The organism is Arthrobacter pityocampae (genome assembly GCF_002927275.1).
GTDB classification, from domain to species: Bacteria; Actinomycetota; Actinomycetes; order Actinomycetales; family Micrococcaceae; genus Arthrobacter_D; species Arthrobacter_D pityocampae.
Genome location: NZ_PRKW01000005.1, coordinates 448449 through 504845, shown reverse-complemented (window position 1 = coordinate 504845; position 56397 = coordinate 448449). Strand labels below are relative to the sequence as shown.

Here is a 56397-nt window from a genome sequence, read left to right as displayed (position 1 = left end):
TCAGCCTCCCGTGATGCGCCCGTCTGAGCACTCCGCGCCCAACGTGGGCGCAGTGCCCGGCCCGCGGCCGCTCCGGCGGGATGCCCGGCACAACCGTGAGGTGGTCCTGGCCGCCGCCCGACGCATGTTCGCCGTCCACGGCGCGGACTGCAGCTTCGAGGACATCGCCCGCGACGCCGGGGTGGGTGTGGGGACCGTGTACCGCCGGTTCCCCGACCGCCGCACGCTCATCGAGGCCGTCCTGGTGGAGCGCGTGGCGGACGTCGACGCCGCGGTCTCCAGGGCCCTCGCGCTCGAGGACCCCTGGGCGGCCGCGCGCCTGTTCATCGGCGCGGTCGCCCGCATGCAGCTCGAGGACCGCGGACTGCGGGAGCTCCTGCACGAGGACGGCTTCGTGTCCGCGGGGCTCGCGATGCTGCGGCGGCGGATCGCCCCGGCCGCGGAGGATTTCGCCGCACGCCTGCGGCACGAGGGTGCACGCCCGGACCTCACCGGGGACGACGTGCTGGTGCTCATCCGCATGCTGGGCTCGCTGCCTCCCGAGGCCGGCGCCGCGGTCCCGGACACCGGGTTCGAACGGTACCTCGGCCTCGTCCTCGACGGCGTCCGTCGCCGGTCGGCCGCCGAAGGATCAGCAGAACTGACGGATTCCGGTCAGGAATAGTGATTTCCCCCCATCAACGGGCCACCTCATACTGGGTGGTGCCACACAGGCAGCCCCCTCTCGGAAACGGACGATGATGTCGGACAACTCAGCCCTGCAGGGCACACAATCGGTGTTGCGGCGCAAGCCGATCGACAACGTCGAGGACGAGACGGGCCGCTCCGGCCTGTTCAAGAGCCTCGGCCTCTGGCAGCTGACGGCCATCGGCGTGGGCGGCATCATCGGCGTCGGGATCTTCACGCTCGCCGGACTCGTCGCCAACGGCGGCCCCGGCGGCACGCCGGTGGGCCCGGCCGTCCTGATCTCGTTCCTCATCGCAGGCCTGGCCAGTGCGGCCGCCGCACTGTCCTACGCGGAGTTCGCCGGGATGATCCCGCGTGCCGGCTCCGCCTACACCTACGGCTACGTGGCGCTCGGCGAGATCATCGGGTGGTTCATCGGCTGGGACCTGCTCCTCGAGTACATCGCCATCGTCGCCGTCGTGGCGATCGGCATCTCCGGGTACTTCACCGAGTTCATGTCCGGCATCGGCATCACCGTCCCCACCTGGATGCAGGGCACCCCGGACACCATCGAGGGCGGCGTGGTCAACCTGCCCGCCGTCGCGGTCTGCCTGCTCGTCACCTTCATCCTCAGCCGCGGCACCAAGACCTTCGGCCGCTTCGAGCTCATCGCGGTCGGGCTGAAGATCCTCCTCATCCTCGGCATCGTGGGCCTCGGCTTCTTCTACGTGAACGCCGAGAACTACTCGCCGTTCGTCCCGTCCGGATTCGGTGCCGTGTTCGCCGGGGCCGCCACCGTGTTCTTCGCGGTGTTCGGCTACGACGCCATGAGCACCGCCGCCGAGGAGGCCAAGGACGGCAAGAAGCACATGCCGAAGGCCATCCTCCTGTCCCTGCTCATCGCGATGGTCCTGTACGTCCTGGCGACCCTCGTGCTCACCGGGATGCAGAACTACAAGGACATCAGCCCCACCGCCGGCTTCGCCTCGGCCTTCCAGTTCGTAGGCCTCCCCGTCGTCGCGACGATCATCTCGGCCTTCGCCGTCATCTCCATCCTCACCGTGATGCTGACCTTCCTCCTGGGCGTCACCCGCGTCTGGTTCTCCATGAGCCGCGACGGGCTCCTGCCGGCCTGGTTCTCGACGACGGACCGCAGCGGCACGCCGCAGCGCGTCACCTGGATCGCCGGCATCGCCTCGGCCCTGCTCGCCGGTGTGTTCCCGATCCGCGCCGTCGCCGACCTCACGAACATCGGCATCCTCGCCGCGTTCGTCGTCGTCTGCGTCGCGGTCATCGTGCTGCGGCGTACGCGTCCCGAAGTGCCGCGGACGTTCAGGCTGCCGCTGATGCCGATCGTCCCCGCGTTCGGCGTCCTCGCATCGCTGTTCCTGATGCTGCAGCTGCACTGGGAGACCTGGCTGCGCTTCGGCGTCTGGCTCCTGATCGGCCTGGCCATCTACTTCTTCTACGGCCGGAAGCACTCGCTCATGAACCCGGACAGCCCGCGCCACGCCCTCCTGAAGCAGCAGCAGGCCTAGCCCCGCACGGGCACCGGGGCCCGCCGCTCCTGTCACGAACGTGCGGCGGGCCCCGCGACCTCCTATCCTCGACAGGGGCCGCGGCCCCGCCGACACCCCTCCCACCGAAGGACCAGACCCATGGACCTCTTCCGGACCAAGTCCATCGAGCAGTCGATCAAGGACTCCGACGAGAAGGGGCGCGGCCTCAAGCGGTCCCTCACCACGTGGGACCTCATGGTGATGGGGGTCGCCGTCGCCGTGGGCGCCGGCATCTTCTCGGTGGGCGCCCAGGCCGCCGCCTTCAACGCCGGCCCGGCGGTGACCATCTCCTTCGTCCTGGCAGCGATCACGTGCGCCCTCGCGATCATGTGCTACGCCGAGTTCGCGACGGCTCTGCCCGTCGCGGGGAGCGCCTACGTCTTCACCTACGCCACCATGGGTGAGCTGATCGCCTGGATCATCGGCTGGAACCTGATCCTCGAACTGCTCATGGCCGCCGCCGTCATCGCGAAGTTCTGGGGCGTCTACCTCTCCGACCTGTTCCGCGCCCTGGACCTCGACATCCCCGCGGAGGTGAGCCTGCTGGGCGTCGACCTCGCCTGGGGCCCGCTGCTGATCGTCGCGGTCTTCACCGCCGTCCTGATCTGGGGCACCAAGCTCTCCGCCCGGGTCAACAGCGTGTTCACGGTCATCAAGATCGGCATCGTGCTGTTCGTGATCGTCGTCGGGTTCTTCTACGTCGACCCCGCGAACTATTCGCCGTTCGTCCCGGCGTCCGAGCCTGCCACGGACGGCGGCGCCGGGTGGGCCGAGCAGCCCTTCCTCTCGTTCCTCAGCGGGGCCACCCCGGCCGCCTTCGGCTTCACCGGCATCATCTCGGGCGCGGCGCTCGTGTTCTTCGCGTTCATCGGGTTCGACGTCGTCGCCACCTCCGCCGAGGAGGTCAAGGACCCGAGCCGCACCCTGCCCCGCGGCATCTTCGCCGGTCTCGCCGTCGTCAGCGTCCTCTACATCCTGGTGACTCTGGTCGTCACCGGCATGGTGCCCTACACCGAGCTCGGCGCCTCCGGCGCGCCGTCCCTCGCCACGGCCTTCCAGCTGGTCGGCGCCGACTGGGCCGCCGGCGTCATCTCGGTGGGCAGCCTCATCGGGCTGACCACCGTGATCATGGTGCTGCTGATGGGCCTGGCGCGCGTGGTCTTCGCCCTCAGCCGCGACGGACTGCTGCCGCGCACCCTCAGCCGCACCTCCGACCGGCACGGGACGCCGGCCCGCACGCAGCTGCTCTGCGGCCTCGTCGTCGCCCTCCTCGCCGGCTTCACGCAGGTGGAGGTCCTCGCCGAGATGATCAACATCGGCACGCTGTCGGCCTTCATCACGGTGAGCCTCGGGATCATCGTCCTGCGCCACAAGCGCCCTGACCTGACGCCGGCGTTCCGTGTGCCGTTCGGCAAGGTCATCCCCATCGCCTCCGCCCTGCTGTGCCTCTACCTGATGTTCAATCTCGCCACCATCACGTGGCTGTTCTTCGCCGGCTGGCTGGCCCTCGGCTTCACCGTCTACTTCGCGTACGGCAACCGGCACTCCCGCCTCGGGGCGCGGCAGCGCGCGGACGCCGACACCTCCGCGCCCGGATGAGGTGCGCCGGCGCGCCGGACGCGGGATGATGGTGTCCCCGGGGTAGCGTCGCCGGGAACCGCCGAGCCGATCAGGAGAACCACGATGTCCCAGGATCCGTATCCCAGCGAACTCCCCTCCCCCGGCCACAAGAACCCGTACGACGGCGGCGCCTACGGCAACGCCGGCGGGTACGGCACCCCCGGCGGCTACCCGCCGGGCAGCAGCCCCTACCAGCCGACCGGCAACTATCCCTCGGGCCTCTACCAGTCCTCGTACCAGACGATGGAGGGCGAGAAGGCGGCCCAGCTCTCCCTGATCCTCGGCGTCGTGGGGTTCTTCGTGGCAGGCATCGTCCTCGGTCCGCTCGCCATCTGGCAGGCCCGGAAGGCGGAGCGCCTCGGCGTGCCCGCGACCGCCGGGAAGGTCCTCGGCTGGATCGTCACAGCCCTCTACGCGCTCGCGCTCCTGGCCGGCATCCTGTTCGTCGTCCTCATCGTCGTGGGATTCAGCGCCACTGCCGGACTCAGCAGCTGACCGGCAGCAGCTAGCCGGACTCAGTAGCTGACCGGCAGGTCAGAGCGTGGGGAACAGGTGGGTGGACTGCTCGCCCGCCTCGAACATGCCCGAGTGCGGCCCCGTCCCGACGATCAGGGGGTCGGGCGTCCCGACGACGTCGTGGTCCTTCTCGTCGTAGTCGAGGACGGACAGGATGTAGCGCATCGCCTCGATCCGGGCCCGCTTCTTGTCGTTGCTCTTGATGACCGTCCACGGGGCGTCCGCCGTGTTCGTGTAGAAGAACATCGCCTCCTTGGCCGCCGTGTACTCGTCCCACTTGTCGAGGGACTGCAGGTCCATCGGGCTGAGCTTCCAGCGGCGCACCGGGTCCGTGTGGCGCTTGGCGAATCGGCGGCGCTGCTCCTCCTGCGACACCGAGAACCAGAACTTGGTGAGGTGCGTGTCGCTGCGGACGAGCATGCGCTCGAACTCGGGGGCCTGCCGCATGAACTCGAGGTACTCCGTGGGGGAGCAGAACCCCATGACGCGCTCCACCCCCGCCCGGTTGTACCAGGAGCGGTCGAACAGCACGATCTCGCCGCCCGAGGGGAGCGTGGAGACGTAGCGCTGGAAGTACCACTGCGTCCTCTCCCTGTCGCTCGGCTTGTCGAGGGCGACGATCCTCGCCCCGCGGGGGTTGAGGTTCTCCATGAAGCGCTTGATGGTCCCGCCCTTGCCGGCAGCATCACGCCCCTCGAAGATCAGGGCGATCTTGGCCTCGTTCGCCCGGACCCACCCCTGCATCTTGAGCAGCTCGATCTGGAGGGCACGCTTCGCCTCCTGGTACTCCTTCTCCGTCATCTTCTTCTCGTACGGATAGTCCTCGCGCCACGTCGGCTGGTCCGGGTGCGGCAGGAGCATGGGTGCGCCGCCCCTGGCGCCGGGGTTCGGGACGGGGACGGCCGGCGCCTCGGGGGCGGGCGCGGCGCCGTCGTCGACTGCTTTTCCTGAACTCATCCCTGGTCCTCCGGTCCGACCGCGCCGCGTGGAGGCCCATCTTCTCAGAGAAACCGCCGGGGAGATACGGGGCCGGGGAATCCTGCGCCCCGTCGGGAGGTTACAGCCCTCGACCCGCCGAGCAAGGAGCACCCATGAACAGCAGGACCCCGGAGGAACGCTGGCGCCGGTTCCGTGACGCCCGTGACGCCGCCCTCGCCGAGGAGCACGGCTGGCTGAGCCTGACGTCCTTCCAGTGGCTCGGCGGGGAACCGGCACCGGTCGACGGCGTGCCCGGCCTCTGGTCCTCCGCGGGCGACACCGCCCGGCTGACCGCCGGGGCCCCGGACGGCCTGACCGACCTCGCCGACGGCGGACCGGTCGAGGGGACAATCACGGCGACCCTCGACGACGAGGAGTCGCTGCTGTGGGTGGGCCACGGCGGGGAGGACGGACGCCGCGTCGTCGTCGAACTCGCGCGGCGCGCCGGCCGCTACGCCCTCCGGACCAGGGATGCCTCCTCGCCCGCGCTGACCGGCTTCACCGGCGTGCCGACCTTCGACTACCGGCCCGACCTCGTGGTGGAGGGACGGTTCGAACCGTATGCGGAGCCCCTGCTCGAGCCGATCGCCACCGCCCACCCGGACGTGCCGGGAACCCACGGAACGGCCGGCGAGGTGGTCTTCTCCCTTCCCGGGGACCACCGCCGGTTCCGGCTCCGCGCCGCCCAGGACGCGGCCGGCGCGCTCTCGATCACCTTCCACGATGCAACCAACGGCGTCAGCACCGCGGACTGGCGGAAGCTGACCACGCGCCGGCCCCGCCCGGACGGGAGCGTGGCCCTGGACTTCAACCGGGCGATCAACTATCCGAGCGCCTTCACGGCCTACGGGACGTGCCCGGCGCCGGTGGGCGGGAACGTCGTCGACGCTGCGATCGAGGCCGGGGAACGGACGCCGGCGGGCGTTCCGGCGGCGCTTCAGGCCTCCGCGTCGGGGTAGATGCTCCGGGTCTCGGTGCGGCGGTTGCGGTCCGTCACCCAGTCCGTGGGGTAGATCTTCGGTAGGATGTTCGCCAGCGCCAGGGAGGCGTAGATGACGGTGTTGATGGCGACGAAGGCGGCGAGGACGGAGAACAGGCTGCTGGAGAGGACGGCCTCCGGCAGGAGCAGGCCGCCCCGCACGATAGGCCCTACGGCGGTGGGGGTCATGGTTCAGGCTTCCTGGGGTGCGAGGTCGGCGGCGGGTGCGGTGTGGGAGAGGTGCTTCCAGTTGGCCTGGCGGCCGAAGGAGATGTCGATGATGCCCTTGACCCACACGACGTTGAGGAACATGTCGAAGAGGAGCTCGGGCAGGAGCGCGGCAGCGAGCAGGCGCGCCCTCCAGCCGCCCTTCCAGGCCCCGAGGACCCGCTCGATGGTGAAGAGCAGGCCGAGTCCCAGCCAGAACGGGAACCAGATCCACGACTCGAGGGACACGACGGTCAGGAGGATCAGCCCCAGGTAGGCGCCGAGCGCGATCACCCCGTAGCCGATGCCCAGCTGCTGCGCCCAGTAGCGCAGGGTGGTGGGGGTGATGCCGTAGGCCCCGATGTTCTCGAGGGCACCGCGCTGCCAGCGCAGGCGCTGGTTCCACAGGGTCCGCCAGGACGGCATGAGCTCCGTGACCACCGTGCAGTCCTGCGGGGAGACCATGAGACCGCCCAGGGACTTCAGCGCGATCGTCAGTTCGTTGTCCTCGGTCAGGGCCGCCGTGTCGTAGACGTCGCCGGGAGTGCCGGGGATCGTGCGGTTGCGGCTGGCGGCGACGGTGCGGAGGGCGACGGGCCGGAAGAGCGAGGCGGTGCCGGTGAGCACGAACACGCGGCCACGACGGCGCCGCATCTGGCGGGCGTACCGGATGTACTCGTTGCGCTGGAACTGGCCGATCAGGCCGTGGCCCTCCTCGCCGTGGAACAGCCCGCCCACGGCCATGAGTGCGCGGTCCGCGGCGAACCGCTGCACGGCGTTGGCGAGGAAGCCGTCGTCGAGCTGGGTGTCCGCGTCCATGATCATCACGACGTCGTTGTCGCCCTGCTGCGGCAGGACCACCGTCAGGGCCTGATTGAGGGCGCCGGCCTTCTTGCCCGTGTTGTCCACGGACTCGATGACCTCCACCCCGGCCTCGCGGGCCAGGCGGACGGTGGCGTCCGTGCAGTTGTCGGCGACGACGATGATCCGCTCGGGCCGGTGCGACTGGCCCTGCAGCGAGGCGATGGTCTGCGGGAGGGACGCCTCCTCGTTGTGCGCCGGGATCAGCACGGTCACGGTGACGGCGCCCGCGAACACGCCGCGGGTCGCTTCCATGACGACCTTGGGCGCGAGCGGCTGGTGGGTCGGGTTCATCGAGCGGCGGGACCTGGTGACGATGCGCTGCTCCAGCAGGGCCAGCCCGGCCGCCGCCAGCAGGGCGAGGGCGATGGCCGCGAGGATGACGCTGGTGTCCGGGGCGTCCGCGTTGTAGAGGATGCGCCAGATGCCGATCACGGCATCCTGCGAGTCGGCGATCGCCGGTTCCGGGCCGTTCGCTGCGACCGCGAGCCACAGGAGTGCCGCCGCGACGATCACGATGCCCGCGATGACCAGGCCCACCACGCGGTCGAACCGGCCCCGCGGGGCGTACTCCACCGGCTCGGCCTCGGGCGCACGTAGTGCAGGCGTCATCTCGTTCGGTCCTCTCGGGGAATGGGGGACACCCTCTGGTGCCGGTGCCTGATCCGAGTCTTTCGCGCCCACCTCGATGCAGTACCGGGCAGGGACCGAAGATTGCTTCAACGAACGGCGTGGGTTTCCCGAGCACAATGGTGGGGTGACCGATCCGTTCGACGCCCTGATTCCCCGCCCGCGGCGGCAGCTCGCGCCCGGCGCCGTGCACATCCCCGACTGGCTGGACCCGGATCAGCAGCGCCGCCTGGTGGGCCTCTGCCGCACGTGGGCGAGCGGGCCGGTCCCGATGCGCGCGGTGACCATGCCGACCGGCGGCGTCATGTCGGTGAAGAGCGTGAGCCTCGGCTGGCACTGGCTGCCCTACCGGTACAGCCGCACGGCCGACGACGTCGGCGGCGCCGCCGTCGCACCCTTCCCGGAGGTGCTGCGCACGCTGGGGCGCGACGCCGTGACGGCAGCCTACGGGGAGGACGCCGGCTCCTCCTACGAGCCCGACGCCGCCCTCGTGAACTACTACGACGACGCGGCCCGGATGGGCATGCACCAGGACCGGGAGGAGCGGACGAACGCGCCGGTCGTCTCACTGAGTCTCGGTGCGGCGTGCGTGTTCCGCTTCGGCAACACCGAGAACCGGAACCGGCCCTGGCAGGACGTGCAGCTGGCGTCCGGCGATCTGTTCGTCTTCGGCGGCCCCTCGCGCTTCGCCTACCACGGTGTCCTGCGGACCCTGCCCGGGACGGCGCCGGCCGGCATCGGCTTCGAGGGGCGGCTGAACGTCACGCTGCGGCAGACGGGCCTCGGCTAGGGCCGGTCGGCGAGGATGATGCCCCGGGCGTAGGCGGCCTGGCCGGCGTGCTGCACGGCGTCGTCGAGGACGCTCACGAGCCGGACGAGCAGGGTGACCGGCGGATCCCACCCCTCGTCGACCACCCGGTGCAGGTGCTGCTCGTCCACGCCCGCCACGAGGTCCCGTGCGAGCCGGTGGACCGCGTCGAAGTAGTCCAGCAGCTGCTGGGCGGAGTCCACGCGGACGGCGTCGACCTCGTCCCCCGAGTGACCGTAGCCGGTGTCCCCGTGATCCAGCGGGAGGTCCCAGCGGTCGGCGACGCCGTCGGCCAGCCACACCTGCTCGTGACCGAATGCTTCCGCGAGGTGGCTGTCCTCCACGCGGGTCAGGTGCCAGATGAGCCAGGCGATCGAGTTCGCTGAGCCGCCCGGACGGGCGGACAACTCGTCCGCATCGAGGCCGCGCACGGCGCCGCGGACGAGGTCGGGCAGCCGGCCGAAGGCGTCGGACAGGACCTCGGCGGACGTCACCGGCGATCCCGTCCTGCGGCGCGGGCCGCCCCGGGCCGCCGGAGCCGACGGCGCAGTGCGCGCGGCATGAACGTGATGACCACGGCGGTGTCGCGGAACCTCGACGGCGGGCCCTCCGCGGTCAGCTGCTCCGCATGGGCCTCCCGCCACTCGAGCTCCTCGACGACGGCCTCGTACCGCTCCCGGCTCTCGGCGGACGGGCAGTCATGGTCCAGGAGCTGGTAGGCATGGTTGCAGATGATCCGCAGCCGGCGGGTCGACACGCCCCGGAGGTCGTCCGGGACGTCGGGGGCCGCGCCGGGGAGGATCCCGGGGAGGACGGCGCGCCGACTCTCCGGGACGGGCGCCCCGTCCCGCAGCACGGTGGGGTGTTCGAGGATGTGAGGGAGATGTTCCATGGCCTGCTCCACGTCGAGGTCGGTGGCCCGCTGCTCGACCAGACTCCTGCAGTCTAGATCTCGGGCATCCCCGGGGAAAGGGTCGCCTGCCGGGGGGAAGCGCTTGCATCCTGGGCGACGCCGGCCTCGCGGTAGAAGCCCTCGATATGGGAGCGGACCAGTTCCGCTGCGGTCCCGCCCCGGCCCGACAGCACCGCCTCGAGGATGGCGCGGTGTTCCCGCCGGAGGCGGTCGGAGGTGGCACCCCAGTCGGGGAGTCCAGCGGTGAGCCGTTGCGTGTACGCCGCGATCGATCCGCGCAGCGATCCCATCATGGCGCCGATCAGGACGTTGCCCGCAGCCTCCGCGAGGGCCACGTGGAAGAGGGAGTCGCGCTCCAGGAAACCGTCCGGGCCGTCGTCGTGCCGGTCCATCTCGTCGAGGAGGAGGGCTGCGCGCGCCAGGGCGGGCGAGTCCGGCGAGGCATGGGCCGCCGCCCACGTCTCGAGCAGCAGCCGCGTCTCGACGACGTCCCTGACGGGCAGGTGCGCGCTCGCGACGTGCAGCCGCAGGGCGGAGTCCAGCGCCAGTGCGGGATTGCCGGTGATGACCGTCCCCGCCTGCGGACCGGAGCCCACCCCGGCGCGGACGACGCCGAGCGCCTCCAGGACCCGCGTCCCCTCACGCACGGACGCGCGGGAGATCCCGAGCTGCTCGGCCATCGCGCGCTCCCCCGGCAGGCGTGAGCCGATGGCCAGCCGTCCCGCCGCGAGTTCCTGCTCGAGCCATGCAGAGACCGCCTGGTGAGTACGCATGCGGCCAGCATAGCTTGTGTGGTAGGACCACACACCGTAGGATCTGTGGCCTGACCTCACCCCGGCGCCCCCCGGTGATGGGTGGACCGCGGCCCGACGACGAGCAAAGGCAGACCATGCAGACTCCCCCGAAAGCAACCGTTCCCCCCGCCCTGCGGCGCAGGCTCCCCCGGGTCGCGGACCTGGCCCCGCTCATGCAGTTCAAGAAGCCCGGGCTCGGCACCACCGCGCGCCTCCAGCGGGCCAACACCGTCTGGGATCTCCGCGATCTGGCCAAACGGCGCACCCCCACCGCACCGTTCGACTACACGGACGGTGCGGCGGAAGCCGAGATCTCCCTGGCGCGTGCCCGCCAGGCGTTCCTCGACATCGAGTTCCGGCCGGGCATCCTGCGGGACGTGGAGACGGTCAGCACCGTCACCCCGATCCTCGGACGGGACTCCGCACTGCCGTTCGGGATCGCCCCCACCGGCTTCACCCGCATGATGCAGTCCGAGGGCGAGTACGCCGGGTCGCGGGCGGCAGCCGCGGCGGGCATCCCCTACACGCTCTCGACCATGGGCACCGCGTCCATCGAGGATGTGGCCCGGGCGGCGCCGGACGGACGCAACTGGTTCCAGCTGTACCTGTGGACGGACCGCGACCGCTCCCTGGAGCTCATCGCCCGCGCCGCCGCCGCCGGTAACGACACCCTCATGGTCACCGTGGACACCGCCGTGGCCGGGGCGCGGCTCCGGGACGTCCGGAACGGGATGACCATCCCGCCCGCGCTGACCCTGAAGACCGTCGTGGATGCCTCCTACCGGCCGGCCTGGTGGTTCAACTTCCTCACCCACGAGCCGTTGTCCTTCGCCTCCCTCTCGCGCTACTCCGGCACGGTGGCGGACCTCATCGACTCGATGTTCGATCCCACCCTCACGTTCGAGGACCTCGACTGGCTGCGCAGCGTGTGGAAGGGGAACCTCGTGGTGAAGGGCATCCAGACGCTCGACGACGCCAGGAAGGCGGTGGACCACGGCGCCGACGGCATCATCCTCTCCAACCACGGTGGGCGCCAGCTGGACCGCGCGCCCGTCCCACTGCACCTGCTGCCGCGCGTCGCCGCCGAACTGAAGGGCAAGACGGCGATCATCCTCGACACGGGCATCATGAGCGGCGGGGACATCGTGGCCGCCGTGGCCCTCGGGGCCGACTTCACCCTGATCGGCCGGGCCTACCTGTACGGGCTCATGGCCGGGGGACGCCGGGGCGTGGACCGCACCATCGAGATCCTCGGCACGCAGACGGCCCGCACCATGCAGCTCCTCGGTGTGAACCGCATCGGGGACCTCAACCCGGACCACGTCCGGTTGCTCGGCGAGGGCACCGCGCACGCGGATCTCCCGGGGGCCGCACTGACCCTGTAGGAGGCCGGCTGTGGTCCGGTATCGATTCGGTCTCGAATCGCCGGAGGAGTCGCCATGCCGGTCTAGTCTTTTCTCCTGTGGTCCTGCCGTGCGGGTCCGAGGGATCAGTCTGGGGAGAGCGATATGGCGCGTAGCCGGGTGCACCATCCGTTGCGGTACCGGCGTGCCCGCTCCGTGCTGTTCGTGATCGGCCTCTTCTGGGTGTGGCTGTGGCTCGGCAGCGGCGCCCTCCTGGCGGGGCTGCACCACTCCCCCGTCCATCTGGCCCTCGCGGTGTACGCCCTCGCCGTCGCCATCCTCGTGTCCATCCCCGCCGCGCTGCTGGCGGGGATCCGGATGCTCCTCACGCACCCGCGCGGGGGCGCCGTCGTGGTGGCCCTGCCTGCCGCCCGCCGGTCGCCGCGCGCGGACGCGCACTGGTGGTACGACGAGAAAGCCTCCTGAGAACAACCGGGTCAGCCGGGCGCGGGTTGCGATACGCGCCGTGACGCTGGTCCTACCATCAGGCCGCCGGTGTCCGCCCGCCCGGAGACGCGGTGGACCACACCCCGCGTCCACTGGCACGCTGGACCCCGACCCGCCCACCGACCAGAGGGATCACCATGGCTGCATCCGGCCGGCCGCCCGCCGCGGCTCCACGCTCCCGCGCGGGCCTCCTCGAGCGCCGCAACGTGCTGGTGGGAATCCTGTTCGGCTGCGGGATCATCGCCTTCATCGACGAGGCCGTGTTCCACCAACTGCTCCACTGGCACCACTTCTACGACCGGTCCACCCCCGACGCCGGCCTCGTATCGGACGGGCTCTTCCACGCCTTCAGCTGGTTCGCGACCGTGGCATCGCTCTTCCTGTTCGCCGACCTCCGGCGCCGCAACGCACTGGACACCCGGCGCTGGGTGGGCGGAACCCTCGTGGGCATCGGCGCTTTCCAGCTGTACGACGGCCTGATGCACCACAAGATCCTGGACCTGCACCAGATCCGCTACGGCGTGGACCTCCTTCCGTACGACCTGCTGTGGAACGGGGCCGCCGCGGCGTTCCTGCTCGCCGGCCTCCTGGTGCTCCGGACGGCCGGTCGAGCCGGACGCAGGGGCGACGCCGCGGACCGTGGCTGAGGGTCCGCACCACTCCGGCTCCCTGACGACCGGCGTCGGCGACCCTGCCGTCGCCGCGCTCGACACCGTTGCCGTCGTCGTCTGGCTCTGCCTCGCCGTCCTGTACCTCGCCGCAGGGCGTGCGGCCGCCCTGCGCGGACGCGACGCCCTCCCTCTGCGGCACTCGATCGCCTGGCTGTCCGGGACGGCGCTCGGGCTCGCCGTGACCGCCGGGCCGCTCGCACACGCCGCCGCTACGAGCAGCACCGGCCACATGGCCGTCCATCTGGTGCTGGGGATGGTCGTCCCGCTGCTGCTCGTCCTCGGCGCGCCCGGCACCGTCCTCCTGCGGGCGGTGCCGGCCCGGGTGGGACGCGCGTACAGCAGGCTCGTCCGTGCCCCGGCGCTACGGCTGCTCGCCCATCCCGTTCCCGCGATGCTCCTGGCGACGGCGCCCATGGCGCTCCTGTACTGGGACGGGGCGGGGTTCGCGCTGCTGCACCATCCCGCCCTCGGGCCGCTTCTCCACGTGCACTTCGTGGTGTCCGGCACTCTGTTCACCTATGCCGTCGTCGGCATCGATCCTCATCCGCACCGTGCCCCCGTCAGGGTCGGGGCCGGAGCCCTCGTGGTGTCGATCGCCGTGCACGGGATCGTGGCCAAGCACCTGTACGCCGTCGCGGACCGGGACGGGCTGCCCCCCGATACGGAGCAGGCAGCCCAGCTCATGTATTACGGCGGCGACATGGCGCATGCCCTCCTGCTCGTCGCCTTCTGCGCGCAGGTCTACCGCGAGTCCGGCCGCCGGCTCCGCCGGGCGGACCGCGGTACCGAAGCGGAGCGATCCTCGAACTAGAGCAGGGCGAGTCCCGCCGTCCGCGGTGACACGGGACTGTATCGTCGGGCCCAGCAGGGGCCGCAGGGGCCCCGTCACACCTGGGGGTCCTTCATGTCGCGTGTCCTGTTCCGTCCCGTCCTCACCGGCAGCCTCCTGCTCGCCCTGACCGCGTGCGGCGGCCCCTCCGCGGCCGAGCCTGCGCCGACGGTCGGTGCACCGGAAGCGGCGGTTGCCAGCAGTTCCGCCCCGGCGGATCCCGGGGGCTACTCCAGCGAGGACCTGGCGGAGATCCTCGGGACCATCTCGACGCACGACGGCACGCCCCTCACCGTCGTACCCGCGGATCAGGTGACGGCCGCCCTCGGCCAGGCCTCGCAGCTGATGGACGGTGTGACGATCACTCCCGCCGAGTGCAACGTCCTCCCACAGGACTTCTCGACGCTGGTGGAGGACGCGGAACTGGCCATCGGCGTGGCCCCGGCTCCGGACGGCCTGTCGAGCGTCTCGGTGAGTCTCGCGGTCGCCGACGGCGCCGAGGACCGCCTGACGGAGAACGCCGAGAAGGAGCTCGCCCTGGTGGCGACCTGCTCGACGTACACGATCGAGATGCAGGGAGTCACCGTCGAGGGCACCATGGAGTCCGTCGAGACCACCATGGAGGACGCAACCTCCTTCGCCGTCAGGTCCACCGTCGAGCTGCCGGATGGCCAGCAGCAGGACAGCACCACCGTGACCGTCGCTCGCGGCGACCTCACGGTTGCCGCGACGAGCCAGGCGACGGGCTCCCCCGGTGCGTCCCCGGCCGTCCTCGAGCAACTGGCGGGACGGGTCCTGGAGGCCGCCGGGGAGGGGTAGACCGCGAAATGGACACGCGGAGGTCGCTCCGCATATAACTAGTTTGTCGAACTAGTTATATGTCCGGTTCGTATTTCCGACTCGAAAGGTCAGGTCATGACGCAGGCCATCGGTGACACGCTCGGCGGGGACGATGCGAGGACTGTCGCTCCCCTGCACTGCGGGGACCCCATGATCCTCCGCGAGACCTCCTACCGCGCCGCTCCCTACGGCCTGATCCCGCAGGTGCCCGCCGCGGACGACGTCGAACTGGTCTGGGCCTGCCCCTGCGGCTTCCAGCTCTCGCCCGAGGAGCCCGCCGAACTCGCCCACCCCCTGCCTCCCGCCCTTCGCCGGGTGGCAGCGGCCGCGGCCGACCTCGAGTCCTCGGAGTGGCACCTCGACCAGCTCACGGCCGACCTCGAGGCCGCCGTCGTCCGGGCCGCGGACGCGGGCGGGGCCATCGGAGCCATCGCCGACGCCGCGCACCTGGATCCGAGGGACGTCCGGGATCTCGCGGCGGGCGGCCGGCAGTTCGCCGACGTAGGCTAGTCATCGTCCCGGCCGCAGCCGGGGTGCTGCCCCATCCGGGCCGGTGCGAGCAGACGGGAAGGCCGACGCCATGAACGAGCCCGAGTGGGTCCAGCACGCGATCTGGTGGCAGGTCTACCCGCTCGGCTTCGTGGGTGCCGAGAAAGCGGCCACCGGGGAACCGGCGGCAGCCCATCGGCTGCTCGAGCTGATCCCCTGGCTCGACTACGCCGTGGAGCTGGGCACATCGGGGCTGGCGCTCGGCCCCGTCTTCGCCTCCGAGACGCACGGCTACGACACCACCGACTACTTCGCGATCGACCCCCGGCTGGGTTCGCTCGAGGACTTCGACACGCTGGTCGCGGAGGCCGGGAGGCGCGGACTGCGGATCCTCCTCGACGGCGTCTTCAACCACACGGGCCGCTCCTTCGCACCCTTCCAGCAGGTCCTCACGCAGGGACCGGGCGCCCCGACCGCCGCCTGGTTCTCCCTCGACTGGCCCGACGGCGCCGGGCCCGGCATCGAGCCCGGGTACCGCGACTTCGAGGGGCACCACCACCTGGTGGCCCTGGACCACGAGGAGCCCGCCGTCGCGGACTTCGTCGTCGAGGTCATGGAGTACTGGCTGGGTCGCGGGGCGGACGGCTGGCGACTCGACGCCGCCTACGCCGTGCCGTCGTCGTTCTGGGCCGACGTGATGCAGCGCGTGCGGTCCTCGCACCCGGACGCGTACTTCGTCGGTGAGTACATCCACGGGGACTACGCGGCGGCGGTCCAGGCCGGCGGCATCGATTCCACCACCCAGTACGAGCTGTGGAAGGCCATCTGGAGTTCCCTCAACGATGCGAACTTCTACGAGCTCGCCGCCGCCCTCGAGCGCCACAACGCGCTCCTGGCCGCTTTCGCGCCGCTGACCTTCGTCGGGAACCACGACGTCACACGCATCGCGAGCAAGCTCGAGGACCCCGCCCTCGTGCAGCACGCCGCCGTCGTCCTCTTCACGGTCGGCGGGACGCCCTCGGTGTACTACGGGGACGAGCAGGGCTACCGCGGCATCAAGGAGGACCGGGCAGGGGGCGACGACGACGTCCGCCCGCTCTTCCCGCCCTCACCGCACGATCTCTCGCCGATCGGCGGACCCGTCTTCGCCCTGCACCAGGAGCTCATCGGACTGCGCCGCCGGAACGCGTGGCTGCACCGGGCGAGGACCGAGGTGCTCCACCTCTCCAACGAAGTGCTCGCCTACCGCTCCGTGGATGAGTCCCACGCGCTCGTCGTGCTGCTCAATCTCTCGCACGAGGACCAGCGGCTCGGGACCGCGGGTGCGACGTCCGTCCTCGCCGGACAGGCGGCCGTCGACGACGGCTCCGCGCTCGTCCCGGCACGCGGCTGGGCCGTCCTCGGGTGAGGTGCCTGCCGCCTGGAGACGTTCCGCGTGGATAATGGAGGCACATACCATGCAGGGGGTCGGATGAGTTGGGACACGCAGCCCGGGGACACCGAGTCCGCCGATTTCACGCCCTGGCCGCGCCCGGTCCCGTGGCATGTGCTGAGCGCGCTCAAGAAGGTGTTCCTCGTGGCCGCCGTCCTCGTGGGCGTCCACCAGCTCTTCCCCTCCACGACCCTAAGCTCCTCCCTGAGCAGCACCTTCACCCTCCTGGTGGTGATGTCCTGGCTCGGACCGCTCGCCCGGATCCTTGCGGCGAAGCCCTGGACGCGGAAGGCGCCCGAGGCCGAGTAGCCGACGCGGCGCCACGACAGAGCGCGTTTCGTCCCGATTTCATTAAACGCACGGTACTGTTCGGTTCATGACACCGACCTCCGCCCTTGCCCTCGGCATGCTCCCGGCGATGACCACCACCACGACCACCACCACTGATCCCGCCGCCGTTGCGGGGGCTGCGATCGGCGGCATCCTGAGCCTTGTGATCGCTCTCCTGATCACCGGCTTCGCCCTCAGGGGGATGTTCAAGAAGGCCGGCGAGCCCGGCTGGGCCGCATTCGTGCCGCTCTACAACATCATCGTCCTGCTGCGCATCTCGGGACTGTCCCCGTGGCTGGTCCTCCTGGCCTTCATCCCGGTCCTGCAGATCGTCCTCGCCGTGCTCCTCGCCATCAACGTCGCGAAGGTCTTCGGCAAGGGCGCCGGCACGGCGGTCCTGATCTTCTTCTTCGCCGTGATCATGTACTTCGTCCTGTCCTACGGATCGGCGCGCTACCTCGGCCGCGAGGCCGCTCGCTACCCGCTCGGCCAGGCTCCCCAGCAGGGCCCCGGCGCCGCCGGCTCCTACAAGGCGGACCAGTACCAGTCCTGATCCCGCCGGCCGGGCTTCCCGTGCCTTCCGCCCTGGAACAAAAGCGAGGCCCCTGGTGACAGGGGCCTCGCTGTGTGCGGAGACTGTGGAGCTTAGGGGAATCGAACCCCTGACCTTTTCATTGCGAACGAAACGCTCTACCAACTGAGCTAAAGCCCCGGGTACTACTTCCGAACACCAACACTGTACCCAGAAGTTCCCGCTACGCCCAAAGCGCGGGCGGTTGCCGGCGGCGGCAGGGATGTCAGCGGGCGGGCGTAGTCTTCTCCTCATGTCCCGCACCCCCACCCCGGCCGCCACAGACACCGCCCAGCAGGACGGCATCAGGGCATGGCCGGCCCTCTGGTCACTCGTCATCGGCTTCTTCATGATCCTCGTGGACTCCACGATCGTCTCGGTCGCCACCCCGGCCATCATGGAGGGGCTCGACGCCGGGATCGACAGCGTCATCTGGGTGACCAGCGCGTACCTGCTGGCCTACGCCGTGCCGCTGCTCGTGACGGGTCGGCTGGGTGACCGCTTCGGGCCGAAACGCATCTACCTGGTGGGGCTGGTGGTCTTCACGCTCTCGAGCGCCTGGTGCGGGCTCTCGGGCACGGTGGAGACGCTCATCCTGGCGCGCGTACTGCAGGGACTCGGCGCCGCGCTCATGACGCCGCAGACCATGTCCGTCATCACCCGGATCTTCCCGCCCGAGCGCCGGGGTGCCGCCATGGGCCTGTGGGGGTCCGTCGCCGGCGTCGCGACCCTCGTGGGTCCCGTGCTCGGGGGCATCCTCGTGGACTCCGCCGGGTGGGAGTGGATCTTCTTCATCAACGTCCCGGTCGGCGTCATCGGCTTCGTCCTCGCCGTCCGCCTCGTCCCCACCCTGCCCACCACGTCCCACCGCTTCGACATGCTGGGCGTCTTCCTCAGCGCCGCCGGCCTGTTCTGCCTCGTCTTCGGCATCCAGGAGGGCGAGACCTACGACTGGGGGACCATTGCCGGCCCGCTCTCCGTCTGGTCGCTGATCATCACGGGCATCGTGCTGCTCGTCGCCTTCGTCATCTGGCAGAAGATCAACCGCGGCGAACCGCTGGTGCCGCTGCGGTTGTTCCGGGACCGTAACTTCTCCCTCGCCAACACCTCCATCACCGCCATGGGCTTCGCCATCACCACCATGGCACTGCCCCTCATGCTGTATGCGCAGACGGTCCGCGGCCTCTCGCCCACGCAGGCGGCGCTGCTCCTCACCCCCATGGCCGTCATCTCCGGCGCCCTCGCCCCCTTCGTCGGCAAGTTCGTCCAGCGGAGCAATCCGAAGTACATCGCCATCGCGGGATTCGCCGGCATGTCGGTGTCCCTCTTCTGGCTGGGCTCCCTCCTCACGCCGGACGTCCCCTTCTGGCAGCTCCTGCTGCCGATCTCCCTGCTCGGCCTCTCCAGTGCAGGGATCTGGGCGCCGGTCTCCCTCACCGCCACCCGGAACCTCGCCCCGTCCCTCGCGGGAGCAGGGTCCGGCGTCTACAACACCACCCGCCAGATGGGCGCCGTGCTCGGCAGCGCCGCCATCGCTGCGATGATGCAGTCACGCCTGATGACCAATCTCGGCGGCGGCGGCATGAGCGCCACCCCCGGAGCAGCGCTGCCCGAGGACGCGAAGGCCGGCTACGCGCTCGCGATGGGCCAGTCGCTCTACCTGCCGGCCTGCGTCATCATCATCGGCTTCCTCGCCGCCCTGTTCTTCGCCCGGCCGCAGCGGAACGACCAGTGGTCCGGCGACGCCGGGGCCTCCCCGGCACAGGGCGCCCACAGGGGGCCTCGCCCGGCATCGGAGTCCCGGGAGACAGCACCCGCCGACCGCTGAGCGGTTGCCTCAGGGAACTACCGGTAGTCTTCTGGCATGGCTGATGAGACGAAGGACACACCGACCACCGCCGCGCAGGAATCGGATGCCCGGGCCAGGGAGGTGTCCGACGATTTCGCCGTCCGGGAGCACACCACGGCCTCGGGCCTGACGTACACGACGACGACCGGACGCCTCGTCCTGCGCCGCGAGGAGACGAAGGACGGCAAGGCGGACGGCTTCAAGCCGAAAGCCGAGATCTTCATCGTGGCGTACACGAAGCAGGACGCGGAGCCGGACCGGCCCGTCACCTTCGCCTTCAACGGCGGCCCCGGCTCCGCCTCCGTGTGGCTCCATCTGGGACTGCTGGGGCCGCGTCTGGTGGATTCGGGGGACGTCGGCGCCATGACGCCTGCACCGTTCGACCTCGTCGACAATCCGGACAGCCTGCTCGAGTCGAGCGACCTCGTTCTGATCGACCCCGTGAACACCGGCTTCTCCCGTGTGGTCGAGGGCGAGACGGCCGACGAGTTCCACGCCTTCGTCCAGGACCGCGATCTCGTGGCTGAGGTCATCCGGCTCTGGACCACCCGCAACAACCGCTGGCTCTCCCCCAAGTACCTCGTCGGCGAGTCCTACGGCACACTGCGCGCCGTCGCGGTGGCCGGGCGCCTGTTCGACGCCTACGGCATGGCCGTCAACGGACTCGGCCTGATCTCGACCGTCCTCAACATGTCCACGCTGCGCTTCTTCCCGGGCAGCGACCTGCCCTACGCGCTGCACCTGCCCACCTATGCCGCGATCGCGCACCACCACGGCAGGCACGGCGGGAGGGAGCTCTCCGACGTGCTCCGGGAGGCCGAGGAGTTCGCGTCCCGCGACTTCGGCTACGCGCTGACGCAGGGCAGCCGGTTGAGCCCGGCGGAGTACGACGACGTCGTCGCGCGCCTGCACGCCATCACGACGCTCGACGAGGGCTTCATCCGCCGCACCGACCTCCGCTGGGCCTACCACGAGTTCGCGGCGGAACTCCTGCGCGGGCAGGGCCTCGCGGTGGGGCGCATCGACGGCCGGTTCGCCGCCCGCCCCGAGAACCAGCAGGCCTCGGACTCCTTCGACGACCCGAGCATGCGGGCGATCACCGGACCGTACTCGGCGGCGATGAACCACTACGTCCGGGCGGAACTCGGCTACGAGAACGACCTCCCCTACGAGATCCTCACCGCGCGCGTCCAGCCGTGGAGCTACCGGACGTTCGAGGGTGCGCCGGTGGACGTCTCGGGCGTCCTGGAACGCCTCCTCGTGCACAATCCCACCCTGCGCGTGCACGTCGACTACGGCTACCACGACGGCGCCACCCCCCACTTCGCGGCCGAGTACGTCTGGGCTCACATGAACCTCGACGACACCGCCCGGGCCCGCTTCACGCACCACTATCACGAGGCCGGCCACATGATGTACCTGAACCCGGTAGCACGGACCGCCCAACTCCGCGCACTGGCGGCGTTCGTCACGGAAGGCCGGGCCGTCGGGTGATCATCAGTAGGATGATGAAGTCGACCGTCCGTGACCTTCGCGGGCGTCCCTCACCGTAAGGACACACCATGCTGCTGAAGAAGATCCTCTGGGCTCTCGTCCCCGTCATCGCCTCACGCCTGATGAACAGCCGCCGCGCAGGCCAGCAGACCCGCGCCGGCAAGGCGCGCTACAACGGCCGGCCCGGCAGGTAGCAGGAAGACGGCGGTAGACCAGGACGTGGTGGACGGCGCCCTCCGGGATGATGCCGGTTTCGTCGATCTCCGCTCTTACGCGGCGATCGGCGACGGCCGGACCGTCGCGCTCGTGGCGCTCGACGGCTCCATCGACTGGTACCCGACCCCGGACCTCGATTCGGCGCCGGCCTTCGCCCGGCTGCTGGACGCCGAGGAGGGTTTCCTGTCCCTCGCACCCACGGCGCCCTTCTCGGTGGAGCGTCGCTACGCGGACGGCTCCAACGTCCTGGAGACCACCTACACCACGGCCGGCGGCACGGTGCGCGTCACGGATTCCCTCAACACCGGAGTGGCCGGCCGACTTCCCTGGGGGGAGCTCGCCCGGCGCGTCGACGGCCTGACGGGTTCCGTGGAGATGGCGTGGTCGGTCGCGCCCGGAACCTGTTTCGGTGGCGCGTCGCCGTGGGTCGACACGGGCGCCGGGCAGCCGATCCTTCGCATCGACGGCGCCGCGCTCGGGATCCTCGGCATCGACCACGGCGTCCGGCACGCCGGCGGACGGTCCGTCACAGGCGTCTTCACCACCTCGCCGCAGTCGAGGCACCTGGTCGCCGTCGTCTCCACGCACGGCGAGCCCCTCCCGCTCCCGGACCCGCAGACCATCGACGACGGCGTGGACCGCACCATCGCCAACTGGCAGTCGTGGTCGGACGCCTTCGGCTACGACGGCGAGTACCGGCACGCCGTGCTGCGCAGCGCCCTCACCCTGAAGCTGCTGCTGCACAGCCCGTCCGGATCCATCGCCGCCGCGGCGACGACCTCCCTGCCCGAGTCCCTCGCGGGCGGCAAGAACTGGGACTACCGCTACGCCTGGGTCCGGGACACCGCCTACACGCTGCACGCCCTCACGCGGGCGGGGATCCGCGAGGAGGTCCACGCCGCCGTGTCGTGGATGCTGAAGAACCTGCGGGCCCAGGGCGCCGACCTCGAGGTCTTCACCGGGCTTAACGGCGACATCCCCGAGGGCACGCGCCGCCCGGACCTCACCGGCTGGCGCGGCATCGGCCCCGTCGTCGACGGCAACCCCGCCGCGGGCCAGCTCCAGCTCGGTGTGTTCGGGGACATCTTCGACATCGTGTGGCAGTACGTCCAGGCCGGCCACGCCCTCGACCCGGCGACGATGCGCCAGCTCGCCGACCTCGCGGACCTCGCCTGCGACGTGTGGCAGCGCCGCGACGCCGGCATGTGGGAGCTCCCGGAGGAACGGCACTACGTGACCTCGAAGCTCGGGTGCTGGAACGCCCTGCGGTGCGCCGTCCTCCTCGCCGACCGCGGCCAGCTCCAGGGGCCGGTCGAGCGGTGGGCCTCCGAGCGCGACCGCATCCGCGACTGGGTGCACGAGCACGGCTGGTCCGAGGAGCGCCAGAGCTACATCTGGTACCCCGGGTCCACGGAGCTCGACGCCTCGATCCTCCTGCACGCCATGAGCGGCTTCGATACCGGACCGCGGATGTCCTCGACGCTGGACGCCCTCCGCGCCGAACTCGGCGCCGGCCCGCTGCTCTACCGCTACAGCGGGATGCAGGAGGAGGAGGCGACGTTCGTGGCGTGCGCCTTCTGGATGGTGTCGGCGCTCGTCGCCGTCGGCCGTCGGGGTGAGGCCGTGCACCTGATGGAGGAGCTCGTGCCCCTGGCCAACGACGTCGGCATCATGGCCGAGATGATCGAGCCCTCCGACGGCGCCTTCCTGGGCAACCTGCCGCAGGGACTGAGCCACCTCGCGCTGATCGTCGCGGCCCTGACCCTCTCCGGAGAGTCCTGACGCCTACGCGCCGGCGAAGTGGACCCAGACCCCGATGACCCAGGTGATCCCGGCCAGGCAGGCGAGCGCCAGCTCGGCGAGGATCCCGAAGCCGGTCGCCTTCAGGGCGTGAAGGCTGGAGGTCACGGCCTCCCGCGCATTCCGCTGCCGGGCGAACTCGCTCAGGAACAACCCGAGGGCGAACCCGACGAACAGCCCCACGACGGGGATGAGGAACATGCCGGCGATTCCCGCGAGCACCCCGATGGTGACCGACCGGCCCGGGATCCGCCGCTGACGGAGCGTCCTGCCGGTGAGGACGAGCCCGGCGGCGAGCCCGGCACCAGCCAGGACGGTCCCCACCGTGAAGACGGTCCAGCCCGCGACACTCCCCACCGTGAGCGCCCAGACGAGCATGGCCACGATGATGAGGATGCTGCCCGGCAGCACCGGGATCACCACACCCGCGATGCCCACGGCGATCAGCGCTCCACACACCACGGTCATGACCAGCTGAAGATCCATGAGCCCAGTCTCGCATCCCGTGCTGCGGCGCGGCGCCGTCGGCCATTCTCCCCGCCGTCGTGGGATACTTGACGGGAATACTAAGCCGCCTTAGCGAGCCTGCGGGCCCTGAGATCAGGAGGATCCATGAGCACACCCACATCAGGGAACAGGGACGGCGAGCGCCACGACGGCCCCGAGCACGCCCCGTCCCAGGACAACCCCACCGAACTGATGGACACCCACCGTGCGGGGGCCGGCGAGAGCGGGTCCGGCGCGTCGTCCGTGACGCCGCCGGCCACGCGGAACGGCGGGAACGACGCCATCGGGTACGAGTCAGACGACGACGCGGGCGGCGCCTACGTGCCGGGCATGTACTCGGGCGGCACGGCCGACACCGAGGACACCACGCCCACCCGCCGGCAGGCGCCGCCGATCTCCGCCTCGCGGGAGACGCGCCCCGCCGAGGACACGACGACACGGCCCCACACGCAGGTGGTCCCCACGACACCCGCCGGCAAGCGCAGGGAGCGCGGCACCCCCGCCCCCGAGAACGACCAGCCCCTCCCCCGCGGCGCCGCAGCCGCGTCGGGCGTGCCCAGCCTGTCCGACCGCAAGCTGCTGCACCAGCGCGAGAAGGAGCACTTCGGGGGCATGAAGTTCGGCTCCGCGTTCTTCGGCTGGCTCACCGCCACGGGCATGTTCGTCCTGCTCTCCGCCCTCGTGGGCGGCGTGGCCGCGCTGTTCGGCATCGGCAGCAACCTCTCCGTCACCGACCTCACGAGCGGCGCGGGCGAGGCGCAGAGCGCGGCGATCACTACCGCCGTCGTCCTCGCCGTCATGCTGCTCCTCGCCTACTACACGGGCGGTTACGTCGCCGGACGCATGGCACGCTTCAGCGGTGCCAAGCAGGGGATCGCCGTCTGGCTCTGGGCGGTGGTCGTCACGCTCGTGCTCGCCATCATCGGACTCATCGCGGGCAACCAGGCGAACGTCTCCGAGCGGATCCAGGGCCTCGGCCTCCCGTCCCTGCAGGACGTCACCGGCCCCGGGCTCCTCGCGCTCCTCGCTGCAGCCGCCATCGCCCTCGTCGGGGCGATCCTCGGCGGACTCGCCGGCATGCGCTACCACCGCCGGATCGACCGCGCGGACTTCGACGCCCTGGACGAGGCCCGATAGCCCCGGAACCACGCACCCCAGACGACAGCAGCCCCGGACTCGCAGGAGTCCGGGGCTGCTGGCGTCTGCCGCCGGGGGTTACGGCGAAGGCATCCCACCGTTGACGTTCAGGGTCTCACCGAGCACGTAGCTCGACTCGGAGGACGCCAGGAAGACGTACGCCGGCGCGAGCTCGGTCGGCTGGCCCGCACGGCCCAGCGGGGTGTCCTTGCCGAACTCGGGCAGTGCCTCCTTCGGTTGTCCGCCCGAGGGCTGCAGCGGCGTCCAGATGGGCCCGGGTGCCACGGCGTTGACGCGGATGCCCTTGGGGGCGAGCTGCTGCGCGAGCCCCTTGGTAAAGTTGTTGATCGCGGCCTTGGTGCTCGCGTAGTCCACCAGGGTGGGCGAGGGCTCGTAGGCCTGGATCGAGGTGGAGTTGATGATCGCCGACCCGGGCTGGAGGTGCTTGAGCGCCTCCTTGGTCACGCGGAAGAACGAGTAGATGTTCGTCTTGTACGTGTGGTCCAGCTGCTCGTCGCTCAGCTCCTCCAGCGACTCCACGGCCACCTGCTTGCCGGCGTTGTTGACGAGGGTGTCCAGGCCGCCGAGGCCGTCCACGGCCTCCTGCACGAGCGAGATGCAGTACGCGGGGTCCTTCAGGTCACCGGGGATGCAGACGGCCGTGCGGCCCTCCGCCTCGATGAGTCCCTTGACGACCTGCGCATCCTCCTCCTCCTCGGGGAGGTAGGACAGGGCGACGTCGGCCCCTTCGCGCGCGAATGCGATCGCGACGGCGGCGCCGATCCCGGAGTCCGCGCCGGTGATCAGGGCCTTCCGGCCCGTGAGGCGGCCCGTGCCCCGGTAGGAGGTCTCGCCGCGGTCGGCCTTGATGTCCATCTCGGACTCGAGCCCGGGCTCGTCCGTGTGCTCGGCAGGAGGGGTGATGCTCTGGAACCGCGTGACGGGGTTCTGGAACGTGTACTGGTCGGTGGATCCTGTGGTGCTCTCGGAGGTCATGAGTGTTCTCCCTGGGTTGATGCGTGTCCTGCGCCGCGACGGGCGCCGGAACGAAGGTCGGCCCGCCGGTGAAGCTAAGCCTACTGATGACTTTAGGCACGCGATGGCGTCACTACCAAGTCCGGCGCCGCCGCGGATCCGTGCTGGCGGAAGGCGGACCCGGGGGCTACGGGGCAGGACCGCCGGTCCGGGCGGGCGAGGTCCCGGCCGGTTCCTAGAAGATGACGGAGAAGAGGCCCGCGCCGACGCTGAGAACCAGGGCGGCGACGAGCAGCCAGACGATCGGGGTGCGGAGCCTGCGCATGTGATCCATAGGCGTCGAGTCTAGTCGCCGCCGGTCGACGCCGAGGCATCCGGCGGGATCCCGCCTACCCCCTACCCCGCGGTGGTCTGCCGGGCGCGCGCCAGACGCTTCAGGCCGTCGGCCGGGCGGACGGGCTCCGGCCACCGCGGCTGCAGGTCGTCGCCGAGTGTGACCCTCCGCAGGCGCCGCCCGAACATGGGCACCACCCACTCCCCGAGCCAGGCCGTCTCGCGGCGCAGCCCGGCCACCAGGCCCGCGTACCCCTCCCGCTCGGGCAGGCGCGGCGTGAGGGAGTGCTCGACGCCGAGGACCCGCAGCACGTGCGCCGCCAGGTTCCGGTGCCCGGCGGGCGACATGTGCAGCCGGTCGGCGTCCCACAGCCCCGGATCCGAGTATTCGTCGAAGCACCAGTAGTCCACGAGGACGGCGTCGTACGCGCGGGCGATGCGCCGCACGTGGTCGTTGAAGAGCCAGTTCCGGCGCTTCATCGGTTCGAAGACGGGGCTCAGGGGGATGTCGAAGCCGGTGAACAGGAGCGGACGGGCCCCCGACGCGGCGATGCGCGCCACGATGGACTCGTACTCCCGCATGAGGGCCACCATGTCGGTGCGCAGTTCGAGGATGTCGTTGCCGCCGGCGTACAGGCTCACGAGGGTCGGCTGGAGAGCCAGCGCGCGGTCCACCTGCTCGTCGCGCACCTGGTGCAGCCGCTTGCTGCGGATCGCGAGGTTGGCATACTCCCACGCGGGGTCCTGCCGTCCCAGTTGCTTGGCCACGCGGTCCGCCCAGCCGCGCACCCCGTTGGGGAAGGCGGCGTTCCAGTCACCGACGCCCTCGGTGAAGGAATCGCCGATCGCCACGAACCGTCCAGTCATTCGAGGGAGCCTAGCGGCGCCGGGCGGCCCGCGGACCACCGGGCGGCGAACGGAGGGTGACGCCGGAAGGAATACTTCCGCCCCCGCCGCGGCTGTTCCGGACATGGAGCAGCGCATCGCAGTCACAGGATCCACCGGCACCGTGGGTGGGCGGGTCGCCAGGGACCTCGCCGCCGAGGGGGTGCCGCTCGTCCTCCCCGCCAGGTCGCCGGACCGGGTGCAGCACCTCCCCGAGGCCGTCGTCCGGCAGTGCAGCTACGGCGACGCCGACGCGTCCGTCGCGGCGCTCGCCGGTGTGGATGTGCTGTTCATGGTGTCCGCCGCGGAGGAAGCCGACCGCGTGGCCACCCACCGGACCTTCCTCGACGCGGCGAAGGCGGCAGGCGTGCGGCACGTGGTCTACACCTCGTTCCTCGGCGCCGCCCCCGACGCCACGTTCCTGCTCGGCCGCGACCACTGGGCCACGGAGGAGTACCTGCGGCACTCCGGCATGGCCTGGACGTTCCTGCGCGACAACCTCTACCTCGACGCCGTGCCCGCCCTCGCGGAGGACGGCGTCATCCGCGGCCCGGCCGGGAACGGCCGGCTCTCCGCCGTCGCCCAGTCCGACGTCGCACGGTCCGCCGCAGCGATCCTGCGGGCGCCCGCCGACCACGAGGGCGCGGCGTACCGGCTGACCGGCCCGGAGTCCTTCACCCTGGCCGAGGCCGCGGCCACCATCAGCGCGGTGACCCCCGCCGCCGTGCGGTTCGAGGACCAGACGTACGAGGAGGCGCTGGCCTCGAGGGCCCACCACGGCGCGCCCCGCTGGCAGGTCGAGGCCTGGGTCAGCACGTACACGGCCATCGCCCGCGGCGAGATGGCCGAGGTGTCCCCCGACGTCGAGCGCCTCACGGGGCGCCGACCGCTCGGCCTCCGCGACCTCCTCTCGGCGCGGGGCTAGGTCGGGATGCGCAGGGACATCGTGCCGGACCCCGCCGACAGCCGCGCCTTCTACCGGCTGCTGACCTCCGTCGTCGTGCCGCGCCCCATCGCCTGGGTCTCGTCGACGTCGGCGGACGGCGTGGACAACCTCGCGCCGCACTCCTTCTTCACGATCGCGTCGGTCGATCCGCCGATCGTCCAGTTCACGTCCGTGGGCCGCAAGGACTCCGTCCGCAACATCGAAGCCACGGGCGAGTTCGTGGTCAGCTTCACGCCGGAGGACCTCTTCGAGGCCGTCAACGCCACCGGCACCGCCTTCCCGCCGCAGACCAGCGAGTTCGACGCCGTCGGCCTCACCCGCGAACCCAGTGCGACGGTGCGGCCGCCGCGCGTCCTGGAATCCCCCGTGGCGCTCGAGTGCCGGCTCCACCTGATCCAGGAGATGGGCGACTGCACCCTCGTGTTCGGCGAGGTGCTGCACGCGGCGGTCTCCGAGGACGTGCTCGACGGCGACCTCCCCTCGGTCACCGCGCTCAGGCCGCTCTCACGGCTGGGGAAGAACGAGTGGGGGACGGCGGGGATCATCCGGACGATCTCGCGCATCCCCCTCCGGGAGTGGCCGGGGCACTCCAAGTAGCACGTCCGTGGTCGGACGGGGAGATAGTAAGCAGGCTTCCCTCTTCGGTCCGGCGCCCTTACCGTGGAGGGATGTTCTTCCTCTTCGGCCTCACCACACGTGAGCACCTCCAGTCCACCCGGTCCGCCTCCTGCCGCTACTGCGGGGTGTTCGCCCCGCAGCAACTGATCCAGCGCAGGACGAAGCTCTCGGTGTTCTTCATCCCGCTCCTCACCGTGAAGAAGACACGCCTCCAGGCGTGCACGAACTGCGGCGGCACGTCGAGGCTCAGCGGTATGGAGGAACGCAGCCTGGCGCACTGACGCAGCGGATGTCTCAGCTGCCGACGGCGCCGATCGTGCCCCGGACCATGCTGACACTCGAGTGGGACGGGTCCCCGTCGAAGGGCTCGTCGGAGATGTCGACGATGGGGTACTTGGCCAGGTCGATGTCCTCCGGTACCGCGAAGCTCCCGTGCTCCGTCTCCAGCAGGCCCACGCTGTACATCTCCTTCAGGTCGGGGGCGATCAGCCACACCTGACGGAACCCCTCCGGCGTCGCCCCCGTGAGGTCGACGTCGAGGCTCCGGGTGCCGTTGTCGGCACGCAGGATCGTCGCCTCTCCCGATCCCGAGAAGCCGGGCAGCGGGTCCAGTTCGGCCTGGGCCAGCACCACGCCGCCATCGCCGGCGCGCAGCGTCTCCCAGCCCCAGAGCGCTCCAGCACCTACGAGGATGCCGACGCCGGCGGCGACCGCCAGCCATCGCGTGGGGACCTGGCGCCTCCGGCGACCGCGCTGCTCCCTGACCGCAGCGAGGGACCTCACGTTCGTCGGGGGCTCACCGCGGGATTCCGCGCCGTCCGCGGACAGATCAGCGGACAGGCCGAGCTCGGCCCTGACCGCTTCCCAGACCGCCGGGTCGGGCCGTTCGAGGACGGCTACTCCGCCGTCGGCCTTCGCGACGGCGACGACGTCACGCAGCCCGTCCACGTCGGCAGCACAGGCACCGCACTGTTCCAGATGTGTCTGCGACCAGGAGTCGAGGGATTCACCCAGTGCAGCGAGACCCACGGCATCTGGGTCAAGATGCTGCATTCCATTCCCCCAGTCGATTACGCAGGTGCACGAGACTCCTTCGGATGTGGCTCTTGACGGTTCCCAGAGGAAGATTCATCCGCGCCGAGATCTGTTGATGTGTGAGGTCTTCGTAGAAGGCCAACTTGAGGATGGAGCCCTGGGGCTCCCCGAGCCGTTCGAGCTCCGAGCCGAGGACCACGCGATCGGTGATGGTGTCGACACCGTGGTCGAGGGCGGCTCCGGACTCCGGGGCGAACCCGGCTCGCACCACCAGGTGCTCCTGCCGCGTCCTCGCCGACAGCGAGTCGAGGATGACGTTCCGGCAGATCCCCATGATCCAGGCCGGCAGGACTCCCGATTCCGGGTCGAAGCGGTCCCTGGATCGCCACGCCCTGACGAAGACGTCCTGGGTGATGTCCGCGGCGGCCGCCCGGTCCCTCACCGACCGCAGCGCGATCGTGTACACGAGGGGGGCGAAGCTCTCGTAGGCAGCGGTCATGGCCCGCTCGTCCCCGGCGGAGAAATCCAGGTCGAGCTGCTTCGTCCAATCAGGGCCCGGAGATGCCACGCGTAACTCCTCAAGCCGGGGCCGGTGCCGCACGAATGCGGCCTCCTGCGATCCTGGGCTCTTACCCTTCGGACTCAGAGCGGTAAGGCTGTGAGCACTACATTATCCTCATAGTCTCCTTCCTCGGCCAGCCATTCACCCCCGCACGTGATGATCTTGAGCTCGTGGTCGCCGTCGCGCTTGAAGATCTCCGATCCATTGAGTGTCGCCTTCGGGACGTTCCGGACGTCCGAGACGCTGTAGGTCAGGGTCCGGCCGTCCTCCAGGCCCACCGTGACGGTGGTCCCGATCGCCACGTCCTTCAGCTGGGCGAAGGGCATCACCTCCGTGAGGCTGTCGACATGGGCGGCGATCACCGCGTTGCCGGCGTCCGCCCCGGGGGTGGGCCCGTACCGATACCACCCTGCCTCGTAGAAGCTGTCGGGGATCTCCATGGCGTCGTTCTCCTCGATCCCGACGTCCACGACCTTCACCGCGATGTCGGTGCCAGCGATGGCCAGGGAGACGGGAGCGGGATCCCGTGGCTGGAGCGCCCCGTCGGCCTTCTGGAGGGGTACTTCGGGGATCGTCACCGGTGGAGCCGCTGCGACGGTCGCGGGCGCGTCCGTCGGGGGCGTCGCCCCGGGTGTCGGGGTCCCGACGTCCTCCGCGGGGGCCGACGCTGAAGGGACGGGCGCGGTGATCGCCGGAGCCGGGTCTGCCGGACTGTCGGCCTGGGCGCACCCCACGAGGAGGAGGGCGGCGAGGACGGCCGCGGTGACGGCGGGTGGTCTGGAGCGCACGGTCTTGGACTCTCCTGCAGGGGGCGGTGGCGTGCCGGGCGGGGAGGGGGAAAGGGTTTCCCCGCCCGGCACTGCTGGCATCAGACCCGGGCGGTCCGACGACGGGCGACGGCAGCCGCTCCGCCCAACAGGACCAGGAGGAACGCCCCGAGCCCGACGGCCGCTCCGTTGTCGTTCTGGGCTGCGAGGCCGGACTGGCCTCCCGGGACGGCGCCGGGCGCGGAGTGCAGCCCTTCGATCGACTGCGTGGCGAGCGCGAGGTTACCGGCCTCGAGGCTGCCCCAGGCATAGACGATCGTCGAGGTGCCTTCCGGCAGGTTCAGGTCGGCGGGGCCGATCACCGGATCGGTGGTGCCGGTGGCCGCGACCGCGGCCGAGACCATGCCGGGATCCGTCGTCAGCGAAGCCTCGTCCGGGTTGCTCAGGTTCTCGACGATCGGCGTACCACCGGCCAGGACGTCGACGGCGGGGGCCGCTGCGACGTGGCGGACCGTCAGGCGCGTCTTGCCGGCCTCGATGGTCGAGGTGTCGTTGGTGTAGAAGTTCGCCGTCGGCTGTCCCTCGGCGTCGAGGTTCGCCGTGGCGGTGTAGTTCCCGCCGGCCTCCAGCGTCACGTCGACCGGGCCGATCACCGGCGCGCTGGCGTCCGCGGCGTCCGACGCCGTGATGGCCAGCTGGTAGTCCCCGGCGGGCAGGGCGAGCGGACCGGCCAGCGTGCCCGGCGTGAAGTCGTCCAGCGTGAGGGCTCCGTTGACGTAGACGTCGACGGTGAGGTCGGGAACCCCGTGAAGGACGGACAGGGACGCGTCGGCGGGAGCCTCGGCGGCGGCTGCCGGGGCGGCGATGGACGCTGCTCCCAGGGCTGCTACGGCTCCGATGGCGTACAGGCTTCGTTGCATGGCTACTCCTTGGTGTGACCCCGTGACGGGGTTTTTCGCTGACACCCGGTACTACCCGGCCACGAGGCGGTTTGGATGCAGGGAGCGCGAAAAACTTTCCCGTCAGGCGTTCCAGAGGCCGTAGGAGTCCGCGAGGGAGGAGATCTTCTGCGCACGGGCCAGTCGCGGCAGGTAGGAGCCGTCGCCCACCACGGCACCGGCGGCGTGCTCGCGGAGGAGCTCGGCGGCCCAGCTGATCTCGGACTCGCTGGGCGAGAGCCCGCGGTTGATGGTGTCCGTCGCGTCGGTCAGGAGGCACAGCTTGCCGGTCATCCCCATGGAGGCGGTGACCTTGCAGGCCTCGAGCAGCTCCTCCCCCAGGGCCCCGACGGTGGGGCCGTCGATCGGCCCGGGCAGCTGCCCGACGCGGGAGGCGACCACGAGCTTCGACCGCGCGTAGGCGAGCGCCATGGGGTCGTCGGAGGCTCCGGTGTCGCGCCGGAAATCGCCGACGCCGAACGCGAGCCGGAACGTGCCCGGGGCACTGGCGATCGCCGTCGCGTTCTCGATGCCGAGCGCCGATTCGATGAGCGCCAGGACGGGCGTGCCGGCCTGCAGGCGCATGGCCGTGTGCGTGACCTGCTCGGGCTTCTCCGTCATCGCGAGCATGACCCCGCGCAGGCCGGGCGCCTTCGACAGCGCCGCGAGGTCGTCGGCCCAGTACTCCGTCTCGATGCCGTTGACCCGCACCCAGGCGGTCATGCCGGTGGACAGGGCCTCGACCACGCGCTCGCGCGCCTCGGCCTTGCCCGGGGCGGGGACGGCATCCTCCATGTCGAACACCACGGAGTCCGCCTCGGAGGTGAGGGCGGGGATGAACGTGTCCTCGGACGCCGCGGAGGCCAGCAGCCAGGATCGTGAGAGCTTGGCGGGAAGCGCGGCGGCGCGGCTGTTTCTGAGGAAGGTGGCCATGGTCAAACACTACTGAGGATCGCTCCAGGTTACCCAACGAACCTCACGGCATCGCATGAACACTACGACCAAAAGGGCCCGATCGGTCTCCCGCGATCCTTGACCATGCTCCGCAACGGACCTACTCTTCGTATACGATTCACCGCCCGACGCCGAGGACATCGACGCTCGCCAGCGCGGGGATCATGCCAGCAGGACACATCGGAGAACAAAGGGGTTTTTCATGGCACTAGCGTCAGAGCGTCCGGACGCACAGTCCCGGGACGGCATGAGCGCGGCGGACCGCAAGGTCCTCGCCGGGACCATGGTCGGCACGACGATCGAGTGGTACGACTTCTTCATCTTCGCCCAGGCCGCGGGCCTCGTCTTCGCGACCCTGTACTTCGGTCCCCTCGAGGGCGAGAGCTCAGGCCTCGCCCAGCTCGTCGCCTGGGCCACGATCGGCATCAGCTTCTTCTTCCGCCCGCTGGGCGCCGTCATCGCCGGGCGCCTCGGGGACCGCATCGGCCGCAAGGCGATGCTCGTCTTCACGCTCGTCATGATGGGCTCCGCGACCGCACTGATCGGCCTGCTGCCCACCTACGCGCAGATCGGCGTCTGGGCTCCCATCCTCCTGATGCTCCTGCGCATCCTCCAGGGGTTCTCCGCCGGCGGCGAGTGGGGCGGCGCAGCCCTCATGGCCGTGGAGCACGCACCGGTGAACAGGCGCGGCTTCTGGGGCGCCTACCCCCAGATCGGCGTGCCCGTCGGCATGATCCTGGCAACCCTCGTGCTGTTCCTCCTCCGCAGCTCCCTGTCCCCCGAGGACTTCCTCGCCTGGGGCTGGCGCATCCCGTTCCTGCTCTCCGTCGTCCTGATCGTCGTCGGCTACTTCATCCGCGCCGCCGTCGCCGAGAGCCCCGTGTTCAAGCGCATGATCGAGCGCAAGAGGGACACCGCGACCCCGCTGCGGGACCTCATGCGGACGCACAAGCGGCCGGTCATCCTCGCCGCCGTCATCTTCATCGGCAACAATGCGGCCGGCTACCTCGTGATCGCGTTCCTCTCCTCCTACGCCCAACGGATTCTCGGTATGCCCGCGGCGCCCGTGCTCCTCGCAACGCTCCTGGCATCCTTCGGCTGGCTCATCTTCACGCTCTACGGCGGCATCCTCTCGGACCGCATCGGGCGCGTGCGGACGTTCCAGATCGGGTACGGGCTGATCTTCGTGTGGATGATCCCGATGTTCCTGATGATCGACACCCGGAACGTCTGGGCGTACGGCATCGCGATCTTCGTGCTGACCATCGGGCTCGGACTCTCCTACGGGCCCATGTCCGCGATGTACGCCGAGATGTTCCCGGCGAACGTCCGCTACTCCGGCATCGGCATCGGTTACGCCCTCGGTGCCATCCTCGGCGGCGCCTTCGCACCCCTCATCGCCGAGGCGCTGCTCAAGGGCACGGGATGGTCCGGCTCGATCGGCCTCTACATCATGGGCCTCTGCGTCATCTCCTTCATCGGCGCCACCCTGGTCAAGGAGACCAAGGGTGCGCCCCTGGAGGCGGAGGAGGAGGCCGGCGCGGGGGCCGGTCGCCGCGGCTGACCGGCCGACGTCGTCGGGCCCTGTCCGTTGCACCTGAACATGCCCACCGAACAGGGCGAGTCGGTGGGCATGGTCATTCATGCCCACCGACCAGGGCGAGTCGCTGGGGGATCGGACGGGGACGACGCCGGGAACCCCACGCCCCGCCCGCTATAGTGAAAAGCGTCGGGTGTCACGGGCGCCGTGCCTGAAAAAGAGGCAATAAGGGCGCAGCCGCCCGAGGCACATACGGACTTCACCCACCGGTCCCCGGGGTGACCGTGTGCCTGCACCAGCGCGCCGGGGACTCACGCCCGCAAGGACCCGACCATGGCCACCGTCTCCGCCCGTATCGTCTCCGCACTCCTGCCCGCCGCCACCGAGGTCTTCGGGGTCATGGGCAACGGCAACGCGCACTTCCTCGACGCCGTGATGGCCGCGCCGTCCCTGCACTTCACCGCGGTGCGGCACGAGGCCGGTGCGGTCGCCGCCGCCGACGCCTATCACCGGGCGAGCGGCCGCCTCGCCGTCGCCACCACCACCTACGGCGCCGGATTCACCAACGCCCTGACCCCGCTGGCCGAGGCCGTGCAGGCGGACATCCCGCTGGTCCTGGTGGTCGGCGACGCCCCCACCACCGGGATGCGCGCCTGGGACGTGGACCAGTCCCTGGTGGCCAAGGGCCTCGGCGCCACGACGTTCACGGTGTCCGCCGCGCATCCGCTGGCGGTGACGGCGGCGGCGGTCGAGCACGCGCTCCGTCACCGCGAGGCCGTGGTGCTGGCCATCCCGTACGACCTCGCCGCCGCCGAGGCCGCCGAGGAGGAGACCCCCGCAGTGCCGGAGCCCCTCCCCCGTCCGGCACCGGCCGCAGCGGACGTCGAGCGCATCGCGGCGCTGCTCTCCTCCGCCGAACGGCCCCTGATCCTGGCCGGCCGCGGCGCCTGGGTCAGCGGGGCCGGCCCGGCGGCGGGCGCACTCGCCGACCGCCTCGGCGCCCTCACCGCCACCTCCGGGCTCGGCGCGGGACTCTTCGGGGACGACGCCGCAAGCCTCGGCATCGCGGGCGGCTGGGCCTCCGAGCGCACGGCCGGTCTCGTCGGGCAGGCGGACGCCGTCCTGGTGCTCGGCGCGCGGCTCAACCAGTTCACGATGCGTTTCGGCCACTCCTTCGCCCCCGACGCCCGGGTCGTCCAGGCCGATCTCACCGCCGGCCCCACCTCGCCGGTCGTCACCGACTTCCTGCACGCCGACGCGCGCCTCACCGCGGAGGCGCTGGTCGCCGCCGTCGAGCGCCGTGAGGGAGGGCAGCGGTGGAGCACGCGTGCCGCCGCCGACGCCCTCGGCGCCCACGACGCGCGGGACGACGGCGACCAGGCGGCCCCCGACGGCCGCCTGGACCCCCGGAGTCTGTGCCGCGCGCTGGACCGGATGCTGCCGGCGGACCGGACGGTCGTGCAGGACGGCGGCCACTTCATCGGCTGGGCGCCCGGATACCTCCACGTCCCCGCGCCGGACCGCCTGATCATGGTGGGCACCGCGTACCAGACCATCGGCCTCGGCTTCCCCAGCGCGGTCGGCGCCGCCCGTGCGCTGCCGGGCTCCACGATCGTCCTGTGCACGGGCGACGGCGGGGCGCTCATGGCCCTCGCCGATCTCGAGACGGTCATCCGGACGGCGCGTCGTGCCGTGATCGTGGTCTTCAACGACGCCGCCTACGGCGCCGAGATCCACCAGTATGCCGTCCGCGGCATAGACTCCGGTCCCATGCTGATCGACGAGGTGGACTTCGCCGCTGTTGCCTCAGCTCTCGGGGCGCGGTCAGCGATCATCGCCGCACTCGGCGACCTCGCTGCGGTGGAGGGCTGGCTCGCCTCCGACGACGACGGCGTCCTCCTGCTGGACTGCAGGATCTCCCGGCTGGTCGTGGCTCCCTACATGCAGGAGATCGTGGCCGTCGCCACGGGCGCCCGCTGAGGTCAGCGCTTCACACGGTAGCGGGAGATCACGACGCCCGAACCGAAGACCCGGCTGCCGACGAGCTCGAGGTCCGTGCGGCGGCGGTGGGGCGGGAAGAACGGATGCCCGCCCCCGACCAGCACCGGGTGGACCCGCACCTGGTACTCGTCGATGAGGTCCAGTGCCGCCGCAGCCTCGGCGAGGGTGGCGCCTCCGATCGCGATGTCCCCCTCCGCCGGGTCGGCGCGCAGCCGTGCGATCTCGTCCGCCAGGCTGCCCGATGCCAGACGCGTGTTGCTCCCCCGGACCGCGGAGAGCGAGTGGGAGAACACCACCTTCGGCAGCCGCTTCCACAGAGCGGTCCACTCGCGGTCCGGCTCGTCCGGGGACGGGTCCTCATCGGCGGTCTCCCAGTACAGCATCGTCTCGTAGAGCCGTCGGCCCAGCAGGTGGACGCCGACGCTGCGGACCTCGTCGATGGCGGACCGGAAGACCTCCTCGTCCGGCGTCGTGAAGTCGAATCCGCCATCCGGTCCGACGATGTAGCCGTCCAGGGAGACTCCCATCGAGTAGGTCACGTTGCGCATCAGCTCTCTCCTCCGTGATGGGTCAGGACGGCGTGCCGCGCAGGGTCACCGGGTCCCCCACGCTGATCGCTCCGCTGCGCTCGACGCGGGCCTGCACGCCGAACTCCAGCCCGTTGTGGACGGCCAGGGTCCTCAGCGCCCGAGGACCGGCGTCCATCCCGGCCTGGGGCTGGTCGATCATCGTGCAGCGGGGCATGCCGGCGTCCACGGTGATGACCACATGGTCGCCGATCGCCAGTTCCACGCCCGCCCAGTCGCGTTCGAGGAACAGCGGAGCCGAGCCGGTGTCCAGGACGATATTCGGGCGGAACCGGCGCTCCTCGACCGCGCCGCCCAGCAGGTCCGCGAGCGCGGCCAGGGACGACGTCGTCACGAGGTGGAGGGGCGACTCGTCGTGGTGCTGGACGGTGGTCCCCTCCCGCAGCGTCAGCTGCTGGCCGAATCGCGAGGTCAGGGCCTCGGACGCTGCGGGGTCGTCCACCCGGTACGGGACGCCCGCGGGGCTGCGGAGGACGGGGACGCCGTCGGGACCGTCCAGTTCCGCCGCCCAGTCCAGCAGCCCGGGGACGGGCCGGAAACGGCGCGTGCGCTTGCCGCTGGCGATCCCGCCGTCGTGCGTGTAGACGGCCCAGCGGCGGTCGTGCTCGAGCCCCGACGGGGTGACGGCGGCGGTGACCAGCGGCTGGCCCGACGTCGACTTCACCGGATAGCGGTACAGCGCGCGGACCCGCCCGACGGGTGTTCCGTGGTGCGGCATGCGGTCATTCTCGCACCGACGTCCGTGGCCGTCACGGAGACCCAGCCCGCGGGCACCACCCGCGCCGGGCGAGGCGCCCTCCGGGAGCGGATCCGCGGGGTGCCCGGAGCGTACGATGAGGCCCCTAGCCAGGGGGTCCCATGGTGCTCGACGACGACGGACGTGCCCGCGGGCCGGCGCGGCGGGAGGCGGTCGGCGCCCGTTGCGCCCCGGGGCGAGGGGGAGGTCATGCGCGCCTGGTGGGTTGACGACTGTGCCCGCGCCGCGAACGGCGGCACCGGCGCAGGAGGCGCGTCGGCGCTCGTGTTCGGCATCCGGCCCGACCCCTCCCCGGGCCCCGGCGAGCTGCTGGTGGGCGTCCGGGCGTGCGGGGTGTGCCGGACCGATCTGCACCTGGTCGAGGGCGATCTGCCCGCGAAGCACCCGGCCACCGTGCCGGGCCACGAGATCGTCGGCGAGGTGGTGGACACCGGGCCCGGCTGCCGGCTCTTCCGCGTCGGCGACAGGGCGGGCGTCGCGTGGCTGCGCTCGACCTGCGGCACCTGCCGGTTCTGCCGCCGGGGCGACGAGAACCTGTGCCTGTCCCCGCGGTTCACCGGGTGGGACGACGACGGCGGGTACGCGGAGCTCGTGACCGTCCCCGAGGCCTTCGCGTACGCGGTCCCGCCGGGGTTCGACGACGAGGAGGCGGCCCCGCTGCTCTGCGCGGGGATCATCGGGTACCGGGCCCTGCGCCGGTCCGGGGTGCGGCCGGGCGGCCGGCTCGGCATCTACGGGTTCGGGGCGTCCGCCCACCTCGCCGCGCAGGTGGCCATGTTCGAGGGCGTCGAGGTGTCCGTCATGACGCGCTCGGCGAGCGCACGGCGCCTGGCCGCGGACCTGGGCGCCGTCTTCGTGGGAGGCGCGGCCGACGAACCGCCGCAGCCGCTGGACGCCGCCATCCTCTTCGCGCCCGCCGGCGGCCTGGTGCCTGCTGCCCTGCGGGCCCTGGACCGCGGCGGCACCCTCGCCGTCGCGGGCATCTACCTCAGCGACATCCCGGTGCTGCACTACGCCGACGAGCTCTTCCAGGAACGTCGGCTGTGCAGCGTCACGGCGAACACCCGCGCCGACGGCCGTGAGCTCCTGGCGCTCGCGGCCCGCATCCCGCTGCGGCCCACCGTCCAGCGGTACCCGTTCACAACGGCGGACCGCGCCCTGGCGGACCTGGCCGCGGACCGGGTCGACGGCGCCGCGGTCCTGCAGCTGGCCGGCGGTCCCGGTGGGGCCTGAGGCGCGCAGCACCGACGCGCCCGCCGAGCGGAGCCGCCCTGCGCGGCGTGGGGCCGGCTCCCCCACGGTCGCGGGGACGGCGTCCCCCTTCGACGCGGTGATCCTCGACCTGGACGGCGTGGTCACGGACACGGCGTCGGTGCACCGGGCTGCGTGGAAGCAGCTGTTCGACGCCGTGCTCGCGGACCCGCGGATCCCGGCCGGCGCCGACGTGCGCCCCTTCGACGACGCCGACTACTACGCCTGGGTGGACGGGCGCCCGCGGGAGCAGGGCGTCGCGGTGTTCCTGCGGTCCCGCGGGATCCGCCTGACGCCCGGGACGCCGTCGGACCCGCCGGACGCCTGGACCGAGCAGGGCCTGGGCGCCGCCAAGAACGCCCTGTTCGTGGATGAACTGCGCCGGCACGGCGTGCGGGCCTTTCCCGGCACAATGGAACTGCTGCGCCGGCTGCACGAGAGCCGCGTCCCGTGCGCGCTGGTGACGGCGAGCCGCAATGCGGGCGCGGTGCTCGCCGCCGCCGGGCTGGACGGCGCGTTCGACGTCGTCGTCGACGGCACCGTGGCCGCCGAGCTGGGCCTGCCCGGCAAGCCCGACCCGGCCACGTTCCTCGAGGCGGCGCGACGGCTGACGGCGCGCCCCGCCCGCACCGTGGTCCTCGAGGACGCCACGAGCGGGGTTGCCGCCGCCCACGCCGGCGGGTTCGGGCTGATCGTGGGGATCGACCGCGCGGAGCAGCGGACGGCGCTCGAACGCGCCGGCGCCCACCTGGTGCTCGACGACGCCCGCCAGCTGGACATGGGGCTGGTCCTCACGCATCGGTGGCATCTGATCTACGACGGCTTCGACCCCTGGCACGAGGGCCACCGCGAGGCCCTGACCACCCTCGGCAACGGGCGCATGGCCATTCGCGGCGCCGCCCCCGAGTCCGTCGCAGACGCCGCCCACTACCCCGGCACGTACCTCGCGGGCGTCTACAACCGGTGTCCCGAGCGGGTGCACGGGGAGGAGGCGGAGGGCGAGCACCTCGTCAACCTCCCCAACTGGCTTCCCCTGGACCTCCGGCTGCCGCCCGGTCCATGGTGGTCCGACGGCGGCCTGACCCTGGTGGCGCAGCACCGCGAACTGGACCTGAAGCGGGCCGTCCTGTTCCGGCGCGCGGTACTCGAGGATGCGCGCGGGCGGCGGCTGGAGGTCCACCAGCGGCGCATCGTCTCCATGGCCCAGCCCGGCATGGCGCTGCTGGAGACCACGCTGACCGCCCGCGGCTGGGACGGCCCCGTGGAACTCCGCACGGGCATCGACGCGGACGTGGTGAACGGCAACGTCCCCGAGGACGCCGCGCTGGGAGGCCGGCACCTCCGCGTGGTGGACCGCGGCGTGCGGTCGGGCATCGAGTCCGTCGAGGTGCTGACCCGGCAGAGCCGCCTCCGGATCGCGGTCGCCGCCGGGATGACGTTCACCGGCCCCGACGGCGCCCCCGCCGCGGTGAGCAGCACGCCGGTCCTGGACACAGGGCACGCTGCCGGGTCCGACAGTGGGTCCGAGGACTGGACCGACGGTGCGTCCGACGGTGGGTCCGCGCCGTCCCGCTGGCTGCAGCACCACGCCGCCGTGCTGACAGACGGGGTGCCGCTGACCGCCTGCAAGACGGTCGCCGTCGTCAGTTCGAAGGACCGCGCGGTGTCCTCGCCGCTGACCGCGGCCCACGCCGTCCTCGCCCGCGCACCCGGCGGCCTCGGGCGGGCGCTCGCCGCCCACGAGGACGCGTGGCGGCCGCTGCTGGACCTGTTCGGCTTCGACCTGCACGCCGACCGGCAGACCCAGTTCATCCTGAACCTCCACGTGTTCCACCTGCTGCAGACCCTCTCCCCGCACACGGCGGAACTCGACGCCGGCGTCCCGGCGCGCGGACTCCACGGCGAGGGCTACCGGGGGCACATCTTCTGGGACGACCTCTTCGTCCTGCCGCTGATCACCTCACGCCTGCCGTCGGTGACCCGCTCGCTGCTGGACTACCGGTGGCGGCGGCTCGACGCCGCCCGGGACCGGGCACGCGCGGCCGGCCTCGACGGCGCCATGTTCCCGTGGCGCAGCGGCAGCGACGGCACCGAGGACACCCCGCCGTGGCTCTACAACCGCTTCTCCGGGCAGTGGACACCGGACCACTCCCACCTGCAGCGCCACGGCAGCCTCGCCGTGGCGTACAACGCCTGGCAGTACTACGAGGCCACCGCGGACCGCGAATGGATCCTGGGCCACGGCGCGGACCTGATCGTCGAGGTGGCCCGGTCCTTCGCCGCCGCGGCCGAGTTCGACGCCGGGGACGGCCGGTTCCACCTGCGCGGCGTGGTGGGCCCGGACGAGTACCACGACGGCTACCCGGGCCGCCCCGGGGAGGGCATCGACGACAACGCCTACACCAACGTTCTGGCCTCCTGGGTGCTCTCGCGCCCGGCGGGGATCATGGACGCCGTCCGCGGCCGGGACCGCCGGGACCTGCGCCGCCGTCTCCATGTCACCGGCGGGGAGCTGGAGCGGTGGAACCGCCTGGCGCGCCTGCTCCACGTCCCATTCCACGACGGCGTCATCAGCCAATTCGCGGGCTACGAGCAGCTCGAGGAACTGGACTGGGACCGCTACCGGCGGACCTACGGCACCATCGAGCGGCTGGATCTCCTCCTCGGCGCCGAAGGGGACAGCACCAACCGGTACAGGCTCTCGAAGCAGGCGGACGTCCTCATGCTGTTCTACCTCCTCGGCCAGGAGCAGCTGATGCGCCGGCTCCGCCGCATGGGGTACGCGCCGACGACCGGGCAGATGGCGCGGACCGTGGAGTACTACCTCGCCCGCGTGTCCCACGGGTCAACGCTCAGCCGGGTGGCGCACGCCTCGGTGCTCGCGGCGTCGTACCCGGAACGGGCCTGGGCCACCTTCCGCGACGCACTCGACTCCGACCTCGACGACACCCAGGGCGGCACCACCCGCACGGGCATCCATCTGGGGGCGATGGCCGGCAGCGTGGACGTGGTCCAGCGGAGCTTCGCGGGCCTGCGGATGCACGCCGATGCGCTCGTCTTCACCCCGCGCCTGCCCACCGAACTGCAGCGGGTCTCCTTCCGGATCCGGTACCGGGGGCTGCCACTGGACATCACCCTCGGGCACGACACGCTGACGGTGGTCGCCGCCGAGAGCACGGCCGATGCGGTCCGTGTCCGCGTGGGCCGGCACCTGTGGGTGGTGCAGCCCGGCAGCACGGTGCGGATCAGCCTGCGGACGGGCCCGCCGCCCTCCGGTGCGTGAACCGCTTGTGCCAGTAGTCCGCCGCCAGCAGGGCCGGCATGGAGAGCAGAGCCACGAGCAGCCCGGCGATCGTGGGCGGCGCCTGCCCGAGCATGGTGGCCACCGGCATGATGAACAGGAACCCGAGCAACGCCAGGAGTTCAACGGCCACGGCCTTGAGCATCAGCGGGTTGGTCCGCCACCCCAGCCGCCACGGGGGCACGGACTCGCTGCGGCAGGCGAACGCGTTGGCCAACTGGGCCAGGACCACCGTGGTGAATGCCGCACCGGACGCCGCCGCGAGGACCCCGACGCCGGGGAACTCCGCTCCCGGACGCCAGCCCGCCAGCCACAGGGTGAGGGTGAACGCCGCCATCTCGAAGACGGCCTCCACCGGGCCGAGGACGGCGAAGACCCGCACCATCAGCCGGGTGTCCATCAGGTGCCGGCGTTCCGGCGGGCGGTGCATCGCGCGCTTGTCGGCCTTCTCAGTCCCGAGGGCCAGCGCCGGGAGGAGATCCGTGCCGATGTCCAGGAACAGGATCTGCAGTACCCCGAGCGCCAGCGGGAAGCTCCCCCCGGACAGGGCCCACACCACGAAGGGGGTGAGCTCTGCGACGTTGTCGGTCAGGTGGTAGGTGAGGAACCGGCGGATGTTCGCGTACGTGGCGCGGCCCTGCTCGACGGCGGCGACGATGGTCGCGAAGTCGTCGTCCAGCAGCACGAGGTCCGCCGCTTCGCGTGCCACGTCCGTGCCGCTCGCGCCCATGGCCACGCCGATGTCCGCTTCCTGCAGGGCCGGGCCGTCGTTGACGCCGTCCCCGGTCATCGCCAGGACGTGCCCCCGCAGCTGCAGGGCCTGGGCCACCTTCAGCTTCTGCTCCGGGGACACCCTGCTGACCACCACCCCGTCCCGGTCCAGGAGGGCCCCGAGCAGGTGCGGGTCCTCGGGCAGGTCCTTGCCCTCGAGGACGGTGCGGTCGGGACCGAGCAGCCCGATCTCCCCGGCGATCGCCGCCGCCGTCGTCGGATGGTCCCCGGTGAGCATGGCCACCTTGATGCCGGCCGCCCGCGTGGCGCGGAGCGCTTCGGCCACCGATTCCCGCGGCGGGTCGTGCAGGCCCACCAGCCCGAGCAGGGTCAGTTCCCGTTCGAGCTCGCCCGGGTCCTCCGGCCACGGCCCGTCCGGGCCGGGTGTCCCGGGCAGCACCCGCTCGGCGACCGCGAGGACGCGCAGCCCGCGCCCCGCCATCTCGTCGAGGGCGGCCTGGCAGGCAGCGAGGTCCGCCGGTGCCACGCACAGGGGCAGGACGAATTCGGGGGCGCCCTTCAACAGGAGGTGCCCCGCGACGGCCACGGACTCACGCTTCCGGGCCGGGTCGAACGGCCAGCGGGCGTCGACGGCGACCTCGACGGCGACCTCCGCGCCGGCGGCAGCCTGGCCGGGGTCGTCCCCGTCGGCGCTCGTCCCTGCACCGGTCCCGGCACTCTTCCCGGCGGACCTCCCTGCTCCGGACCCGGCGCCGTGGTCCAGCCGGCGGGCCAGCGCGTCGAGGGCCGCCTCCATCGGGTCCCCCTCGGCGACCCACTCGTCCCCATGCAACACCGCCCGTCCGCGGGACGCCGCCCGGGCCGTCCACGCCAGGCGGCGCGCCCCGGCGACGGCGTCCGGGCCGCCGGTGATGCTCGCGCTCGGGGCGTACCCGGTGCCGCTGAGCACCACGACGCTCTGCGGCGTCCACACCTCGACGGCGCTCATCCGATTCTGCGTCAGCGTGCCGGTCTTGTCGGTGCAGATGAACGTCGTGGACCCGAGCGTCTCCACGGCCTGCAGGTGCCGCACCAGGGCGTTCCGGCGCGCCATGCGCTGCGCGCCCATGGCCAGGGACAGTGTGACCGTGGGGAGCAGGCCCTCGGGGATCAGGGCCACGGACACCCCGATCGCGAACAGGAACGCGTTCCGCCAGGACGTCCCGGACAGCAGGGAGACGGCGAAGAACACGCCGCCGAAGGTCAGGGCGACCACGGAGATGATGCGGACCACGCGGCGCAGCTCGACGTTGAGGGGGCTCTGGGGTGGCTGGGCGGTGGCGGTCAGGGTGGCGATGGCCGCGAGCCTCGTCCGCGCCCCGGTGGCCGTGATCTCCGCCTCGGCGTTCCCGTTGACCAGGAACGTCCCCCCGAAGCCGGGGTCGCCGGGTCTCTTGGGCACGGGCTCGCTCTCCCCCGAGAGCATCGATTCGTCCACGGTGCAGGATTCCGTTCCGGTGAAGTCGACGTCGCCCGGGATCCTGTCGCCCGCGGAGAGGAGCACCACGTCCCCGTGCACGATCTCCGCGGCGGGAATGCTCACCGCCGTGCCGTCGCGCCGCACCAGCACCTGGGCCGGGAGCATGGCCCGCAACTGCGACGCCGCGCGCTCGGCCCGGGCCTCCTGCACGTACGAGAACACGCCGTTGATGACGACCACGACGGTCACGGCGACGCCGAGCTGCGGCATGCCCGCGATGAAGGCCAGGGCCGCGGCCACCCACAGCATGACGGCGAAGAAGTGGGTGAACTGGGCGGCGAACGCCCGCCAGCGCGGAACCGTGGACGCCTGCGGCAGGAGATTCGGCCCGTCCTCGGCCAGGAGACGGGTCGCGGCCGCCGTGCTGAGACCCGCGACGGTGGTGGTCATGGAAGGATCCCCGGACAGCAGGCCGCCGTGGTCGACGGGCAGGGTGCCGCCGGGGCGGCGCCCGGGCGCGGCATCCCCGCGGGCCCGGTGCCGCGGGCAGGGACCATGATCTTCTCCGGGGATCGGCGCACGGGCCCAGTATCAGCCTTCGACCCGCTGCTGGGGAGGGTCCTCGGTCCCCTGCCGGTCCCTGGCCGATCACCCCGGATCAGGGCGCGAGCACCTGCCGATCAGCCCGGTTCAGGGGCCGAGCACCACGTCCTCGCCGGTGAGGGCGGCACGGAACCCGTCGCCCTGGACGGCGACGTCCCGGAGCTCGAGACCCTCCGGCAGGCCCTCGATCTCATGCTCGATCGTGACGAAGCGGCGGACGACGGCGGCGATGCCGTCGGAGAGGAAGCCCGGGCCGCCGAGGTCGATCGAGCGCGGCTCCATGACGAGCCGGCCGTTCTCGACGTCGACGGTACCGGTGGCCGTGACGGGCAGCTCCCGGCCGAGGGCCTCGACGGTGCGCACCACGGTGACCTGTCCGTCGTCGGCCGGGCGGACCACGGCCCCGCCGCCGAGTTCCGCGGCGACGACGTCGAACGGCACCGTCGCGTCCACGGTGAGCCGGTCGGCGCCCAGCCCGTCAGGGCCGGTGACCACGCCCTGCCCGACGGCCCGGACATCCCGCAGCGTCGAACCGGCGGTCACCACGGTGCCGGCGTCCAGCGCGAGGTCGGCGAGCCACACCTCGTCCTCGGCCAGTCCGGCCGGCGGCCCTGCCGGGGACTGTGCCGAGGAGTCCGCCTGCGTCGGAGGACCGGAATCCGCTCCGGCACCGGCGGGGCTGCTCGCCGTCCACCAGAGGGCTCCGGCGGCGACCCCGAGGATCACGAGCATCCCGAGAGCACCGATCAGCCAGTCCCTGATGCGCGTCGACTTCATCAGCCCAGTCTGGTGGAGCAATACCCCGGATGCGAACACCCGCCGCGGATGCGCGGCGGATATTCGCATGGCACCGTCAGCCGCGGGTCCCCGGGCCGCCGTCAGCCGCGGGGCCGGAGGTCGTAGATCCGCCGGAGCTTCCCGCTGGAGCGCACGAGGGAGCCCTGGTCCACGACCGTGACGGAGCACGTGGAGCCGATGTGGGTCTTGACCTGGTGCTGGAGTTCGACGGCGGCCGCGGCGGCGTCGGCGGCGGTCACCCCGTCGCGTGGCTCCACCTTGATGGTCAGCCGGTCCATCCGCTGGCCCTCGGGGCGTGTCAGTTCCAGCTGGAAGTGCGGGCTGAGGGCGGGGATGCGCAGCGTGAGCTCCTCGACCTGCGTGGGGAACAGGTTCACGCCGCGGACGATCACCATGTCGTCGCTCCGCCCGGTGATGCGCTCCATGCGGCGCATGCCGGGGCGTGCGGTGCCGGGCTGCAGGCGGGTGAGGTCGTGGGTCCGGTACCGGATGATCGGCAGCGCCTCCTTGGTGAGGGACGTGAAGACGAGTTCGCCGGCCAGTCCGTCGTCGAGGACCTGCTCCGTGAACGGGTCGATGATCTCCGGCCGGAAGTGGTCCTCCCAGATGTGCGAGCCGTCCTTGGACTCCACGCATTCGCCGGCGACGCCGGGGCCCATGACCTCGGACAGTCCGTAGATGTCGCACGCGTCGAAGCCCCCTCGCCCCTCGAGTTCCTGCCGCATGCCCTCCGTCCACGGCTCGGCGCCCAGCACGCCGGTCTTCAGGGACGTCGACGACGGGTCGATCCCTGCGGCGGCCATGGCGTCGAGGATGGTCAGCAGGTAGGTGGGCGTGGCGAGGATGGCGTCCGGGGCGAAGTCCCGGATGAGCTGCACCTGCCGTTCGGTCTGGCCGCCCGAGATCGGGATGACCGTGCAGCCCAGCCGCTCCGCGCCCGCGTGGGCGCCGAGGCCGCCCGTGAACAGGCCGTACCCGTACGCGTTGTGCACCTTCCAGCCGGCCTTCACGCCGGAGGCGCGCAGCGAGCGCGCCACGAGGGACGCCCACCGGTCGAGGTCCCCGGTCGTGTAGCCGACGACGGTGGGCTGGCCGGTGGTGCCGGAGGACGCGTGGATGCGGGCCACCCGTTCCTGCGGGACGGCGAACATGCCGAACGGGTAGGTGCTGCGCAGGTCCTCCTTGGTGGTGAAGGGGAACTGCGCGAGGTCGGCGAGCTCTCGCAGGTCGTCGGGGTGGACGCCGGCGTCGTCGAACTTCCGCCGGTACAGGGGCACCTGCGCGTAGGCGTGCGCGAGCGTGGCTTTGAGGCGCTCCAGCTGGACGGACTCGAGGTGGTCGCGGGACCACGTCTCCTCGGCGTCGAGGGTGGCGGGGTCCGCGGCGGACGCGCGGAGGGCGGTGGTGGTCATGGCTTGTCCTTCGCACGGAGGGGTGTGGGGTGGGAGTACTGGGTCACAGGACGGATCCGACGGCGCGGGCAGCGGCGGCGACGCGGGCGCCGATCGCCTCGACGGGCCGGTCGCTGCGGAGGTAGACGACGGCGAGCGCGGCCGGGAGCCGGCCGCGGACGTGGATCGGGGCGGCGACGGAACTGACGCCGGGGATCACCTCGTCCTGGCTCGTGGCGTACCCGGTGACCGCCGCGATCCTGGCTTCCTCCCGGTAGGGCGAGCCGGGCGCCAGGCGCTGCCAGTGGGCCTCGGTCAGGGCGGACTGGATGGCGATGCCGGGCGCCCCGGCGTCGAACGGGTGACGCGAGCCTGGCCGCTGGACGAGGGTGCCCTCGCCGTGCGGCGGTTCGACGGCCACGAGGGTGACGCAGTGGTGCCGGTCCAGCACCGCGATGAACGCGGTCATCTGCAGCTCGGAGGCCACCGCGGTGAGCTCGGGCAGCGCGGCGGTCTGCAGCCGGGGCGCCACGCCCCGGGCGAGGTTCGCGAGTCCCGGGCCGGCCTGGAAGCGGCCGGCGGCGTCCCGGACCACGAGGGAGTGCTCCTCGAGGGTGCGCAGGATCCGGTAGGCGATGGAGCGGTGCACGTCGAGCGCGCCGGCGATCTCCGCCGTCGTCAGTCCGTCCGGGGTGTCCGCGAGGATCTCCAGGGCACGGATGCCCCGGGAGAGGGTCTGGGAGGCGGGGGCCGACGGCGCCGCTCCGGTGGCGTCCGCCCCGGCCCGACCGGCGGGTGCGGCCCGCATGTCAGGCAAGGGCCCGTCCGGCGCCCGGCCTCCCGGAGGCGGCGGCCCGGGGTGCCAGGAGGGGGGCGAAGAACGCGGCGAGGCCTGCGGGGTCGGCGAGCGGGAGCACGTGCGCCACGTACTGGTCGGGGCGGACGACGACGACGACCCCCGCGCGGTCCAGTCCGCGCAGGTCGAAGATGTCCGCGGCGGGATCGGCGGCGTACACCTTCTCGTAGTCGGTGAGCCCGAACGGCCCCACCGCGGGCGTGAACTCCGCCGGGACCCGCCCGATGTCCACCTGCGTGTGTGCCTGCTGGTAGATCACCTTCACGTCGAACCAGGCGTCGCGGTCGGCGCCGTCCGGCGTGGTGGCGAGCGGCGAGTCGGGGTGCGTACCGATCCAGTCCGCGAACGCGGCGACGCCGGAGGCCGCACCGGGTTCCGGCCCGTCCGCGAACACGTAGATCCGCCACCGGCCGTCCGCCGTCGCGTGGTGGCCGAGGTGTATCGGGACGCCGTCGCACACCCGGACCACGGGCGCGGACTTGAAGCGCTTGCCGACGGGGAAACCGGCCGCGAGGTCCTGGTGGGCATCCCCGGCGATGAGCATCGACGGCGCGTACTGCGTCATGAAGCCCGCCGGGAACTCCATGGTGCGCACGTAGAAGTCCTCGAGTTCGGACGGGTCGGCGAAGTCCTCCGGCTTCCGCGCCATGAGCGTGGACCATTCCTTGTCGAAGGCGATGAGGTCCTTCGCGACGACCTGCCGTTCGGCCGAGTAGGTGGCCAGCAGGGTCTCCGGGCTGCGGCCATCCAGGACGTGCCCGAGTTTCCAGCCGAGGTTGAAGCCGTCCTGCATGGACACGTTCATTCCCTGGCCGGCCTTGGCGCTGTGCGTGTGGCAGGCGTCGCCGGTGATGAAGACGCGGGGGGTGCGGGTGCCCACGTCCTCGGGCCGGACGTCGTCGAATCTGTCGGTGAGGCGGTGCCCCACCTCGTAGACGCTGTGCCAGGCGACGTTCCGCACGTCCAGGGTGTACGGGCTGAGGATCGTGTTGGCCTTGGCGATGATCTGCTCGAGTGTCGTGGCGCGCACGGCGCCGTGGTCCGCCGGATCCACCTCGCCGAGATCCACGTACATGCGGAACAGGTGTCCGCCCTCCCGCGGGATGAGCAGGATGCTGCCGCCGGCCCCGGACTGGATGGCGCACTTGCGGCGGATGTCGGGGAAGTCGGTGACGGCGAGCGCGTCCATCACGCCCCAGGCGTGGTTGGCCTGGTCCCCGGCGAGGGTGCAGCCGATCGCCTGGCGCACGGGGCTGCGCGCGCCGTCGGCCCCCACCACGTAGCGGGCCCGCACGGCGTGCTCCTCGCCCTCGTGCTCCCCGGCGGTGCGCACGAGGGTGACCCGCACCGGGTACTCCTGCGCGTCGTCGACCTCCAGGCCCTCGAAGGCGTAGCCGTAATCGGCTTCCATGCGGGTGGGCGCGTTCTTCATGAACTCGGCGAAGTAGTCGAGCACGCGGGCCTGGTTGACGATCAGGTGCGGGAACTCGCTGATGCCGGTCGGATCGTCCTCGGGGCAGGCCGTGCGGACGATGCGCGAGGGATCAGCCGGGTCGGGCTTCCAGAACGCCATCTCGACGATCCGGTACGCCTCGTCGATGATCCGGTGGGCGAACCCGAAGGCCTGGAACGTCTCGACGCTGCGGGCCTGGATGCCGTCGGCCTGGCCGATGACGAGTCTGCCGGGGCGGCGCTCCACGATCCGCGTGGTGATGTCCGGGAACTGGGAGAGCTGCGCGGCGGCGATCATGCCGGCGGGTCCGGTGCCGATGATCAGGACGTCGACCTCGTCGGGGAGCTCCGGCGGACGGTCCAGACCGACGCCGGCGGCGGGCTGGACGCGGGGGTCACCGGACACGTAGCCGTGGTGGTGGAATTGCACGGGCTGGCCTCACTTCATCGTGGATGTGCCGTCCGCGTTCGATAATCGAACACGCCGTTCTTCTTTCGTAGGGCGATGGTAGCCCGGGTGCCCGTGCGACTCAATGGCGGGGCACGGTCACCACTTGATGAGGTCGTCTCCGTACCCGGCGTCGCACTCGCCGTCGTGGATCACCCCGTCCCCCTCGGCGACCACGTAGTCGTCGGCGGGGTCGAAGACCACGGTGCGCACGCCCGTGACTTCCCTCGCGCACTCGTGGGCGAAGTCCTCGCTCTCCTCCTCGCCGCCGATCCACAGGTCCAGCCACACGGAGGCGTCACCGAACTCCTCCGCGCCCGTGTGGCACGGGCCGTCCTCGGGCTCGTCGCCGTTCCCGCAGGTGTCCTCCACGATGAAATACCGGCGCACGTCAGGCACGTAGAGGCGGGTCCCCGCGGGGTAGTCCAGGACGTCCTCTCCCGTCTCCAGGGAATGCCCGACGGCGACGGTGACGGGATCGTCATAGGTGCCGGTGCCCCCGGCGGTCCGATGGAGCACGGGGTTGCTGATGATGGGCGAGCCGGGCGGGGTGTTGTCATGCCAGGTGTAGGCCGTGATGTACACGTCCTCCCCAGCGGTGTCCGCTGTTCCGGTGGACGGCGGTGGCTGCGGTGGCTGGGTCGACTCCGGCGGCCCGGAGCACCCGGCGACCGCGAGGACCATCAGGAGCGTCCCTGCGAGCAGTGAGCGCCGCGGCCCACCCTTCACCTCGTTGACCACCGGCGCGCGGCGGCCGGATCGAGGACAGGGTGGTTTCGTCATCACGTCTTTCCGAGGAAGCGCAGGCGCCGCAGGTATCTCCGATCACAATAGAGGCGCCGCCCGGGGCCGCGCATCCGTAGGAAGTACCCCAGAATGTGCCGGCGTCACCGCCCTGCGGCTACGCCGGACCCGGGGGCTACCTCAGGACCGCGGTGCGGTCGGCCTGAGTCAAAGTGCAGTCATGGCAGCCCCTCGCCTTGACCCGGGCCTCCTCTTCCGATGAACTGGTAAGTGTGCTTATAGAACGGGTCAAGCAGCCGGCCTGGTGATGAGCGCCCCGACGGCGTCCGGCCAATAGTTCACTGGAGGCCGGGCGCTCTCGCGGGGACCGTGTGGGGTGCAGCCGGGTCCTCACCCGCGGAAGCGGCCTGCACCCTCTCGACGGACCGCCCCACCCTCAGGACGGTCTGGTCGGCAAACGGCCGTCCCATGATCTGCACGCCGACCGGTAGACCCGACGTCGAGAATCCGCACGGCACCTGGAGCGTCGGCAACCCGAAGAGATTCCCCGGGATGGACAGCCGGCCGTACCCCACCGATGCGCTGTCGACCCGCCCGTCGTCCCAGCGATACACCGGGTCATCGGCCGGGAGCGCTGTCGTGAAGACCGTCGGAGTGACCACGACGTCCACATCCAGGGCGACGACGGCATCCCGCCACGCCGCTTTCAGGGACTGCCGGAACCGGAGGGCGTCGATGTAATCCGTCGCGAGAATCGTTTCCCCGACCTCCAGCAATCCCCGGACCTCGTCCGTGTACAGCTCCGGGGTGTCGCGGAGCGTCCGGCGGTGATAGGCACTGGCCTCGGGCATCATGATGCCGGTGATCACGGCACCGAAGTGTTCGGCCTGCGGAATCTCCATCGGCACGACGACGGCGCCCTGCTCCACGAGCGTCGCCACTGCGGCGGCGACCATCCGCGCGGTCTCCGGGTCGATCCGCTCCGTGAAGTAGTTGACCGGGATCCCGAGGCGGAGACCCTCGACGCCGTCGTCGATCCCCGCCGCGAAGTCCTGCACCCGGGCCGTAACCGAGCCGGGGTCGCGCACGTCGTGGCCGGCCATGGCATTGAGCATCCAGGCCGCGTCCGTCACGGTCCGGGCCAGGGGGCCCACGTGATCCAGCGACCAGGCCAGTGATGCCACCCCGGTGCGGGAGACGCGCCCGTAGGTCGGTTTGAACCCTACAACACCGCAGAGGGACGCGGGGATCCTGATCGACCCCGCGGTATCCGTCCCCACCGCGGCCAGGGCTCCGCCGTAGCTCACAGCCGCCGCGGACCCCCCACTGGACCCGCCGACCATGCGGCCGGGATCCCACGGGTTGCGCGTCGTCGGCGTGACGCCGCCGTACGCGAATTCATGCGTATGCGTCTTGCCGACCATGACCATGCCGGCGCGCTTGAGCGCAGCCACGACGGCGGCGTCGGCCTCGGGCACGTGGTGCTCCCGCACCCGGGAACTCGCCGTCGTCGCTACGCCGGCCGTGTCGATGAGGTCCTTGTACGCCACGGGGATGCCGTGCAGGGGGCCCCGGTACGACCCCGCCACGATCTCGGCGGTGGCGAGGGCCGCCTCCCGGAGCGCCTCCTCGGCGGTGACCGTGACGAAGGCCCCCACCACGCCGTCGACAGCTGCTATCCGCGCCAGCACCGCTTCCGTCAGCTCGAGCGGCGTCAGGCTGCCGGAGGCGATCCTGGCGGACGCCTCGACCAGCGACAGCTCGTGGAGATGAGCCACCCGGATCAGTCCCAGGCTGGATCGAAGGACGTCGCGGGGGCGATGTCATCGAGGCGTACGGCCGCCAGCGCCCGCAGGGACGCATGCACCGGCGCGGCCGCAGCGGCCAGACCCTGCACCCTGTCCGAGGGGACGACGAGGCCGGCCTGCGCCGTGACGGCCTCGACGAAGGCGGCGAGCGGGTGACCCGCGTCATCCCGGATCGCGTCGTTCGACATCACGGGGCCCCTATCCCTTGACGGATCCGTCGCTCAACCCGGCCACCAGGTACTTCTGCGCGATGAACGAGATGGCGATGACGGGAAGAGTCAGCAGCATCTCTGCCGCGCCGGCCTGCTGGAGCATGGGCAGGGTCTGGCCCAGCTGCGTGGTGATGAACACCGGCACCGTCTTCGACGCCGTGTCGGTGAGCACGAGCGCCGTCAGGTACTCCTGGAAGGCGAAGAGGAAGACGAAGACCCCGGCGGTGAGGATGCCCGGCCGCATGAGCGGGATCATGATCCGGCGGAGGGTGCCGAACCGTGTACAGCCGTCGATCATGGCCGCTTCGTCCAGTTCCTTCGGGATCTCGGCGAAGAAATTGCGCAGGAGCCAGATGCTGAAGGGCTGGTTGATCGCCACGAGCGCTGCGGCCAGGGCGAAGTTGGTGTCGTAGATGCCGAGGGATTTGCTGATCTCGTACATCGGCAGCACCACCGAGAACCGGGGCAGCGACCGGAAGACCAGGGCCAGCAGCAGGAGGATGGCCGAGACGTACCCGGGGAAGCGGGAGAGCGCATAGGCCGCGGGGACGCCGAGCACCAGTGCGATCACGGTCGAGATGATGGCGACGACCGCCGTGTTGACGAGATACTGGGCGAAGTACGTCGTCTCCCAGAGGTCCTTGAACGCCTGGAAGGTCGGGGTGTACCCGCCGAGGACGGGCGGGTTGGCGAAGGCGACATCGGTGGGCTTGGTGACCGACAGCGCCGTCCAGATGAACGGGGACAGCATCAGGACGGCGAGGGCCAGGAGGAGGACGACGGCGGTCGGATTCCTCCGACGTCGACGGCGGCGCTGCGCAGGGTGACCTGCGGCCCGGAGCCGTGAGGGCGGCGGGGTGACGGTGTCCGTGGCGGAGCTCATGCTTTGGCCTTCGCTTCCTTGAGGAGGTCCCGGATGAAGGGGAAGAGGCAGATCAGGATGATCACGATCGACAGGACGTTGACCGCGCTACCGAGTCCCAGGCGCTGGGATCCGTCCCGGAAGGCGTTGTCGAAGACGTAGAACATGATGGACTCGTTCCCGATGGCGTCGGCCTGGGGGGAGAGCGGGATGAGGCTGTCGAACGTCCTGAGGACGTCCATGATCGTGATGAGGCAGACGAATCCGACGATCCCGCGCATGGTGGGGATGATGACGTAGAGGTGCATCTTCCACGCCGACGCGCCGTCGATGGTGGCTGCTTCCCTCAGCTCCTTCGGTACGCCCTGGAGCCCGGCGAGGATCATGAGCACCGAAAAGGGCAGCAGGTGCCACACCGTGTGGGCGATGATCATGACCCGGTTGGGCCAGGTGTCCGTGAACCACAGGAACTCCTGACCCGTGAGCCGTTCGATGACGAGGTTGAGGACGCCGCCGAAGTTCGAGTCGAAGAGCCACGAGAAGGAGACCGCGCCGACCACCCCGGGGAGCACGTACGCGACGAGCATCGACCCGAGGACATAGGGGCGGAGCCTGCCCAGGCCGTTGACTCCGACCGCCACCAGATACCCGACCAGGAGAATGAGGGCGGTGACGATGCCGGTCAGCAGCAGGGTGAAGAACACCGCGCGCCCGAAGCGAGGGTCGGAGAGCGCCTGCGTGTAGTTGGACAGGCCGACGAAGACTCCCGGGGAGCCGTAGCTCACCTGCTGGAAGCTCCACTGGACGGTCCGTATCAGCGGGAAGACAAGGAGTCCCAGCATGACGAGCAGGCTCGGACCGATCAGTACTGCGAATTCACGACGACGCATGGGGTTACCTCACCTCGGATTGGGGGGGGTGGACACGACCGGTGGCCGCCGGGCAGTCCGGCGACCACGGGCCGGTGTCACTTCGCGGCGACGGTCTCCTCGGCGAGACGCTGCATCTCCTGCATGCCCGCCTCGACGTCCGTCTGACCGGTGAGCACCTGGACGAGCACCGGACGGATGGCGTTGGTCACGGGGGCGCTCGCCGGGTCGTTCGGGGCCGGCATGGTGGCCGCGATCGTCTCGTTCGCCGCGACCGCGTACTTCGAGCTCTCCTCGGTGACGATTCCCTCCCGTGCCGGGTAAGCGGCGGGGACGGAGGCCTTCGAGGCGTCCTCTCCGACGGAGGACGCGATCATCTGGAACAGCATGTCCTTGTCCAGCTTCGTGTTCTCCGGGATCGCCCAGCCATCCACCGACAGGCGGCTGAACAGGTACGGCGCCTCGGCGTCGAGCGACGGCGGCGCGGCGAAGGCGAACTCCTCGGAGAGCTTCGAGTTGGTGTCCAGGGTGAGATCGTTCATGCGACCGGAGAACATGATCGACATGGCCGCGGTCCCGTTGAACATCTGCTGCTGGACCTTGGGCTGGTCGAAGGTGGTGACCTGCGGGTCCATGTAGGGAAGGAGCGATCGCAGGCCTTCGAGCGCCTCACGGGACCCGTCCGAGGAGAACTGCGGGGTACCGGCGTCGAGGAAGTCCGTGCCGGTGGAGTTCATGGCGGCCTGGTAGATGGTGGAGACATCCGCCGTGGCATTCATCGGCAGCGCGATCGGGTACTCGATGTCCCCCTGCTCGCGGATGGCCTCGGCCGCAGCAATCATGTCCTCGAACGTCTTGGGCGGCGTCAGGCCCAGCTCGTCGAAGACGTCCTGGCGGTAGGCCATGACGTACATCTGCGCCTGCATCGGCAATGCGTAGAGCTTCCCGTCGAAGCTGAGGGCAGAGCGCATACCCTCGTCCAGCGCATCGAGTTCGTACTTCTCGCCGTACTCGGTGACGTAGTCGTCCAGAGGCACGATCGAGCCGGCCGAGGCGATCTCGGGGACCGCGAAGCCGTAGGTCTCGATGATGTCGTAGCTGCCGGAGTCCCCGGCGAGCGTCGCCGTCGTCTTGGTGACCTGACCGCTGAAGTCGATCGGGTCATGCTTGAGCGTCACTTCGTCGCGGGTGCAGCTCTTGACCATCGTGTTGGTGAAAGGGTCGATGGCCGAGGAGTTGTAGGCGAGGACGTTGACCGTCGTCTCCGACTCGGGTGCCGTGTAGTCGCAGTCGACGGCGGTGGCGTCGTCCGCGCCGGTCCGCGACCCCGCACCGCAGGCGGTCGCTCCGACGAGCGTGGCGGTGATGACCATGGCGGTGAGGCCGGTACGGAGGTGTGTGCGGTATCGCATCATGGGGTCCTCTGGTGGTGTCGTGGGCGGGAGGCAGCTCGGGCATCCCCTGGGTCACGGCAGCAGCCCGGGCGTCGGCGAGCCACTACCCGATCCACTGTTGTCCGCGCTACATGCAATCGCCGTGGGCGGGCCACCGTGTGAACCCGAAGTGGCCATGAAGTCCTGGCCTGGCGTCGTGGTTTCCCACCTCGTCCGGCGGCCCGGGCGCTGCTGCAGCGACCGGACCGCCCGAGGTGATCTCCCACGTGAGATCGAGTGTAAACGGACCCACCGACATCCCGACCGGCCGGGCCCTCAGCGGGGAGGACGCAGGACCCAGGCGGCGGTGTCCGGGGCGAGCAGCCCGTCGGCGGCCAAGGGTCCTGAGGCGAGAAGCACCTCGCCGGCGGGCAGGCGGACCGGGCGGTCACCCATGGCCATGACCGCCAGGAACCGGTCGCCCCGTTCGCACACGAGGAGCTCCCCTGCGGCCACCCGCCACCCGGCCGGACCGCCTGCGGGCAGTGTGCCGTCGACACGGAGTCGCTTCCGCAGCGCGATGGCCCGGGCGACGAAGCTCGCCATCGATCCCTCGTCCGCCAGCTGGGTCTCGATGGCGTACCGGCCCCACCCCGACGGCGGGGGAAGCCACGGAGCGCCGGCTCCGCCGCGGGAAAAGCCGAACGTCCCGTCCGGGGCCGTCGTCCACGGGAGGGGAACACGCGTGCCGTCACGCGACACCCCACCCCTGAGCCACATCGGGTCGACCCGCG

General features: G+C 71.2%; 56 protein-coding genes and 1 tRNA gene (2 of these 57 running past the window's edge). 28 read left to right on the top strand and 29 right to left on the bottom strand.

Features of this window, described 5'->3' with window-relative positions; genetic code table 11:
- The 5 genes from C4K88_RS13890 to C4K88_RS13870 form a co-directional block, all read left to right on the top strand.
- Positions 1-27: the end of a phosphatase PAP2 family protein gene (locus C4K88_RS13890; RefSeq protein WP_104122200.1), read on the top strand. 768 nt of this gene lie to the left of the window's left edge; only the last 27 of its 795 coding nucleotides appear in the window; its start codon lies off the left edge, out of view; it ends in the stop codon at positions 25-27.
- The gene (locus C4K88_RS13885) at positions 14-664 is read left to right on the top strand and encodes a TetR/AcrR family transcriptional regulator (protein WP_104122199.1); all 651 of its coding nucleotides are present in this window, start codon (positions 14-16) and stop codon (positions 662-664) included. Before C4K88_RS13890 ends, C4K88_RS13885 begins: the two co-directional genes overlap by 14 nt.
- 73 nt (positions 665-737) lie before the next feature.
- Positions 738-2204, top strand: coding sequence for an amino acid permease (locus tag C4K88_RS13880; protein ID WP_241521940.1), 1467 nt, complete (start codon positions 738-740; stop codon positions 2202-2204).
- A gap of 120 nt (positions 2205-2324) precedes the next feature.
- Positions 2325-3824 carry an APC family permease gene (locus C4K88_RS13875; protein ID WP_104122198.1) on the top strand — a complete coding sequence of 500 codons (1500 nt, stop codon included), beginning with the start codon at positions 2325-2327 and terminating at the stop codon, positions 3822-3824.
- Between the two features lie 84 nt (positions 3825-3908).
- Positions 3909-4340 carry a DUF4190 domain-containing protein gene (locus C4K88_RS13870; protein WP_104122197.1) on the top strand — a complete coding sequence of 144 codons (432 nt, stop codon included), beginning with the start codon at positions 3909-3911 and terminating at the stop codon, positions 4338-4340.
- A gap of 39 nt (positions 4341-4379) precedes the next feature.
- Here C4K88_RS13870 and ppk2 read toward each other — a convergent pair whose 3' ends face one another.
- Positions 4380-5318, bottom strand: coding sequence for a polyphosphate kinase 2 (ppk2, locus tag C4K88_RS13865; protein WP_104122196.1), 939 nt, complete (start codon positions 5316-5318; stop codon positions 4380-4382).
- Between the two features lie 134 nt (positions 5319-5452).
- On the opposite strand from ppk2, the gene C4K88_RS13860 reads away from it, so the two are divergent.
- On the top strand, positions 5453-6298 hold the full coding sequence (locus C4K88_RS13860) for a DUF1684 domain-containing protein (RefSeq protein WP_104122195.1): 846 nt from the start codon (positions 5453-5455) through the stop codon (positions 6296-6298).
- On the opposite strand, the gene C4K88_RS13855 is transcribed toward C4K88_RS13860, so the two are convergent.
- Together C4K88_RS13855 and C4K88_RS13850 are read right to left on the bottom strand one after the other, a co-directional pair.
- Positions 6277-6507, bottom strand: a complete 231-nt coding sequence (locus tag C4K88_RS13855; protein ID WP_241521938.1) for a hypothetical protein — start codon at positions 6505-6507, stop codon at positions 6277-6279. The genes C4K88_RS13860 and C4K88_RS13855 overlap by 22 nt on opposite strands.
- Positions 6508-6510: 3 nt before the next feature.
- The gene (locus C4K88_RS13850; RefSeq protein ID WP_104122194.1) at positions 6511-7998 is read right to left on the bottom strand and encodes a glycosyltransferase family 2 protein; all 1488 of its coding nucleotides are present in this window, start codon (positions 7996-7998) and stop codon (positions 6511-6513) included.
- A 145-nt stretch (positions 7999-8143) separates the two neighbouring features.
- Between C4K88_RS13850 and C4K88_RS13845 the strand changes: the two genes are divergently transcribed.
- Positions 8144-8806, top strand: coding sequence for an alpha-ketoglutarate-dependent dioxygenase AlkB family protein (locus C4K88_RS13845; RefSeq protein ID WP_241521936.1), 663 nt, complete (start codon positions 8144-8146; stop codon positions 8804-8806).
- Here the strand turns inward: C4K88_RS13845 and C4K88_RS13840 are convergent.
- The 3 genes from C4K88_RS13840 to C4K88_RS13830 are packed head-to-tail and all read right to left on the bottom strand — an operon-like array spanning position 8803 to position 10510.
- Positions 8803-9318, bottom strand: coding sequence for a mycothiol transferase (locus tag C4K88_RS13840; RefSeq protein WP_104122192.1), 516 nt, complete (start codon positions 9316-9318; stop codon positions 8803-8805). The two genes, C4K88_RS13845 and C4K88_RS13840, sit on opposite strands and share 4 nt — an antisense overlap.
- Positions 9315-9716, bottom strand: coding sequence for a hypothetical protein (locus C4K88_RS13835; RefSeq protein ID WP_146065696.1), 402 nt, complete (start codon positions 9714-9716; stop codon positions 9315-9317). The genes C4K88_RS13840 and C4K88_RS13835 overlap by 4 nt, the downstream gene beginning before the upstream one ends.
- 53 nt (positions 9717-9769) lie before the next feature.
- Positions 9770-10510 (bottom strand): FadR/GntR family transcriptional regulator, encoded by a 741-nt coding sequence (locus tag C4K88_RS13830; protein ID WP_104122190.1) that lies wholly within the window; start codon positions 10508-10510, stop codon positions 9770-9772.
- Positions 10511-10626: 116 nt separating this feature from the next.
- Between C4K88_RS13830 and C4K88_RS13825 the strand changes: the two genes are divergently transcribed.
- The 9 genes from C4K88_RS13825 to C4K88_RS13785 all read left to right on the top strand — a co-directional run bounded on the left by C4K88_RS13825 (position 10627) and on the right by C4K88_RS13785 (position 17525).
- The gene (locus tag C4K88_RS13825) at positions 10627-11916 is read left to right on the top strand and encodes an alpha-hydroxy acid oxidase (RefSeq protein ID WP_167399055.1); all 1290 of its coding nucleotides are present in this window, start codon (positions 10627-10629) and stop codon (positions 11914-11916) included.
- Positions 11917-12039: 123 nt separating this feature from the next.
- Positions 12040-12360 (top strand): hypothetical protein, encoded by a 321-nt coding sequence (locus C4K88_RS13820; RefSeq protein WP_146065695.1) that lies wholly within the window; start codon positions 12040-12042, stop codon positions 12358-12360.
- A gap of 158 nt (positions 12361-12518) precedes the next feature.
- Complete coding sequence (locus C4K88_RS13815) at positions 12519-13028, top strand: DUF2243 domain-containing protein (protein ID WP_104122187.1); 510 nt, start codon at positions 12519-12521, stop codon at positions 13026-13028.
- Entirely contained in the window at positions 13021-13863 is an 843-nt protein-coding gene (locus tag C4K88_RS13810; protein ID WP_104122186.1) for a cytochrome c oxidase assembly protein, read from the top strand. The genes C4K88_RS13815 and C4K88_RS13810 overlap by 8 nt, the downstream gene beginning before the upstream one ends.
- 93 nt (positions 13864-13956) lie before the next feature.
- Positions 13957-14700, top strand: a complete 744-nt coding sequence (locus C4K88_RS13805; RefSeq protein WP_104122185.1) for a hypothetical protein — start codon at positions 13957-13959, stop codon at positions 14698-14700.
- 96 nt (positions 14701-14796) lie between these two features.
- Positions 14797-15231 carry a hypothetical protein gene (locus C4K88_RS13800; protein WP_104122184.1) on the top strand — a complete coding sequence of 145 codons (435 nt, stop codon included), beginning with the start codon at positions 14797-14799 and terminating at the stop codon, positions 15229-15231.
- A gap of 70 nt (positions 15232-15301) precedes the next feature.
- Positions 15302-16618: an alpha-amylase family glycosyl hydrolase gene (locus C4K88_RS13795; protein WP_104122183.1), complete on the top strand. Its 1317-nt coding sequence runs from the start codon at positions 15302-15304 to the stop codon at positions 16616-16618.
- A gap of 63 nt (positions 16619-16681) precedes the next feature.
- A complete protein-coding gene (locus tag C4K88_RS13790; RefSeq protein WP_104122182.1) occupies positions 16682-16951 on the top strand; it encodes a hypothetical protein in 270 nt (89 codons plus the stop codon).
- A gap of 67 nt (positions 16952-17018) precedes the next feature.
- Positions 17019-17525, top strand: a complete 507-nt coding sequence (locus tag C4K88_RS13785; RefSeq protein ID WP_174705245.1) for a DUF5684 domain-containing protein — start codon at positions 17019-17021, stop codon at positions 17523-17525.
- Positions 17526-17611: 86 nt separating this feature from the next.
- Here C4K88_RS13785 and C4K88_RS13780 read toward each other — a convergent pair.
- Positions 17612-17684 (bottom strand) — tRNA-Ala (locus C4K88_RS13780).
- 112 nt (positions 17685-17796) lie between these two features.
- On the opposite strand from C4K88_RS13780, the gene C4K88_RS13775 reads away from it, so the two are divergent.
- From C4K88_RS13775 to C4K88_RS13765, 4 genes are all read left to right on the top strand, one after another.
- Positions 17797-19371: a DHA2 family efflux MFS transporter permease subunit gene (locus C4K88_RS13775; protein WP_206604374.1), complete on the top strand. Its 1575-nt coding sequence runs from the start codon at positions 17797-17799 to the stop codon at positions 19369-19371.
- A 36-nt stretch (positions 19372-19407) separates the two neighbouring features.
- On the top strand, positions 19408-20886 hold the full coding sequence (locus C4K88_RS13770; protein WP_104122180.1) for a S10 family peptidase: 1479 nt from the start codon (positions 19408-19410) through the stop codon (positions 20884-20886).
- Positions 20887-20954: 68 nt separating this feature from the next.
- The gene (locus C4K88_RS17865) at positions 20955-21080 is read left to right on the top strand and encodes a hypothetical protein (protein ID WP_277621651.1); all 126 of its coding nucleotides are present in this window, start codon (positions 20955-20957) and stop codon (positions 21078-21080) included.
- 28 nt (positions 21081-21108) lie between these two features.
- Positions 21109-22884, top strand: coding sequence for a glycoside hydrolase family 15 protein (locus C4K88_RS13765; RefSeq protein ID WP_104122260.1), 1776 nt, complete (start codon positions 21109-21111; stop codon positions 22882-22884).
- A gap of 3 nt (positions 22885-22887) precedes the next feature.
- Here C4K88_RS13765 and C4K88_RS13760 read toward each other — a convergent pair whose 3' ends face one another.
- Positions 22888-23388 carry a DUF456 domain-containing protein gene (locus tag C4K88_RS13760; RefSeq protein WP_104122179.1) on the bottom strand — a complete coding sequence of 167 codons (501 nt, stop codon included), beginning with the start codon at positions 23386-23388 and terminating at the stop codon, positions 22888-22890.
- Positions 23389-23514: 126 nt separating this feature from the next.
- Here C4K88_RS13760 and C4K88_RS13755 point away from each other — a divergent pair, with 126 nt between their 5' ends.
- Positions 23515-24546 carry a hypothetical protein gene (locus tag C4K88_RS13755; protein ID WP_104122178.1) on the top strand — a complete coding sequence of 344 codons (1032 nt, stop codon included), beginning with the start codon at positions 23515-23517 and terminating at the stop codon, positions 24544-24546.
- A gap of 78 nt (positions 24547-24624) precedes the next feature.
- Here the strand turns inward: C4K88_RS13755 and C4K88_RS13750 are convergent, their stop codons facing one another.
- Entirely contained in the window at positions 24625-25542 is a 918-nt protein-coding gene (locus C4K88_RS13750) for an SDR family oxidoreductase (protein ID WP_104122177.1), read from the bottom strand.
- Between the two features lie 375 nt (positions 25543-25917).
- Positions 25918-26721 (bottom strand): SGNH/GDSL hydrolase family protein, encoded by an 804-nt coding sequence (locus tag C4K88_RS13745; protein ID WP_104122176.1) that lies wholly within the window; start codon positions 26719-26721, stop codon positions 25918-25920.
- Between the two features lie 103 nt (positions 26722-26824).
- On the opposite strand from C4K88_RS13745, the gene C4K88_RS13740 reads away from it, so the two are divergent.
- From C4K88_RS13740 to C4K88_RS13730, 3 genes are all read left to right on the top strand, one after another.
- Complete coding sequence (locus tag C4K88_RS13740) at positions 26825-27664, top strand: SDR family oxidoreductase (protein WP_104122175.1); 840 nt, start codon at positions 26825-26827, stop codon at positions 27662-27664.
- A 6-nt stretch (positions 27665-27670) separates the two neighbouring features.
- Entirely contained in the window at positions 27671-28282 is a 612-nt protein-coding gene (locus C4K88_RS13735) for a flavin reductase family protein (RefSeq protein WP_104122174.1), read from the top strand.
- Positions 28283-28353: 71 nt separating this feature from the next.
- Positions 28354-28584 carry a zinc-ribbon domain-containing protein gene (locus C4K88_RS13730; RefSeq protein ID WP_104122173.1) on the top strand — a complete coding sequence of 77 codons (231 nt, stop codon included), beginning with the start codon at positions 28354-28356 and terminating at the stop codon, positions 28582-28584.
- 13 nt (positions 28585-28597) lie between these two features.
- Here the strand turns inward: C4K88_RS13730 and C4K88_RS13725 are convergent, their stop codons facing one another.
- The 5 genes from C4K88_RS13725 to C4K88_RS13705 form a co-directional block, all read right to left on the bottom strand.
- Entirely contained in the window at positions 28598-29332 is a 735-nt protein-coding gene (locus C4K88_RS13725) for an anti-sigma factor domain-containing protein (RefSeq protein ID WP_167399054.1), read from the bottom strand.
- Positions 29333-29342: 10 nt separating this feature from the next.
- A complete protein-coding gene (locus tag C4K88_RS13720; RefSeq protein WP_241521934.1) occupies positions 29343-29906 on the bottom strand; it encodes an RNA polymerase sigma factor in 564 nt (187 codons plus the stop codon).
- 74 nt (positions 29907-29980) lie between these two features.
- A complete protein-coding gene (locus C4K88_RS17630) occupies positions 29981-30688 on the bottom strand; it encodes a class F sortase (protein WP_241521933.1) in 708 nt (235 codons plus the stop codon).
- Between the two features lie 80 nt (positions 30689-30768).
- Positions 30769-31587 (bottom strand): DUF4397 domain-containing protein, encoded by an 819-nt coding sequence (locus C4K88_RS13710; protein WP_104122171.1) that lies wholly within the window; start codon positions 31585-31587, stop codon positions 30769-30771.
- Positions 31588-31689: 102 nt separating this feature from the next.
- Positions 31690-32538, bottom strand: a complete 849-nt coding sequence (locus C4K88_RS13705) for an HpcH/HpaI aldolase/citrate lyase family protein (protein WP_104122170.1) — start codon at positions 32536-32538, stop codon at positions 31690-31692.
- A 223-nt stretch (positions 32539-32761) separates the two neighbouring features.
- Between C4K88_RS13705 and C4K88_RS13700 the strand changes: the two genes are divergently transcribed.
- Positions 32762-34123 (top strand): MFS transporter, encoded by a 1362-nt coding sequence (locus C4K88_RS13700; protein WP_104122169.1) that lies wholly within the window; start codon positions 32762-32764, stop codon positions 34121-34123.
- Positions 34124-34432: 309 nt separating this feature from the next.
- Positions 34433-36079, top strand: coding sequence for a thiamine pyrophosphate-binding protein (locus tag C4K88_RS13695; RefSeq protein WP_104122168.1), 1647 nt, complete (start codon positions 34433-34435; stop codon positions 36077-36079).
- Positions 36080-36081: 2 nt separating this feature from the next.
- Here C4K88_RS13695 and C4K88_RS13690 read toward each other — a convergent pair whose 3' ends face one another.
- Positions 36082-36648 (bottom strand): dihydrofolate reductase family protein, encoded by a 567-nt coding sequence (locus C4K88_RS13690; RefSeq protein WP_104122167.1) that lies wholly within the window; start codon positions 36646-36648, stop codon positions 36082-36084.
- 22 nt (positions 36649-36670) lie between these two features.
- Positions 36671-37405, bottom strand: coding sequence for an MOSC domain-containing protein (locus C4K88_RS13685; RefSeq protein ID WP_104122166.1), 735 nt, complete (start codon positions 37403-37405; stop codon positions 36671-36673).
- A 228-nt stretch (positions 37406-37633) separates the two neighbouring features.
- Here C4K88_RS13685 and C4K88_RS13680 point away from each other — a divergent pair, with 228 nt between their 5' ends.
- Positions 37634-38677, top strand: coding sequence for a zinc-dependent alcohol dehydrogenase family protein (locus C4K88_RS13680; protein WP_104122165.1), 1044 nt, complete (start codon positions 37634-37636; stop codon positions 38675-38677).
- Positions 38667-41978 carry a beta-phosphoglucomutase family hydrolase gene (locus tag C4K88_RS13675; RefSeq protein WP_104122164.1) on the top strand — a complete coding sequence of 1104 codons (3312 nt, stop codon included), beginning with the start codon at positions 38667-38669 and terminating at the stop codon, positions 41976-41978. The genes C4K88_RS13680 and C4K88_RS13675 overlap by 11 nt, the downstream gene beginning before the upstream one ends.
- On the opposite strand, the gene C4K88_RS13670 is transcribed toward C4K88_RS13675, so the two are convergent.
- The 12 genes from C4K88_RS13670 to C4K88_RS13615 all read right to left on the bottom strand — a co-directional run.
- Positions 41941-44637: a cation-translocating P-type ATPase gene (locus C4K88_RS13670; RefSeq protein WP_174705243.1), complete on the bottom strand. Its 2697-nt coding sequence runs from the start codon at positions 44635-44637 to the stop codon at positions 41941-41943. The genes C4K88_RS13675 and C4K88_RS13670 overlap by 38 nt on opposite strands.
- Positions 44638-44877: 240 nt before the next feature.
- Positions 44878-45567: an LmeA family phospholipid-binding protein gene (locus C4K88_RS13665; protein ID WP_104122162.1), complete on the bottom strand. Its 690-nt coding sequence runs from the start codon at positions 45565-45567 to the stop codon at positions 44878-44880.
- Between the two features lie 101 nt (positions 45568-45668).
- The gene (locus tag C4K88_RS13660) at positions 45669-47000 is read right to left on the bottom strand and encodes an AMP-binding protein (RefSeq protein ID WP_104122161.1); all 1332 of its coding nucleotides are present in this window, start codon (positions 46998-47000) and stop codon (positions 45669-45671) included.
- Between the two features lie 43 nt (positions 47001-47043).
- Positions 47044-47787 (bottom strand): IclR family transcriptional regulator, encoded by a 744-nt coding sequence (locus C4K88_RS13655; RefSeq protein WP_104122160.1) that lies wholly within the window; start codon positions 47785-47787, stop codon positions 47044-47046.
- A 1-nt stretch (position 47788) separates the two neighbouring features.
- Complete coding sequence (locus tag C4K88_RS13650) at positions 47789-49717, bottom strand: FAD-binding monooxygenase (RefSeq protein ID WP_104122159.1); 1929 nt, start codon at positions 49715-49717, stop codon at positions 47789-47791.
- Between the two features lie 117 nt (positions 49718-49834).
- Positions 49835-50518, bottom strand: coding sequence for a hypothetical protein (locus C4K88_RS13645; RefSeq protein WP_146065694.1), 684 nt, complete (start codon positions 50516-50518; stop codon positions 49835-49837).
- A gap of 299 nt (positions 50519-50817) precedes the next feature.
- A complete protein-coding gene (locus C4K88_RS13640) occupies positions 50818-52257 on the bottom strand; it encodes an amidase (RefSeq protein WP_104122157.1) in 1440 nt (479 codons plus the stop codon).
- 5 nt (positions 52258-52262) lie between these two features.
- The gene (locus C4K88_RS13635) at positions 52263-52478 is read right to left on the bottom strand and encodes a hypothetical protein (RefSeq protein ID WP_167399053.1); all 216 of its coding nucleotides are present in this window, start codon (positions 52476-52478) and stop codon (positions 52263-52265) included.
- A 7-nt stretch (positions 52479-52485) separates the two neighbouring features.
- Positions 52486-53382: a carbohydrate ABC transporter permease gene (locus C4K88_RS13630; protein ID WP_104122155.1), complete on the bottom strand. Its 897-nt coding sequence runs from the start codon at positions 53380-53382 to the stop codon at positions 52486-52488.
- Positions 53379-54251 (bottom strand): carbohydrate ABC transporter permease, encoded by an 873-nt coding sequence (locus C4K88_RS13625; protein WP_104122154.1) that lies wholly within the window; start codon positions 54249-54251, stop codon positions 53379-53381. The genes C4K88_RS13630 and C4K88_RS13625 overlap by 4 nt, the downstream gene beginning before the upstream one ends.
- 77 nt (positions 54252-54328) lie before the next feature.
- Positions 54329-55645 carry an ABC transporter substrate-binding protein gene (locus C4K88_RS13620; protein ID WP_104122153.1) on the bottom strand — a complete coding sequence of 439 codons (1317 nt, stop codon included), beginning with the start codon at positions 55643-55645 and terminating at the stop codon, positions 54329-54331.
- A 294-nt stretch (positions 55646-55939) separates the two neighbouring features.
- Positions 55940-56397, bottom strand: partial view of an alpha-amylase family glycosyl hydrolase gene (locus C4K88_RS13615; RefSeq protein WP_104122152.1) — the end only. Its footprint extends 1147 nt past the window's final position; only the last 458 of its 1605 coding nucleotides appear in the window; its start codon lies off the right edge, out of view; its stop codon occupies positions 55940-55942.

Bases quoted from the DNA above. Each gene is read 5' to 3' on its own strand.
- C4K88_RS13630 (WP_104122155.1), bottom strand. From the start codon at position 53,382: ATGAGCTCCGCCACGGACACCGTCACCCCGCCGCCCTCACGGCTCCGG.
- C4K88_RS13705 (WP_104122170.1), bottom strand. From the start codon at position 32,538: ATGGCCACCTTCCTCAGAAACAGCCGCGCCGCCGCGCTTCCCGCCAAG.
- C4K88_RS13785 (WP_174705245.1), top strand. From the start codon at position 17,019: ATGACACCGACCTCCGCCCTTGCCCTCGGCATGCTCCCGGCGATGACC.
- C4K88_RS13885 (WP_104122199.1), top strand. From the start codon at position 14: ATGCGCCCGTCTGAGCACTCCGCGCCCAACGTGGGCGCAGTGCCCGGC.
- C4K88_RS13850 (WP_104122194.1), bottom strand. From the start codon at position 7,998: ATGACGCCTGCACTACGTGCGCCCGAGGCCGAGCCGGTGGAGTACGCC.
- C4K88_RS13760 (WP_104122179.1), bottom strand. From the start codon at position 23,388: ATGGATCTTCAGCTGGTCATGACCGTGGTGTGTGGAGCGCTGATCGCC.
- C4K88_RS13645 (WP_146065694.1), bottom strand. From the start codon at position 50,518: ATGACGAAACCACCCTGTCCTCGATCCGGCCGCCGCGCGCCGGTGGTC.
- C4K88_RS13710 (WP_104122171.1), bottom strand. From the start codon at position 31,587: ATGCAACGAAGCCTGTACGCCATCGGAGCCGTAGCAGCCCTGGGAGCA.
- C4K88_RS13670 (WP_174705243.1), bottom strand. From the start codon at position 44,637: ATGACCACCACCGTCGCGGGTCTCAGCACGGCGGCCGCGACCCGTCTC.
- C4K88_RS13855 (WP_241521938.1), bottom strand. From the start codon at position 6,507: ATGACCCCCACCGCCGTAGGGCCTATCGTGCGGGGCGGCCTGCTCCTG.
- C4K88_RS17865 (WP_277621651.1), top strand. From the start codon at position 20,955: ATGCTGCTGAAGAAGATCCTCTGGGCTCTCGTCCCCGTCATCGCCTCA.
- C4K88_RS13655 (WP_104122160.1), bottom strand. From the start codon at position 47,787: ATGCGGGCCGCACCCGCCGGTCGGGCCGGGGCGGACGCCACCGGAGCG.
- C4K88_RS13665 (WP_104122162.1), bottom strand. From the start codon at position 45,567: ATGAAGTCGACGCGCATCAGGGACTGGCTGATCGGTGCTCTCGGGATG.
- C4K88_RS13755 (WP_104122178.1), top strand. From the start codon at position 23,515: ATGAGCACACCCACATCAGGGAACAGGGACGGCGAGCGCCACGACGGC.
- C4K88_RS13735 (WP_104122174.1), top strand. From the start codon at position 27,671: ATGCGCAGGGACATCGTGCCGGACCCCGCCGACAGCCGCGCCTTCTAC.
- C4K88_RS13620 (WP_104122153.1), bottom strand. From the start codon at position 55,645: ATGATGCGATACCGCACACACCTCCGTACCGGCCTCACCGCCATGGTC.
- ppk2 (WP_104122196.1), bottom strand. From the start codon at position 5,318: ATGAGTTCAGGAAAAGCAGTCGACGACGGCGCCGCGCCCGCCCCCGAG.
- C4K88_RS13740 (WP_104122175.1), top strand. From the start codon at position 26,825: ATGGAGCAGCGCATCGCAGTCACAGGATCCACCGGCACCGTGGGTGGG.
- C4K88_RS13880 (WP_241521940.1), top strand. From the start codon at position 738: ATGATGTCGGACAACTCAGCCCTGCAGGGCACACAATCGGTGTTGCGG.
- C4K88_RS13770 (WP_104122180.1), top strand. From the start codon at position 19,408: ATGGCTGATGAGACGAAGGACACACCGACCACCGCCGCGCAGGAATCG.
- C4K88_RS13695 (WP_104122168.1), top strand. From the start codon at position 34,433: ATGGCCACCGTCTCCGCCCGTATCGTCTCCGCACTCCTGCCCGCCGCC.
- C4K88_RS13820 (WP_146065695.1), top strand. From the start codon at position 12,040: ATGGCGCGTAGCCGGGTGCACCATCCGTTGCGGTACCGGCGTGCCCGC.
- C4K88_RS13700 (WP_104122169.1), top strand. From the start codon at position 32,762: ATGGCACTAGCGTCAGAGCGTCCGGACGCACAGTCCCGGGACGGCATG.
- C4K88_RS13805 (WP_104122185.1), top strand. From the start codon at position 13,957: ATGTCGCGTGTCCTGTTCCGTCCCGTCCTCACCGGCAGCCTCCTGCTC.
- C4K88_RS13825 (WP_167399055.1), top strand. From the start codon at position 10,627: ATGCAGACTCCCCCGAAAGCAACCGTTCCCCCCGCCCTGCGGCGCAGG.
- C4K88_RS13815 (WP_104122187.1), top strand. From the start codon at position 12,519: ATGGCTGCATCCGGCCGGCCGCCCGCCGCGGCTCCACGCTCCCGCGCG.
- C4K88_RS13730 (WP_104122173.1), top strand. From the start codon at position 28,354: ATGTTCTTCCTCTTCGGCCTCACCACACGTGAGCACCTCCAGTCCACC.
- C4K88_RS13800 (WP_104122184.1), top strand. From the start codon at position 14,797: ATGACGCAGGCCATCGGTGACACGCTCGGCGGGGACGATGCGAGGACT.
- C4K88_RS13860 (WP_104122195.1), top strand. From the start codon at position 5,453: ATGAACAGCAGGACCCCGGAGGAACGCTGGCGCCGGTTCCGTGACGCC.
- C4K88_RS13790 (WP_104122182.1), top strand. From the start codon at position 16,682: ATGAGTTGGGACACGCAGCCCGGGGACACCGAGTCCGCCGATTTCACG.
- C4K88_RS13830 (WP_104122190.1), bottom strand. From the start codon at position 10,510: ATGCGTACTCACCAGGCGGTCTCTGCATGGCTCGAGCAGGAACTCGCG.
- C4K88_RS13685 (WP_104122166.1), bottom strand. From the start codon at position 37,405: ATGCCGCACCACGGAACACCCGTCGGGCGGGTCCGCGCGCTGTACCGC.
- C4K88_RS13795 (WP_104122183.1), top strand. From the start codon at position 15,302: ATGAACGAGCCCGAGTGGGTCCAGCACGCGATCTGGTGGCAGGTCTAC.
- C4K88_RS13660 (WP_104122161.1), bottom strand. From the start codon at position 47,000: ATGACCACCACCGCCCTCCGCGCGTCCGCCGCGGACCCCGCCACCCTC.
- C4K88_RS13745 (WP_104122176.1), bottom strand. From the start codon at position 26,721: ATGACTGGACGGTTCGTGGCGATCGGCGATTCCTTCACCGAGGGCGTC.
- C4K88_RS13775 (WP_206604374.1), top strand. From the start codon at position 17,797: ATGTCCCGCACCCCCACCCCGGCCGCCACAGACACCGCCCAGCAGGAC.
- C4K88_RS13680 (WP_104122165.1), top strand. From the start codon at position 37,634: ATGCGCGCCTGGTGGGTTGACGACTGTGCCCGCGCCGCGAACGGCGGC.
- C4K88_RS13835 (WP_146065696.1), bottom strand. From the start codon at position 9,716: ATGGAACATCTCCCTCACATCCTCGAACACCCCACCGTGCTGCGGGAC.
- C4K88_RS13750 (WP_104122177.1), bottom strand. From the start codon at position 25,542: ATGACCTCCGAGAGCACCACAGGATCCACCGACCAGTACACGTTCCAG.
- C4K88_RS13625 (WP_104122154.1), bottom strand. From the start codon at position 54,251: ATGCGTCGTCGTGAATTCGCAGTACTGATCGGTCCGAGCCTGCTCGTC.
- C4K88_RS13870 (WP_104122197.1), top strand. From the start codon at position 3,909: ATGTCCCAGGATCCGTATCCCAGCGAACTCCCCTCCCCCGGCCACAAG.
- C4K88_RS13875 (WP_104122198.1), top strand. From the start codon at position 2,325: ATGGACCTCTTCCGGACCAAGTCCATCGAGCAGTCGATCAAGGACTCC.
- C4K88_RS13690 (WP_104122167.1), bottom strand. From the start codon at position 36,648: ATGCGCAACGTGACCTACTCGATGGGAGTCTCCCTGGACGGCTACATC.